This window comes from Paenibacillus sp. OSY-SE, assembly GCF_000283315.1.
Classification (GTDB): domain Bacteria; phylum Bacillota; class Bacilli; order Paenibacillales; family Paenibacillaceae; genus Paenibacillus_B; species Paenibacillus_B profundus.
The window spans coordinates 1-57,671 of record NZ_ALKF01000168.1; the positions used below are offsets into that span (position 1 = coordinate 1).

Here is a 57,671-nt window from a genome sequence, read left to right on the forward strand (position 1 = left end):
TACCGGACTGCTCCACCCCGCGACATTATTTAAAGTGTTGTTTCAGCAGCGACAAGTACTAGTATACAACATCGATATATGAACAGTCAAGGGAAATTACAAAAAAACTTACGAAATTCGGATTCCATATTCAGGGGACGAAACGAACGCCATACTTGCCTTTACGTGAACGAAATACTTCAATCTCTTGGAGTGTATCGTACCCATATATCCATGCATCGTGTTCTAATCGCTCCAGCAAACAGCGTGCTTGAAATTTCGTATCGTACAGCTTGCCCCAATATACCCAGTGCACTGGATGGTCCTCCTTTCGTGTACGTCGATTGTCATTTCTAGAGGTCGTTCAAAAAGTCACCTTTTGAACACGCATTTTCTACTATTCCCAAGAACAGCAAAAAAGAATCGGCAAGCCCGCTATTCGCGATACTCACCGATTCTTCACTTGGTATTACTTGCTTGCAGCGGCTGTCATTAATCGCCGTATACGTTGCCTTGAACGGGGTCTTTCGGGTTCTTTTTAAGCTGCTGCAATATTTGATTGCCTTTGGTCTCCCATTCTTTCAATGCATCAGCAGATGTTTTTTTGCCGCTGACTACGTCTTTGAACAAGGTCTGTCCAGGCTCCTGCACCTGCCATGCATTCGGCATCTGAATGAACAATTCGTTCGGATCCGCACTTGTCGGAGGTACTGGTTTGACCGTATAGAAGGCTGCAATGTTGAAGTTAGCGCCATCCTTCGGTGTAATAAACTTCTTGCGGGCAACCATCTCCCAGCTGCTGCGAGAGCGAATCTTTGCCCAATCTTCGCTGTTTACAAATTTGATGAAGTCCCAAGCATCATCCGGATTAGGCGCTTTTTGGTTAATGGAGAATATGTTGTTCAATGATACGCCGCCGGCAACTCCTGGCGCTTCCGGATGAGAAGGCACCGTCACGACATCCCAATCGAATTTTTTGAAGCCTTTGATTTTTTCCGCATTTTTCATCGCATCTGCCAAATCAGAATTGATATAGGAGTACTCTCCAATAACCATCCCTACGTGTCCAGACAAGAAGCTGTCGTGGCTGTACGGATTGTATTCCTCACCGCCTCCAGACATGTCCATGTCTTGATTGTCGCCGCCAGGAATAACTTTCTCGCTCACTAATTTCGCAAATGTGGACATCACCGTTTCCCACTTCGGCGAATTGACCGTCATCCTCTCGCCTTTTTCATCGACTACCCGCAGGTTCAACGGTGGATTGTAGATTTGGATAATGTCCCAGAACGGCTCGCCGCCTCTGTAGCGGTTAAATGAGAATCCATATTGTCGATCCGCGCCTTCCCCTTTGGACACGCGTCGTGCCAAGGTGAACATATCTTCCCATGTCATATTGTCAGTCGGCAGATTGACGCCTGCTTCTTGGAACATGGTCTTGTTATAGAATAATGCCTGAGAATAAAAAGTCGGTGCCAAACCGTACAGGTTGCTGTCACCCATCGCCTTGATGCCGTCAATAACGGTCGGAACATAATCGCTTGTATCGAATTTGTCTTGCTGAATAAGTGGATCCAGCTGCTTCAGCATACCGTCCTGCACAAGATTGCGGAACTGACTGGCATCCGTTACGACGATGTCGACTGGATTGGCGGATGTCATGATCTTCTTCAAAGCTTCGGCACGGTCAGGCTCTTTTCTAGGCCCATCCGCAGGATTGTCATAACGCTGTTCACTTGCATCTATAGCTGGAACAATCTCAATGCGAATGCCTTTGTTCGCATATTCGTATACGTCGGTATATTGCTGACGGAAGTAGGTGTCGTCACCGCCGTACCCACCATACAGAACCCCGATGCGCAGAACGCGCTCTTGACCAGGTTCCACGTCATTTTTGTTGCTGCACGCAGCCAGCAGCGGGAAAATCATGGTTAACGTCAACGTAACCATCAACAACTTGCGTACCCATTTCTTTCGATTCATCAGGTTACCCCTCCAACTCTTTCGGTGTGCGGATAATAATCTTGTCTCCGTCTAATTCCATAGAAGCCTTGTCTTGGATGTGGAGAGCATCCAAATATTCTTTTGGCACCTGCAAGCGGCCGACACGATCAACGACGACATATGCTTCATGCAGCTCCTGCAGCCCCTGCCCGGCAATCTGTTCATCCTCACCTCCATCCGAATTCAAATTCGGATTGCGTTTAATGAACTCTGTGCTGGTCAGGCCGTCTCGAATCGCAACGACACGGTCCACCTTCCCCGCCAACGATAGATCATGCGTTACGATTACGACGGTTACCCCAAGCTCTGAGCTCATTCGCCGGAATATGTTCATAATCATGTCTGACGTCTGCGTATCCACGGAGCCCGTCGGTTCGTCGGCCAGCAGCAACTGCGGCCGGTTCGAGAGCGAGATCGCGATGGCGACCCGCTGCTGCTCCCCTCCGGACAGCTGGTGCAGCTTGTTGTTCATGCGATGCCCGAGCCCCACCCATTCAAGCAGCTCTTTTGCATATTTGCGATCCAGCTTCCCCGACAACATCATCGGCACTTCTACATTTTCCAGCGCGGTCAAATACGGAAGCAGGTTGCGGGCATTGTTCTGCCAGATGAACCCGACCGTATCGCGCTTGTACTCGACTAACTGCTCTTCGGTAATCTTGAGCAGATCCCACTTCCCTACCCGGACTGCCCCGGCGGACGGACGATCCAATCCGCCGAGGATGTTGAGCAAGGTTGATTTCCCGCTCCCGCTGTTCCCAATGATGGCCATCAGCTCGCCTTGCTTCACCGATAAGTTCAAGCCTTGCAGGGCCACTACTTCAATATCTTCGGTCTTATAAATTTTAACGAGGCCTTCACAATGTATCACGGATTAACGCTCCTCTCCCATCTTCACGGCTTGATGGACGCGCAGGCGGCGAATATGCATCAACAAAAGTGTCGCCCCGGTCACTATCATGACACCGACCACGATATACAGCTGGAGGGTATCCTTCGCCTCAAAGACGATGCGGAACGGCGGAACTTGCTTCTTCGCGCCTTCCGCAGATTGCAGGAACGGCAGGAACAAGCGGCTAGCCAGCTTCCCTAATACGATACCGAGCACAATCGACAGTCCGGCCGTGAACAATTGCTCCAACAGCAGCATCCCTGTAAGCTGCTTGCGTGATAGTCCCATCGCGCGCAGTATGCCGAATTGAACGACACGCCTTGACAGGTTGAAGAACCAGTACAACAAGTAGCCGATTAAAGAAATGGCTACAGAGACCAAGAATCCCATACTGAGTATGCCGAACACTCCGCCGCGCGTCGGATGCTTGCTCTGTGTCGCGAGCTCGCTGCGCACGTCCTGATAGTCATAGATCTCGATGCCTTCCTTCTGCAGTCCGGTCACGACCGGCGTCAGCGGCGCTTTATCCTGCATCTTGATCCAGACTTCATACGGGAAGATCGGAACCTGATCATAAATATAGTCCATATTCGCAATAAAGAACGGCGCCTCGTCCGGGTACAGACTCGGCCAGTACGGCAGGATCGCCACGATGACGAATTCGACCATCTGCTCCCGTATCGAAGCGGAGATGACATCCCCTTGCTTCAGTTGATATTTCTTCGCGACATTGGTCGGTATGATGACGCCTGATTCGTAATACTTGCCGAGAGCATCCAAGTACCGGTAAGGATGCGCCGGAAAGAGATCGTTGCGGAACCAAGCGACCTTAGAGAAGTCGACATTATCAATCCCCATAATCGTGCCCGAGCCGATAGAACGTCCGGACACGATCATATTGCCTTTCTCCTTCAATACACGCGTGGCAGTTTCGACGCCAGGCATCCGTTTGAATGGCTCGAACGGCGGTTCGTTATAAATATCGCGGCCTGGCTTCGGCCGTTGATTGCCGCCTCCCGGACCCGGTCCCGGCTTGCCGCCACCGCCGTTATTATTGTTGTTATTATTGTTGTTAGCGCTGCGGTCCACTTCCTGCGTGCTGTCCCATACGGCTTTAATGATGACATCAGCGCCGTGTTTGTATAACGTCCGTTCGGTTGAATTCGTGTCAATCGTACGCGCTGCCGAAGCGTTATATACGCCTAGGCCGAGCGTCAGTATGAGCAAAATCATAAGCGGATAGTACGATTTGGCAGAACGTGACAACTGCGTCAAGGTCAAATACAGCGGCACTGGAAGCAGCTTCCCGCCAATCCATTGGACAAGCCGCAAAATGAGCGGGAACAGCCGCAAGAAGAACAGGCCGGCTGCAAATATCGCAAGCGCCGGAACGAAGAATAGAAACGGCTGCACTTGCAGTTGATCGGAACTCATCCCCGTCTTGAAAGACAGCAGCTGCTGTTGATTCAACATGTAATAGCCATATCCCGCGATTGCAAGCAGCAGCACGTCAAGGAACCAGCGCTGCCATACAGGACGGCGATCCGAACGGGCCATCTTCTGCTTCAAATTAACGATGGATGAGCGCGCGAATATAATGGCCGGAATGACGCTTGCCATCAACGCGATGACGACTGCTACCACTCCGAACAAGACAGCGTCGGTCGTGAAGCCGACCGGAATCGATTTCCGGTTGACGAACTCCAAGAACCCGTTCGCTGAGCCGATCGATTTGGCCATAAACCAACCGAATAACGGCCCTATGGCTAAAGCGACCGCTCCAAGAAGCAATCCTTCCAGCAAGTACAACCTTATAATCTGCCGTGTGCTGGCGCCGCGGCTGCGCAGAACGGCAATATCGCTTTGCTGCTTCTCCAACGCTTGGCTCGCATTCATCGCAATATAATAGAATACCATCGCAATCATCGGCGCGGCCAACGTCAACAGCATCATTTGCAGTTGTATGCTTTGACTGCGGAACTCATTCAACACTTTTGCAAAAGACAGCTCCAACTGGGTTCCCTTCAGCTTCTGATACAGCTCGATGCCGAGACGATCCAGCGTGCGCTCAAGCGGATTCAATTGACTCGTCTGAATCTGGCGCAAATCAAAGGCGTAATACCAGCTCGACAGCTGCAGCGGAGCACCCTTCTGTTCCAACAGCACTTGATTGAACGTATTTGGAGTGACATAGAGAGAGTTCATCATGCCTTCCAATCCTTGATGCCAATAAGCGCTTGTCAGTTCTTTCGGCTGGAACGTGCCGACGATCTTCAATGTGAGCGTCTGACGGACTTCCCCGCGTACCGAGTATTCCAGTTCATCGCCGATGTGAAGGTCGTTACGGTACATCGCTTCCTCGAGCATAACGACCTGCAGCACACCGTTCGCCTCTCCATCCTCATACGGCTTGCCGAGCGACCATTCGACTTGTTCATCCAAGCCGGTCAACGAACTGAGCGTCATCGTGCGGACGCGGCTTGCATCCACCTTCGTCGGATCGACCGGGGACACCTCTGTCGCTTTCAAGCTGCGGGTATTGACGAATACCTCTGTCGGGAACCCGATCTCGGCCGTCACATCATCTCGAATGTAACGATCCACTTCCTTGAGCGCATTCAGGTCGGTCTTCCCTCCGCCTGAAGCTTGATAACGCATGAGCAAGGAACCTGCTGGCAAGCCTCCGCCGTTCTCCTGCAGCGTTTTCGTGACAACACGCTTCAACGCTCCGTCCGAGTACATCGGAATGCTGACCGTAAAAGACACGGCAACGATAAGACCCACTAGCGTGCTGAGCGTAAGCCAGCGGGTATTCCACATTTTGCGGAACAGAAAACGCATCATAGGCATGCCCATTATCTACCCACTACTTTCTGTCCCGGCTCAAGCCCGGATTTAATCTCGACCTCTGTCGGTTTTTGCGCTCCCACCTCGACATCGACTTCCCGTTTGCCTTTCTCGTCAACGACCTGCACGTAAGTGCGCGAACCGATCGTACGCAGGGCAGCCAGCGGAATGACGGTGACGTCTTTTCTTCGTTCGACAATGACCGTAATGCTGAGCGGCGTTCCGCGCATGATGCTAGCCGGCAGCTTATCCAGCAGTTCGACGGTCAAATATTTGTCCAGCCGATCTTGATCCGGTTCATTGCCTTGCCTGCCATTATTGTTGTTGTCATTTGTCGGCATCGGGAGAGCCTTTACTTTTCCCTTCAATAAATTATCAACTGTATTGACGCTGACCTCTACTTCCATGCCTGGCGCTACTTTCTTCAGGTCGTCTTTCGACATCTGTGCCGCTACCGTTAGTAGAGACGTATTCGCAATCGTTGCTACTGGGTCATATTTCTTCGATGTCGCCCCCTTCTTCACGTTAAGGGACACAATGACTCCTGCAAACGGAGATGTAACCGTGCCTTTTGCAATATCGGTCTCCAAATCGGCAATCGCTTGGCGTTTCTCTTCATACAAAATTTGCGCCTCTTCGAATTGAACCGGATCCATTTCATCCTTTTGGCGGAGCGTGCCCTTCAGTTCGACTTCATCCTTACGCAGCGCTAACCGCTTCTGGCGCAAATCTTTCTGCATATCATCCACATCGAGCACAGCGATTGTTTGACCGGCTTTCACCGTATCGCCGTTCTTGACAAGAACGTCCTTGATCGGCTTGTTGTCCAAAGTAAAGAATACGGTCTCTTCCTGTTCGGACATAATCTTGCCTGATCCGCTAGCTGACGAAACCCAAGCTTTCTTAGTGACCTCATACTCTGGCTTCTTCGAAATCGTTGGCTCTGTAATGCTCGGGAGCACTTCCTCTTCTGCCTCGTCCGGCAGCAGCGAGCATGCTGAGGTGAGCAGCAGCGTGCCGCACATGAACGCCAGCATTGCGCGGCGCCAGTTCCGTTTCTGTAATACTCCTGTGTCAGGAGATGAATTTTCCGTCGACCATTTCATAAACATGATCAGCAACCTCCAAAATTGTAGGATCGTGGGTTGTCATGCAAATTGCAATGTTTTCAGTGTGTAAAATTTGTCGGAATACCCCCATGACCTGAGCACCCATCTGTGAGTCTAGTTCCGCCGTCGGCTCATCGGCCAACAGCAATAACGGCTTATGAGCAATAGCCTTCGCGATCGCAACACGCTGTTGTTCCCCTCCGGACATCTCGTACGGACGGTGTTTCATCCGTTTGCCGAGACCGACCAGTTCCAAGCAATGCTGAACGCGCGCTTTCCATAAATGGCGGGGAATGTTGGCCATGCGGAGCGATAGCTCTACATTTTCGTATGCAGATAAGAGCGGCATTAAGGCAAAAGCCTGAAAAATAAAGCCGATGTCGTTGCGCCGGGTAACGGTGCGCTTGTTGTCGCTCCAAGACGATAATGAATCTCCCCGGAAGAAAATTTCGCCTTTTGTAGGCAGATCAAGTCCGCCCAGCATGTTCAAGAGCGTCGTCTTCCCTGAACCTGAGCGGCCTTTTAACATAACCAATTGACCCGGACGAACTACCATGTCGATTCCCTTTAGCACATGCACCTTCTCGCTTCCGGCTTGAAAGGTTCGTTCCACGCCGCGAACGTCCAGTAGAAGCTCATCTGTCACGACAGGAACTGCGCGTGCGGGCCAAGCTGCAGATTGTCCATCTTCTTCTATGTATTCCGCCTCGTCTTGCGCATCTTTCTTCTTCTTCTGCTCGTTCGCCGCGAGAACCGGGGTCGTCTCACCAGGATCTGTTTGTTTCCGTTTGCGAAGCCACTTCATTGTCGTTTCCTTGCCCCTTTCTCTCGGACATGACGTCAAACTCTCCTAAAGTATAAACGATTGAATGGGGTGAAAAGTTACAAAGTTTGTAACGCTTTTTCCATATTTACAACAATAAATTTACCAATTTTCAGAAATCGAGCTTGTTACACAATGTAAATAAATTCGACAGATGTCCGATATCGCAGTGTCTCTAAACTCGGCCCGAGAGCAGATTTTCTATACGGGACAGCCTTTATCGGGGCCCTTCTAAAATGAGCGGCCGCGTGATGAGGTTGGTTCGATCGGAATAAGGAATGCATATTATGCTTTTTTCGACAGAAAGCTTAAATTTCCCTTAATAGCGACAAAAAGACCTGATTGCGCAGTGCGATCAGGTCTTTACATGGCGACAAGCTAGTTATTCCAGCTGGCAGGATCATGGCGCCAAGCCTTCAAGATATCCAAATCGGAGGCTTGGATGACGCCCAACTCAAGCGCCGTGTCGATCAGCGCCGAATAATTGGACAAGGTGCGCAGCGGAATGCCTGCTTCGGCAAAAGCCGACACGGCTTTGTCCAACTGATAGCTAAAGATGGCAAAGACTGCGAGCGGTTCGGCCCCGGCTTCCCTGACCGCAAGCGCAGCCTTCAGCGAGCTCCCGCCCGTTGAAATCAAGTCTTCGATGACGACAACTTTTTGTCCGGGACGGATAATGCCTTCAATTTGATTTTGCTTCCCGTGCCCCTTCGCTTTGTCCCGAATGTACGCCATTGGCAGTCCAAGCTTGTCTGCCACCCATGCAGCATGCGGTATACCGGCCGTAGCCGTCCCAGCAATGATCTCCGCATCCGGCGCGTATTCCTTAACCAAGGCTGCGAAGCCTTCCGCAATCGCAGCGCGAATGTCCGGATAGGACATCGTCAAGCGGTTGTCGCAATATATCGGCGATTTGATGCCGGAAGTCCAAGTGAACGGATCTTGCGGACGCAGCGCCACCGCTTGAATGTTCAATAAATGGCTTGCAATCGTTCGTTCCATGTTTGTCGTTGTCATAAGTTCACCAGCTCCTTTAAGATTGATTCCAATGCTGCACGCGGGTGCGGTGCCGCCGTAATGGGACGCCCGACGACAATGTAATCCGTGCCGCGGGCAAATGCTTCACGCGGTGTCATGACACGGGATTGGTCGCCCTTCTCACTGCCTGCGGGCCGGATTCCCGGCGTAACTGTCTTGAAGTCGGCGCCGCAAGCCGCTTTAATGCGCGTCACTTCCTGTGGTGAAGCGACTACTCCGTCAAGCCCCGCTTCCCGCGTCAGCTTGGCATAGCGCACGACAGCTTCCTCTACTGACCCAGGGATGCCGATGTCATCGTTCATCACCTGCTGATTCGTACTCGTCAGCTGGGTAACGGCGATGACGACGGGACGCTGAAGCGATGCATCTTCCGCCAATGCAGCTTGTACGCCATCCATTGCTGCTCTCATCATGCTCGCACCACCGGCAGCATGGACGTTGAACATGTCGACGCCAAGCTTCGTCACGCTGTTCGCTCCGCCTGTGACTGTGTTCGGAATATCGTGCATTTTGACGTCGAGGAACACTTTATATCCGTATTCCTTCAATTCACGGACGAATGCCGGACCAGCCGCGTAAAAAAGCTGCATTCCCACTTTCATGTAGCATGGAATGCCTTCGAGCTGCTTAATTAGCTGTCGAGCCGCATCCGCATGCGGATAGTCGAGTGCTACCATTATACGGTCGGCTGCGTCAGCAGCATTTATAGGTTGATTCATCGTAGATATCACTCTGCCTTCCCATTGTTACCTATATAAGAGGTTGTTCAAAAAGTTCGCTTTTGATCACGAAGTCACTCAGGAAGTAACTCGGCATCGAATCTTGCATTCACTCTCGAATTCCTGCAGCCTTCTCAGTGCTGAAAACCGACCTTTTTGAACACGCACTATAAAGGGTTTTTCAAGAAATCCCTCTTTTGAACACGCACTTAAGAGAAGCTGTTCGATGTGACGGATGAGATGCATATTCACAATCCGAGGAGGCCTTCCGGCCTCCCCGTTCAACCTCTATGCAATTGTGCACTCTTCTCTAGCTCCGCTTAACTATGGTTATGGAAAGCTGGCATCGGGCGGGAGGAGAAATTAATCTGCTCCAGCATGCCGAGGAGCGCGCGCACGGTATCGAGTGAGGTCATGCAGACGACGCCGTTCTCTACCGCTTCGCGGCGGATGCGGAAGCCGTCGCGTTCCGGTGTCTTGCCCTTCGTGAGCGTATTGACGACAAAGTGAGCTTCGCCGTTGCGAATCAGGTCTAATATATTCGGCGAACCTTCGGTCAGCTTTTTCACCCGCATGACGATAAGGCCTGCGTCTTCAAGCGCCGTTGCCGTACCGCCCGTCGCAATGATTTTGTATCCCAAGCTGACGAAGCCGCGCATAAGCTCAACCGCTTCTTCCTTGTCCTTATCCGCTACTGTACAAATAATGGCGCCCGTTGCCGGAATCTTCATGCCAGACCCGATCAGGCCTTTGTACAAAGCCTTCGCATATTGAACGTCACGGCCCATGACTTCGCCGGTCGACTTCATTTCCGGTCCGAGCGTCGGCTCGACACGGCGCAGCTTCGCGAAGGAGAATACCGGCACTTTTACCGACACATGGTCATCTTCCGGCCACAGGCCTTCTTGATAACCCAGCTCAGACAGCTTAGCTCCCATAATAAGCTTCGTTGCCACGTTCGCCATCGGAATGTTCGTTACTTTGCTCAAGAATGGCACTGTACGGGACGAACGCGGGTTCACTTCAATAACGTACACTTGCTCTTTATAGATGACGAATTGGATGTTAATCAGCCCGACCGTTTTCAATTCTTTCGCAATCCGAATTGTAATATCGACGACCTGCTGCTTCAATTCAGCTGATAGGTGCTGTGGCGGATAGACCGCAATCGAGTCGCCGGAGTGAACACCAGCGCGTTCCACGTGCTCCATAATGCCTGGGATAAGCACGGTTTCGCCGTCGCAAATTGCATCGACTTCCACTTCTTTTCCTAGCATGTAGCGGTCGATTAGAACCGGATGATCCGGATTTATTTTCACTGCTTGCTCCATATAATTCAAGAGTTCGTTATCCGAGTAGACGATTTCCATAGCGCGTCCGCCGAGAACGTAGGATGGGCGAACGAGCACTGGATAACCAAGGCCCTGCGCCGTTCCTACCGCTTGGTCAACTGAAGTCACCGTGCTGCCCTTCGGTTGCGCGATGTGCAGGCGAGACAGCAGCGCTTCGAACTTCTTGCGGTCTTCCGCCTCATCGATGCTTTCCAGACTGGAGCCCAGAATGCGCACACCCTCTTTGGCAAGCGGCGCCGCCAAGTTAATTGCCGTCTGTCCACCGAATTGAACGATGACGCCAATCGGCTTCTCCTGCTCGATGACATTCATGACGTCTTCGAAGAAGAGCGGTTCGAAGTACAAGCGGTCGGATGTGTTGAAGTCGGTCGATACCGTTTCCGGGTTGTTGTTAATGATGACCGCTTCGTAACCAGCGTCTTGAATCGCCCATACCGCATGTACGGTCGAGTAGTCGAATTCGATACCTTGACCGATTCGGATTGGGCCGGAACCAAGCACGATAACTTTTTCTTTAGTGGATTCAATCACTTCATTTTCGGTCTCGTAGGTCGAATAGTAGTATGGCGTCGTCGCTTCGAATTCCGCCGCACATGTATCAACCATTTTATATACCGGCTCAAAGCCTTGCTGCTTGCGGAATTGGCGTACTTCTTCTTCCTTCGTGTACGCCCCGCCCGGATGCGCTTCACTGCGCAGCTCTGCAATGGCGCGGTCGGTGAAGCCCATGCGCTTCGCTTCATAGAGCGTCTCTGTCGACAGCGTCTCGTCAGCGCGGATAGCGTCTTCGAATTTGACCATAACCTCAATCTTGTCGAGGAACCACCAATCGATCTTCGTCAAGTCCTGCAGCTGCTGCAGTGAATAGCCGCGGCGGTACGCTTCGGCGAGCAAGAACAAGCGCTCGTCATCCGGCGCCTTCAAGCGCGCTTGCAGGGTTGCTTCGTCAAGCTGTTCCGTATCTTTCAAGTACAGGCGGTGCGTACCGATTTCGAGCGAACGAATCGCTTTGTGCATCGACTCTTCGAACGTGCGGCCGATAGCCATCACTTCGCCCGTCGCTTTCATTTGCGTGCCGAGCTTACGGTTCGCTTGCATAAATTTATCGAACGGCCAACGTGGAATCTTCGATACGATGTAGTCGAGCGTCGGCTCAAAGCAGGCATACGTTTGTCCCGTTACCGGGTTCACAAGTTCGTCCAGTGTATAACCAATCGCAATTTTGGCCGCCATCTTCGCAATTGGATAGCCTGTCGCTTTCGATGCGAGGGCCGATGACCGGCTCACACGCGGATTCACTTCGATGACATAGTATTGATAGCTGAACGGGTCGAGCGCGAACTGTACGTTACATCCGCCTTCAATATTCAAGGCGCGAATAATTTTGAGCGACGCGGAGCGCAGCATTTGGTACTCGCGGTCAGACAGCGTTTGGCTTGGAGCGACGACAATACTGTCACCCGTATGAACGCCGACCGGGTCAAAATTCTCCATGTTGCATACGACAATACAGTTGTCATTTGCATCGCGCATCACTTCGTATTCCACTTCTTTCATACCAGCAATGCTCTTCTCAATCAAGCATTGTCCAATCGGGCTGTAGCGAATACCGGATGCTACCGTCTCGAGCAGTTCCTCTTCATTGTCGCAAATACCGCCGCCAGTACCGCCAAGCGTATAAGCCGGACGGACAATAATCGGATAGCCAATCTCATTCGCGAAATCAACGGCCTCCTGCACCGAGTTCACAATCGTGCTCTGCGGTACCGGCTGCTCCAGCTCACGCATAAGCTCACGGAACAAGTCGCGGTCTTCCGCACGTTCAATCGCATCAAGCTGCGTTCCGAGCAAGCGCACATTTTCCTGCTCCAGCACACCAGCGCGTGCTAATTCGACCGCCATGTTCAAGCCTGTCTGACCGCCTAGTGTCGGCAACAAGCCATCTGGACGCTCTTGACGTATAATTTGCGTGACGAATTCGAGCGTAATCGGTTCGATGTACACCTTATCCGCCATGTTCGTATCTGTCATAATCGTAGCCGGGTTGCTGTTAATGAGAACAACTTCCATGCCTTCTTCTTTCAATGCTTGGCAGGCTTGCGTTCCCGCATAGTCGAATTCCGCTGCCTGACCGATGACAATCGGACCCGAACCGATAACAAGAATTTTCTTGAGGTCTTTATTTTTAGGCATATTATAGTTCCCCTTTCAGCTGTGCTACGAGCTCCGCTTGGCGCGAAACTTGTGGTTGGTTATGTTTGTGCTCACGAATCATTTCTATAAAATCATCGAACAAATAGCTGCTGTCATACGGCCCCGGAGCAGCCTCCGGATGGTATTGCACCGAAAACGCAGGCATGTTCGCATGCTTCAAGCCTTCGATTGTCTTGTCGTTGTTATTGATGTGCGTCACGACCAAGTCGGTACCTTGAACCGACTCTTCTACTACCGTGTAGCCATGGTTCTGAGATGTAATATAGCAACGGTTCGTCGCCAATTCTTTAACCGGGTGGTTGCCGCCGCGATGACCGAACTTCAGCTTGCCCGTATCCGCGCCGCAAGCGAGCGCGAAGAGCTGATGGCCCAAACAGATGCCGAAGATAGGAATCTCTCCGAGCAGCTCCTGAATCATGTTCACAGCGTGAGGCACATCCTTCGGGTCCCCAGGCCCGTTCGACAATTGGATGCCGTCTGGACGGAGGCGGCGAATTTCTTCTGCCGTCGTATCGTGTGGCACGACGACGACATCGCAGCCGCGCTTCGTTAATTCGCGCAAAATACCGCTCTTCGCTCCGAAGTCAACCAGCACAATCCGTTCTTTATCGCCAGGACTGGAGAACAATTGCTTCGTCGAGGTGCGAGCCACTTGGTCACGCATTAATTCAGTGACGCCAAGCATTTCCTTCAGCTCATCTACCGGCTGGCAGCCTGTGGTCAGAATCCCCTTCATCGTTCCGAAGTGGCGCAGCTTGCGCGTCAGCATGCGTGTGTCAATACCGCTAATGCCGACGATGCCGTACTCTTTCAGCAGGCGGTCCACCGTATATTCCGCACGCCAATTGCTAGGCGTAACTTCGTGACGGCGCACGACAAAGCCATGCACGTAAGGGCGAATCGCCTCGAAGTCATCACGCGTAATGCCGTAATTCCCGATAAGCGGGTATGTCATAGTCACGATTTGTCCGCAGTAAGACGGGTCGGACAGCACCTCTTGATAACCTGTAATCCCAGTATTGAATACGACCTCTCCGGCAGATTCACCATCCGCCCCGAACGCAGCGCCTGTAAATAGGGTACCGTCTTCCAACAACAATCTTGCTTGCATGTTCGTCACTCCTCGCTCTCTCTGTCTCTTGTCCTTACAGGACGATTCTATCAGCTATCCGAAATCATCTATGTTTGTTTCCGTTCTATCGGTTATTTGCTCCAGACAACCCGTCCATCTACCAGCGTCATCACCGGCCAGCCTTTCAGCTTCCAGCCGGTAAACGGCGTGTTGCGGCCCTTCGTTAAAAAGGTGCTCGGGTCCACTTCATATTCGGTCTCCAAGTCTATGACTGTTAAGTCTGCCGGCGCGCCTTCCTCCAAGCGGCCTGTCGGTAAACCGAAGACTTTGGCTGGATCGGCCGTCATCCGTTTCACCAGCAAGTCTAGCGGCCACTTGCCCGTGGCGACGAATTTCGTGTACAGCAGCGGGAACGCCGTTTCCAATCCGACGATGCCGAATGGAGCCAAGTCCATTCCTTTTGCCTTCTCTTCTTCACTATGCGGCGCATGGTCGGTTACGAGTATATCGATTGTTCCGTCTTCGAGCGCTTCGATGCATGCTGCAACGTCTCGCGGGGTACGAAGCGGCGGATTCATCTTCCAATTTGCATCCATCCCCGGAATATCTTCATCAGACAGCAGCAGGTGATGCGGGCATACCTCGGCAGTTACCCGAATGCCGAACTGCTTCGCTTGACGGATAAGGCGAATCGACTGCTCCGTACTGACGTGACACACATGGTAGTGCACGCCTGTCGCTTCTGAGAGCAAAATATCGCGACCGACATGAATCGCTTCCGATTCGTTCGGAATTCCCTTCAGTCCGTGCTTGCGGGCGAACTCACCGTCTGTCACCGCAGCTCCTGTGACTAGCGAATCATCTTCGCAGTGTGCAATGACCGGCATGTCGAGCTCTTTGGCCCATTTCATCGCGTCCTTCATCATCTGAGCGTTTTGCACGCCGACACCATCATCCGTGAACCCAATTACGCCAGCTTGCTTCAGAGCTACGAAATCCGTCAGCTCACGTCCGAGCTCGTTCTTCGTAATGGAACCGTAAGGCAGTACCTTTACTGTGCCTTCCTGTTCCGCCTTTTCCAATATAAGCTGCACCGTTTCCGGAGTATCGATGACCGGACGCGTATTCGGCATACAGGCGATTGTGGTGAATCCACCCTTCGCTGCCGAGCGTGTTCCTGTCGCTATCGTTTCTTTATGTTCAAACCCAGGCTCACGCAGATGAACGTGCATGTCGATAAAACCAGGCGATACGAACTTTCCAGCAGCATCTTGAACTTCGGCATGTGCAGGAATTGGCTCCTCTGTATCCGTCAACCTGCGGATGACCCCGTCCTCAATCCAAATGTGTGCGGATTTCAACTTTCCTTCATTAGTAAGCACCGTTGCGTTTGTAATAACTAGCATCGATTATTGTCCCCTCTCATCATGCATGCTGTTCCGTTCTCTATCGGATATTGACTTCCCTCTACATGAAGAAGTTTGGTTGTTCAGAACTCTCACTATAATTAAGTCATGGCCCGTTCTAGAACCGCCATTCGTATAGGCACACCATTTGCCATTTGGTCGAAAATGCGCGACTGTTCACATTCGACGACACTGTCGTCAATTTCGACGTTGCGGTTAACCGGGGCAGGATGCATGATAATGGCATGGGATTTCATCTGTGCAACGCGTTCAAGTGTTAGCCCGTAACCGGACCGGTATTGCTCCGCCGAGCTCAACATATTCGATTCGTGACGTTCCAATTGAACTCGCAGCATCATGACGACATCGGCTTGCAGCGCCTCATTCATGGTGACATATGGCACATCCAAATCATGTGTGCGCATATTGTCTGGAGCGCAGAAGCTGACCTGTGCCCCGAACTTGCGCAACGCCCATAGATTGGAGCGTGCAACACGACTGTGCTCGACGTCTCCGACTATCGCTACGTTAAGGCCGCTCAACTGTCCGAAATGCTTTCTTATTGTATATATATCGAGCAGAGCCTGAGTCGGATGCTCGTTGATACCGTCCCCTGCATTAACTAGCGGCATTTTGACGCGCTCCGCAATTTGTTCCAAGAGACCTACCGGCTTTAGGCGAATCACTCCTGCATCCATCCCCATTGATTCCAACGTGCGAACCGTGTCATAGATGGATTCGCCTTTCTCTACGCTGGAAGCCGCAGCCGTGAAGTTAATCACTTCTGCACCAAGCCGCTTCTCGGCCACTTCGAACGAACAGCGGGTGCGGGTGCTGTTCTCGAAGAACATATTTGCAACAAATTTATGTCGGAGAACATCGTTCACCTTAATGGGCTGCTGCTCCCAGTAAGCGGCGCGATCCAGAATCGATTCAATCTCTTGCTTGCTAAGATCCTTGAGTCCGAGCAAGCTGCGTTCCTTCACCGTACGGTCCATTTGTACCATTGTCATTGCTGCTACCCCCTGTGGTGTACGATTTTCACTTCATCGATACCATCGATTTCTGCAAGTGCCACTTCAATTTCTTCTATTCGCGAGGTCGGTACGTTCTTGCCGACGTAGTCCGGCCGTATCGGCAGTTCACGATGTCCTCGGTCTGCCAGTACCGCCAGCTGTATCATTTGCGGCCGGCCTTGGTCCATCAGGGCATCCATCGCCGCTCGAATCGTGCGGCCGGTATACAGCACGTCATCGCATAAAATCACTTTTGTATCTTGTATCGGGAAAGGTTCGCTTATGGCTGCCATTTCCCGCTCTTCTTTTTTCTTGTCATCCCGATACTGCGTAATGTCCAGTTCGACGACCTGGATGCTCGTATTCTCGATGAGCTGTATTCGTTCCGCGATTCGCCGTGCAATGTATATGCCCCTTGTTCGAATTCCGACCAGCACACAATTCTCAATCCCTTTGTTGCGTTCCAGAATTTCGTGGGCAATTCGGGTAAGCGCTCGCCGAATCCCCGCTTCATCCATAATAATGTTGAAGTCTGCCGTACTACTCATTTGGGTGATTACTCCTTCCGTTATAAGTCCCATATTGCAAAGGCCGTTTTCTTATGTGCAACCTCAAGATTCGATGGCGAATGACTTTTTGAAATGCTTCGTGATCAAAAGTGGACTTTTTGAACAACCTCTTTAAGTGTTTGCGGTTAATCGCACAAAAAAACTCCTTGCCCGCAGGCAAGGAGTTGTATGCTTCATAAGTGAGCATGAAAGGACACGGCGTGACTAGGGCGTGAGAAGACCTTCCGCAGCTTCAATCACTTCCCACTCTCTGGTAGTTAGTGATTGCACTTGAAGACCTTCACCCTTCACGAGTCCTTTCTCGCAATGAGCGTTACCTTGCCAGCCTCTCGGGACTGATTTAAAGGTTCAATATTCATTTAACAGGATTATCCCACTTCCCCTGCATCCTGTCAAGCAGAGTGAATTAGAAAATATATTCCTCATCTGTCAGCCTACGCTTCAACTCCGCAATGACACGGCGTTCATCCGTTTCACCATCGGCTTGGAACGTAACCGAGAACCGAATAAAGCAGCCCGCATCATCCCAAGGAACCGTGGAAATCAACTTCTCCCGGATCAGATATTGGGAAAAATCTTCTGCCGTTGCAAACTGGGGTCCGTTCTGTATCGCTTTTGGCGCCTCCACATATAGGAAGAAAGATCCTTTCGGCTTCTCAGCACGGAATCCCGCCTCATTCAAAGCCGATACGAGCAGGTCGTGACGGCGTGAATATTTGTTCGTAATCTTTTCTGTAATTTCCGGATGCGAAAGCCCATATGCCGCTGCCTTCTGAATGGCGATAAACTGTCCCGAATCGTTGTTGTCCTTCACATCGCCAAATGCTTTGACGATAAGCGGGTTACCCGCAATAAAGCCAATGCGCCAGCCCGTCATATTATAGGACTTCGACAGGGAGTGAAGCTCAACGCCCACATCTTTTGCACCAGGTACGCTCAGGAAACTGAATGGCTTGGCCCCATCGAACGTCAATGCGGCATAGGGTGCATCGTGAACGATAATGACTTCATGACGCTTCGCCCACGCGATCGCTTTCTCGAAAAATTCGATCGTGGCCGCCGCACCTGTCGGATTGTTCGGATAGTTCAAATAAAGCAGCTTGGCTCGGCGGCAGATGTCCTGCGGAATCCGATCCAAATCGGGCAGAAATTGCTGTTCCTTCGTCAACGGAATGTTATATACTTCTCCACCCAAATACTTCGTATGCGTGCCCATCACTGGATATCCCGGAACCGTCATAATGGTTACGTCTCCCGGATTGATGAAGCAGGACGGAAGCATAGCCAGCGCTGGCTTCGTGCCGATGGAATGAAGTACTTCCGTCTCGGGATCAATGTCCTGCACCCCGAACACAGTGCGCAAATATTCAACCGCCGCCATTTTAAATTCAGGAATTCCATTATCGGCATAGCCGCGGTTCTCCGGCTTTCCTGCTTCTTCAGCCAGCATCGCCACAATGCCAGCATCGGCCATCTCGTCCGGTTCGCCTACTCCCATATCAATCAATTCAATTTCGGGATACGCTTGTTTAGCGGCTGCTTTCGCACGTTTTATTTTTTCGAATTTGTAAATGTTCGTGTCTTTGCCGTAATTTGCTCCACCAATGCGCTCTGCAAAGGTGTGTTGAATGTATGTGTTCTGATAACGCTGTATTGTCATCGTCATTGCAGCTCCTTCTCTCAATGATTCGATCATCCTTGTTGCTATAACTATGCTGGAATTCGTCATTGAAAGGAATGGAGCATTCATTTAACAATTTGCATTAATTACACGACTACTAAACACACAATTCCGATATATAACGAATGGAGATGAGGGTTGTTTGCATGATTTTACCTATCTATTTCGAATCGATTGCAGCAGCATTTCCATATCCTCAGGCAGAGGAGCTGTAAATTCAAGCGTCTCACCGGAAGTCGGATGAACGAATCCGAGCGTGGCCGCATGCAATGCCTGGCCATCCATCGACAATCCCCGCGTACCGCGGCTGTACATCGGATCACCTACGAGCGGATGACCGATAAACTTCATATGGACGCGTATTTGATGCGTTCGTCCCGTCTCGAGCTGCAGCTCAACAAACGTCGCATCCCCGAATCTCTCCAGCACTTTAAAGTGCGTCACCGCATGCTTGCTGTTGCGTTCCGTGACCGTGTACATTTTGCGATCATAGGAATCACGTCCGATTGGCGCGTCGACTGTGCCTTGATCATGCGGAACGTTGCCATGCACCAATGCCATATATTTGCGCGTGACCGAATGCTCTTTCAATTGAGCCGCAAGATGAACATGCGCACGGTCATTCTTCGCCGCCATCAATAATCCTGAAGTGTCTTTATCGATCCGATGCACGATGCCCGGCCGCAGTTCTCCGTTAATGCCCGACAAGTCTTTGCAGTGGAACATGAGCGCATTGACTACCGTGCCGGAAGTATGTCCCGGCGCCGGATGCACAACCATGCCGCGCGGTTTGTTAATGACGATGACATCGGCATCCTCATAATAAATATCAAGTGGAATCGGTTCCGAGATAATATCGACGGGAGCCGGGTCCGGCATCTTCAGCTCGATCGTATCGCCTTCAACTACTTTATAATTTGGCTTTACCGCCTGTCCATTCACTTGAATCGCATGATCACGAATCCACAACTGCACTTGGGAACGCGATACTTCTTCCTCTATGGAGTCGGTAATATATTTATCGATCCGTTCTTTAGCATGCTCAGCTTCCACTGTCCATATGAAAACCTCCCGATCCTCATTGTCGGCGTGACCAGCATCATGTTGTATATTACTCATTGCATTTATCCTTCCATATGTTGTTGCTGAAAAAGGCATTTCGAACACGCATCTTATGTGTCTGCTCTATCGATTGTTGGTCGTGGGATCATCTTGTCCGTGTGCCTTTTCTAGCTCCTTCTCATGCTTTACCGTTAGTAAAGCATCAAGCAGAACGAAGCCAACTCCGACACAAATCCCCGTATCCGCAATATTAAAGATGGGGAAGGTGTAGGAACCGAAGTTGAACTGCAGAAAATCGACAACCTCTCCCGTCAGAAGGCGGTCAAGGAAATTTCCAACGGCTCCCCCTAAGATGAGACTTAGTCCCAGCGGTAAAATGACGCCCTTTTGATGTTTAATCTTCTGCATGTACCAAATAATCCCTGCCACAACGATTATCGTCACGATAACAAAAAACCAGCGCTTATTTTCCAGAATGCTGAACGCGGCGCCTGTGTTGCGATGCGACGTAATGAGAAAGAAATTTCCGATAACCGAAATTTGTTCATATAATTCTAGCTTTGTAGCAATTATCCACTTTGTGCCCTGATCAATCAAAAAAACGATTAGAGCAATGATATAGTACCACACGGCCCTACTGTCACCTCATTTTCGTATGTATTTCTTTCCTAAGACCAGCCTCGCTCATTGTATCATAGGTTGAAAAATGCCGTCCAATCCAACCCAACCTCTGTGTCATTTACCATGAAGTTTTTTGCCTAAAACGCACATTCTATACGTAAGCGTTACGTCAACCCGAAAGGAGTCTTGCGAACGATGCCTCAACTGACCGCAGACCAATTAGCAAGCTTACGGCAAAGCTTAATCGATACGAAGGCCAACCTTGAGCGGCGCTTGAAGCAGGGAGATCATTATGGCTTGTCCCATTCATTGCGTGAAAATACAGGCGAGCTGTCGACCATCGACAACCATCCCGCCGATGTGGCGACGGAAATGTATGAACGCGGCAAAGATATCGCGCTGAATGAACATCATGAAATATTGCTTGAACGGATTGAGACCGCATTGGGTATGATGACAAAAGGCACGTACGGCATTTGCGTCGTATGCGACGAACATATTCCTTACGAGCGACTTGAAGCAGTACCTTCGACAATGTATTGCGTAGAACATTGCCCAGAGACATTCGTATCGGATCGGCGTCCAGTGGAAGAGCAATTTTTGACTCCTCCCTTTGGCCGTACCAGCCTTGATGAGCTTGATACACAGAACGGCTTCGACGGTGAAGATGCTTGGCAAATCGTTGAAGCATGGGGCACTTCGGATTCACCAGCGATGCATGAAGAACGCAATGCAGACGATTATGACCACCTGATGATCGAAGCATCCGAAGAATTGGACGGCAGCGTCGAAGCGTTCGAAAGCTTCGTTGCCACTGATATTACTGGTCGTCATGTATCAATCGTCCGCAATCGCCAGTACCGTCAGTATATGGAAAGTGGTGAAGGCATCCCTTTACTTGAAGAGGATGAGCACATCGATTTATCCGACCATGCGGAACCGGATTTGCACTAATAGAACTTCGTGTCTAGCTGTCGTTGAACGATACGTACAATATCTGCAATGAAGTCGCCGATGATTGGCAGGTTAAGCGCCCCGAGATATTGCAATATATATACAATGATTGCGGTAAATATCGTGAAGCCGATAGCGATCCCGACACCCCGTGCAGCGCCTCCCATAAGATTGACCCATATTAAGCGGCGAGGATTCAACTGAAGTTCCGTATATTCATAAATACGGGACTTCTCCATTTGCTGCGCCATAAGAACGGTATAGTCATGTATCGTCTTCATCATCTTGCGCTCTTCTTCATCATTGTCCGGAATTGAAGCTGGGAACTCGGTCGTGATGGTCTCTCGTTTTTCTTGCTCCTGTTCCTTCTTATCTTTATTTTTCCTTTGTCTTTGCCTTGACATTGACATGCCTCCTCACTAAGGCCAAACGGTGAGAAAAGAAAACCCTCTATCGAGGCCATTCCAAGATAAGCGACCACGTATAGGTTTTATCACCATAAGGGATGTTTGATTTTGTTTCATAGAACTTAAACTTTCCTTAATGGTAAAAAGAGCGCGACCTGATGCTGGATAAATTCCCTGCAAGGTCAACGCTCTCCTCTCATATTTCTACGCTACAAGCGGTATCCATCTTAGTGTTCCCTTGGAAGTGATGCTCATTCCCGTGCCCACCAATCGATTTAAGAGATTGTTTAAAAAGTCCTCTTTTTAAACGTGTTCTTTAAGCAATATGCACGCGGATTGTCTTCTGTCCCAAATCGATCGTCTCCATCATATCGTCCGTACCAAAGGATAAGGAAGCAACAAGAACATTGTCACGCAGCGTCGATTCGAACGCTTGAATGGCCGCTTTCAATTCGTCATCCACATCCAATACGATATCAACGCGTTTCTCAATTGGCAAATCAAGCTTTTTACGCGTATCTTGAATACCGCGGACGACTTCACGCACCCAGCCTTCTTGTTCGAGCTCTGGCGTGATGTCTGTGTTGAGCGCGACCGTCATTTGATAGCCAGATGCGGATGCGAAGCCCGACTTCGCCTGCTTCTCAATGAGCAGCTCATCACGAGTAATGATTAATGTCTCGCCATCGGCACTAGTGAAGCTCCATTCACCTTGTTCGACGATTTGACGCGTGTCTTCCGCTGTCATTGCTTTCAAGCTGGCTTGCAGCGGCCCGACGTTCTTCCCGTACTTTTTCCCCGCTACTTTCAAGTTCAGCTTCAAGGCGAAATCAACAAAGCCATTGTCGCTTGTCTCAACGCGAATATCTTTCACATTGATTTCGTCCTTAATAACCTCGTCATAGCCAGCCAGATCGAACTGTCGATCCATGGAAATAATGAGCTCAGACAGCGGTTGGCGTGTCTTAATGCTCGTTTCGTTACGGACGTTGCGGGCAAGCTCAACGATTTGACGCGCTGTCTCCATGTCACGCTCAAGCTCCGCATCTACCATAGCTTCATTTGCTTGCGGATATTCGGCTAAATGAACGCTTTGGCATTCGCCGCCCAGATTCGTGTACATATCTTCAGCCACCATCGGAGCGTATGGCGCAATCAGCTTCGCAAGAGTTACCAGCACCGTGCGAAGCGTCTGGTATGCCGACAGTTTGTCTTCCGTCATCTCGCTGCCCCAGAAGCGGTCGCGGGAGCGACGGATGTACCAGTTGCTCAGCTCATCTACGTATCCTTCGATCGCCTTCGCCGGATTTAAGAAATCGTTCGCTTGCAGCCCCTTGATTACCGTTGCCATTAACGTGTGCAAGCGGGACAGAATCCACCGATCCAGCTTGTTAGCGGACGGACGATCCTCATACGCCTTCGGATCATACTGATCGATGGTCGCATACAACGCATAAAAAGCATGTGTATTTACGAGCGTATCGATTACTTTAGACTTCGCCTCGGCTACAATCTGCTTGGAGAATCGCTTCGAGTTCCATGGCGCGCTATCAGATAACAACGCCCAGCGGAAGGCATCGGTGCCATACTCGTTGATGATTTCCCAAGGATCGATAACGTTGCCTTTGGATTTAGACATTTTTTGCCCGTTCTCATCCAAAATATGCCCGGTTGCAATGACCGCTTTATACGGCGCTTTGCCATTGTACAATGTCGAGACAGCCAGCAAGCTGAAGAACCAGCCGCGAGTTTGGTCGATTCCTTCACAAATCATATCTGCTGGATATAGCTCATTGAAGCTCTTCTCGTCGCCGAATGGATAATGATGCTGCGCAAACGGCATCGAGCCGCTGTCGAACCAGACATCAATGACTTCCGAAGTGCGTTCCATCTCGCCGTGATCGCAATGCGGACAGTTGAGCTTCACTTCGTCTACATAAGGCTTATGGAGCTCCAAGTCTGGCGCAATCGGCACAGTCGCACGTTCACGCAAATCTTGGTGGCTGTGCGGCGCATACTCGCCTTTGCAGGAGTTGCACACCCACACGTTAAGCGGCGTTCCCCAATAGCGATTGCGGCTGATGTTCCAATCGACGAGGTCTTCCAAGAAGTTGCCGAAGCGTCCTTCGCGAATATGGGACGGATACCAGTCCACTTTATTGTTATTTTCGATTAATTGATCTTTAACCGCTGTCGTCTTGATGAACCATGATTCGGTCGCATAATAGAGAAGCGGTGTCTTGCAGCGCCAGCAGAATGGATAGCTGTGCTCGTATTTTTCTTTGCTGTACAACGTTCCTCGCTCGGACAACGTCTTCACGATGTCGATATCGCAATCTTTCACGAACCGGCCCGCGAAGTCGCTCACTTCGTCCGTGTAGCGGCCTTGCGTGTCGACAACACTGACGAAGCTAATCCCGTTCTCGCGGCAGCTCTTATAGTCATCTTCCCCGTGAGCAGGAGCCATATGAACGATCCCCGTACCGCTTGAATCTGTTACGAAGCCTGCGGATACGATGAGATGGCCTTTTTCCGGTTTGATGAACGTAAACGGCGCGTCATATGTTTTGCCGATGAATTCGGAACCTTTATGCTCCGACAGAACGGTGTATGATCCATTCATCACGTCCTCGGCCAAGTTCTTCGCAACAATATAGACAGCATCGTCTTGTTGAACGCGCACATAGTCCATATCCGAGTTCATCGCCAGCGCTGCGTGCGCAGGCAGTGTCCAAGGCGTAGTCGTCCATGCCAACACATATTCACCGGTATCATGCAATTTGAACTTTACGGTCGCGGACAGATCCTTGACCGTTTCATACCCTTGCGCCACTTCGTGCGAGCTCAGAGTCGTCTGGCAGCATGGGCAGTACGGGCTGACACGATGGCCGCGGTACAAAAGCCCTTTGTTATGAATCGTGGACAAAATGTGCCATACGCTCTCAATGTACTTGTTATCAAGCGTAATATATGGATCGTCAAGATTCGTCCAGTAGCCGATCGCTTCAGTCAGCTCGCGCCACTGCTTCTCATATTCGAAGACGCTGTTCTTACATTTCTTGACGAACGCTTCCACGCCATAGTTCTCGATTTCCTGCTTTCCAGAGATACCCAATTGCTTCTCCACGCCAAGCTCGACAGGCAGACCGTGCGTATCCCAGCCAGCCTTGCGCACGACGCGGTAGCCCGCCATCGTCTTATAGCGGCAAATGAAGTCTTTCATTACGCGTCCAAGCACATGACCGATATGAGGTGCACCATTCGCCGTTGGCGGTCCTTCATAGAATACGAAGTTCGGTTTACCTTCCCGCTGTTCAATTGATTTTTCAAACGTATGCTCTTGGTTCCATTTTGCTAATACGCGAAGTTCCCGCTCCCGGGCGCGTTCTTTGACATCTACTTTTCTCATGATATCTCTTCCTTTCTCCATACCGTAATCAGTTTGCAATAAAAAAAACCCCATCCCAATAAAGGGACGAGGTTATCTCGCGTTACCACCCTTGTTCCGCCCATCGAAGTGAGTTGTCCCTCACTCATTGCACGGCACTCTGATCGTGTATTGTATATATACACGCCCTCGATAACGGTAGGGTTCCGGTTAAGCTTCAGGTTAGAACGTGTGCATACGCAACGGCTTCTAAGGTTCAGCCTAACTTCTCCGGGATGATGTCCACTCACGGCTTGTTCATCGGTTCACAGCATCTCCGACTCTCTGGAGAACAAGGTGCGTGACGGCGCGTTCCCGTCATTGAATTGTTGTTATGTTGCGGTCAGACTGAATCATCGACATCGTGGCGCTGATTCAGAACTTGCCCGAAAGGTTACTTATCGAATAATACATAGTTATAGCGCGTTTTGGCACAAATGTCAAACACGACTTGAGGAGGATTAATACAATTCTTTTACTTCGGCACGTTCAAGCGCTTCCCAACCATCTTGACTGAGAAGCTCCAGCTGCGCCTCCACCAGCGTACGGAAGCGGGCGCGGTAAATGGAAGCTTGCTTCTTCAGCTCTTCCACTTCCATTGCAATTTTACGGGATCTCGTCAGCGCATCGTTAACGATGCGGTCCGCATTTTTCTCCGCTTCTTTAATGATGAGCTGCGCTTCTTTCTTTGCATTGCTCTTCACTTCGTCAGCTGCTTCTTGGGCCACAATGATCGTCTTGCTTAACGTTTCTTCCAAGTTCGCAAAGTGATTGAGCTTATCCTGCAAGCCTGCGGCATGGCTCTGCATTTCCTTGTTCTCGCGGATAGCCGCCTCATAATCTTTAATGATTTGGTCTAGAAATTCGTTAACCTCGTCCTCATCGTAACCGCGCAGCTTGCGGCCAAATTCTTTGTTATGTATGTCCAGTGGTGTCAATGGCATGATGTGCACCTCCTCAAAATTACGAACCCTAGAGCGTATCCTTTTTTTCGACAAATTCATGCAGAAATCCTGCATACTCCCGTTCCCAAATGTTCCTAACGGGCATACGTCCCCACCGTAATCCGCATGCGGCCTTTCTTCGTCATCCCTTCCATGTCGATGACCTTGAAGCGTCCAAAGCCCTGCAGCGACACAACATCGCCTACTCCAAGTTGAGCGGACGGATTCTCTTCTACTTTCCAATTAACCTTGCAGCGCCCCGCTTTAATGGGAGCAACAATCTTCGTGCGGCTCAGTCTGAATACATCGCTTGCGATGCCATCCAGACGAAGCGACGCGACACTGAGCTGCATCACATTCAGTTCCACATTAGTGGTGCGCAAGTCGGAAAGCGGCAGCACTTCCGTAAACACATTGACCCGATGCACTTGACGAAGGTGCGTATCGAGAAAAGACGCTATCTCCTCGGTTATTAGCACATGGCAACGGTCCTCACTGATGTGAATGTCACCTATTTTGTCCCGCTTTATTCCTAAACCAAGCACTGCACCCAAAAAATCGCCATGTTCGAGCTCGTCCCATTTCCGATCAGAGGATATGATCTCCATGACGGATATCCCCATCTCTTCTCCTTCGACATAGACATAATCGGGGGCGATTAGCGCCCGCTTGCGCTCGGCCTGTTCATACCCGCCGTCAAGCCGAAGCTGTACGTCTGGTTGACGATTGACAAGCGTAGCTACGATGAAGGCTTGCCGCGGATCCATAAAATCAGTGCGCCGTACTTCATGTTCTTGCGCAGCGCGCGTCACCCACTCCCATGCACGATCGACAAACGCGCGTTCATCGGGATGGAAGTGAGCGTATACACTTTCGTTGCCTGTCATTGCTATTCGCCGCCCTTTACAAGCTCTGCTCCAGCTTAGCTGACATGCCCTCCCTGTCCAAGGACATGCCGTAGCTGTGAGAGAAATAAGGCAAGAATACATCTGCAATATATTCTTCCTTATTCATTAAAAAATATATTGAACGACCGCAAATAAGCCCATGTAAACGAAGTGGAGCGTAAACAAAGCTACGATCGGGGAGATGTCAAGCATACCGCCAATCGGCGGAATAATGCGCCGGAACGGGGCTAAATAAGGTTCGACGATCTTACCTATTATTTCACCCACGAAGCTTTCGCGTACGTTAGGCACCCAAGACATCAAAATATAAATAATAATGAGCCATCTGTATATCTGATATAAATAGCCCAAGTACGTTAACACCTGGATTTCCAAATTCAGGTCACCTCATTTGATTGTAGTCAAACTCTTCTGCGAACATCTCAGTGATCGAACCTTGAATTTCAATATGCTCCGGCGTACAAATAAATATATTTCCGCCAATCTTCGATATATTTCCGCTCAAGGCGTATACGGTTCCGCTTAAGAAGTCGATAATGCGCAAGGCTTGGTCGTTGCGCACACGCTGCAAATTAACAACGACCGAGCGCCGTGAACGCAGATGATCAGCGATCTCTTGCGCTTCATCGTAAGACCGGGGCTCATAGAGCACCACTTTAGCCGCTTTTTGTGAATGGATGCTCACAATGTTGGCTCCCTTCGATGAAGACTTGCGTTGGTCGAATACCGGTGCTTCCAGCTCGTGCTCTTCGGCGTCCGCCACCTTTTCACGTTCGATGATCTCTTCTTCTTCTTGCAGTCCGAGAAAATTCATAAAACGGTTCATTACACCCATTATGCTTCCCCTTCCTTCCCTACCAGGATGGAACCAAGCCGAACCCATGTTGCTCCTTCTTCGATGGCAATCTCGAAATCATTGGACATTCCCATAGATAAATGCGGTAACGATTCGGGCATTGTCGCCTCCAGTTCATCACGCAGCAGCCTTAAGCCACGAAAGACGGGTCTCGTCTCTTCCGGTTGCAGTTCGTAAGGGGCCATTGTCATTAATCCGACCGGCTCGAGATGAGGAAACGCACGCAATTGTTCCAGGAACGATGACACCTGCTCTGGAGGCAATCCTTGCTTCGTATCTTCACCAGAGATATTTACCTGTATTAAGCAGCGCACGCGTTCTTCCAGTGAAGCAGCGCGCTTCTCGATGGCCTGTGCCAGAGAAAAGCGGTCCAAGGAATGGACGTAGGTGAACTTTCCCACAACGTCCTTCGCTTTGTTGCTTTGCAATGATCCGATAAAATGCCACGTTGCTTCCGCGCCGAAAGCTTTCCATTTCGCTTCCGCATCCTGCCAACGATTCTCGCCGATATGTGGCAAGCCAGCGTGAATCGCCTCTCCTGTAGCTTCAAGCGAGACATACTTCGTTACAGCTATCACTTGAACTTCGTCTCGCTCGCGGCCACTGCGATCGCATGCGGCTTGTATGCGTTGTTCTACAGCTTGTATTCGCTGCTGCAGCGTCATCATGTCATCCTCCAACCAATCCAACTCATCATACGTCCGGTTGCTCCCCCTTCCATGCGATGGGAGAAGAACATATCAGTATGGCAACCGGTACACAAACTAGTACATTCGATATTTGTTGTCAAAATTCCTGCTTGGTTCAACAATTGTCGATTCAGTTCTCGCAAATCCAGCATGGCATGTCCCGGCGTCGTGGGACGAATGATCGTGTCCGCATGCGCCATCGCCTCCGGATAAGCCGTTAACACGCTATTTACCTCTGACAGCACGCGCTCGTCCACCTCATAACAGCAAGGTCCGATGGATGGACCTATCGCTACACGAATGTGTTCAAGTTGACATTGGTAATTCGCCATCATCGTATGTATCGTCGCCGGTCCGATTTTGCTTACCGTCCCTTTCCACCCTGCGTGAGCAAGTCCGACAACATGCTGCACTGGATCAAGGAACAAGAGCGGGACACAATCGGCATAGAACGATGTCAGCATAACCCCTGTTACATCAGTAACCAGGGCATCCGCATTTTGAATCGCATCATCCCGATTCAATCTCCCTCTGCCGCGTTCGTCCGACGTTACGGTATGCACGCGGTTGCCATGCACCTGTTCCGCGCATGTCCACGCATCGAACGGCATACCGCTGGCCTCAGCGACACGCAGACGATTCATTATTACATGCTTTTCATCGTCTTGAACATGGAGCGCGCAGTTTAATGTACCGCAGTCACCTTCGCTGACCCCTCCACTTCGTGTCGTGAAGCCGGCAGTCAATGCCGGATATGCATCCGTCCAGCCTTTTAGTTCAAGCAGCTCAGGCCCGTCATCATGTTTCTTTCGCTGAAGCACAAAAGGTTCCATCAATGTTCACCTCAACGTACAGTGTACCATAAACAGCCCTTGTAAGCCTATGCTTTGTGCTGAAACGACGTGTCCTCATACTCCTCGGTTCGTATCGTCTTTGTCTCTTCCATTTTGACAAGCACAACGTCGGCCCCAATTTTGACGATATTGCGCCATGGGATAACCAGCTCCGTGCCTCCACCGAACATGCCAAGAAACTTGCTGTAATTGGGCACGACAATGGAATCGATGCGGCCCTGCTTCAAATCGAGTTCTACATCGCTAACTTGCCCTAGCTTTTTCCCGTCTACAATATTAATGACATCCTTCGTTTGGAAATCGGATATTTTCATAAGTATTCACCACGACACATTGGATTTGACCTTACTTTACAGAGGTTGTTCATAAAGTCCTCTTTTGAATGCGCACTTATATACCTTAAGTATATGTATCCTTCGGGCAAAATGTCCTTTTCCCGGGATTAACATTTCCGAGGAGTGAATTGGATGCGACACATTTTTCTCGCCCCCTACGCCCAAGGAGTCCTTAAACGTTAAAAAAGCCGACGCTTCTAAGCGGTCGGCTGTAAGCATAACTTAACATGAAGGGTTAAGTTCGAACATGCTTCTGCATTTGATTAATAGCGGATTTCTCAAGTCGTGATACTTGAGCTTGCGATATTCCAATCTCATCCGCAACCTCCATCTGAGTCTTTCCTTCAAAAAAACGCATTGATAAAATCATCTTCTCGCGCTCATTCAATTTACGCATCGCCTCTCGAAGCACAATCTCTTCGATCCAAGACACGTCTTTGTTCTTATCGTCGCTTATTTGATCCATCACATAGATTGGATCGCCGCCATCGTGATAAATCGGTTCAAACAGCGAGACGGGGTCTTGAATGGCGTCAAGCGCAAATACGACGTCTTCCTTGGGAACGTTTAAAGCCTCTGAGATTTCATTGATCGTCGGCTCCCGAGAATTCTGATTCGTCAAGGAATCACGAACTTGCAACGCCTTGTACGCGATATCCCGTAAGCTGCGAGACACCCGGATCGGGTTGTTGTCCCGCAAATACCGGCGGATTTCACCTATAATCATCGGGACCGCGTAGGTTGAGAATTTGACGTTCTGCCCTAGGTCAAAGTTGTCGATGGCTTTCATCAATCCGATGCAGCCGACTTGAAATAAATCATCAACAAACTCTCCGCGATTATTAAAGCGTTGGATGACGCTAAGGACAAGGCGCAAGTTACCGTTGACTAACTTTTCTCGAGCCGAACGGTCGTTTCGTTCCTGCAGAGACACGAACAATTCTCTCATTTCGGCGTTAGTGAGCACGGGTAACTTCGATGTATCGACACCGCAAATTTCGACTTTGTTTCGGGTCATTCGTGACTACCTCCCAGGGAGAAACATTAATGTACATTATCTCCCCGGGGATCATTTTTATTCCTGCATCCCATTCGCATTCCGACACAAGATGGCAAAAAACAGCGGTGCTCATGGAGATTTTCAGGCTACACCATTTTATTAAATTCTTTGCGTAAACGCTTAATAATCCGCTTCTCCAGACGGGAGATGTAAGACTGGGAAATACCCAACAAATCAGCAACGTCCTTCTGCGTCTTCTCTTCCCCATCCGCCAGACCGAATCGAAGCTCCATGATCATGCGTTCTCTTTCACTCAGCTTATCGAGCGCTTTGTGGAGCAGCTTGCGATCCACCTGCTCTTCAATATTTTTGTAAATCGTATCATTTTCTGTGCCCAGCACGTCGGACAACAACAGCTCGTTCCCGTCCCAGTCGATATTGAGCGGTTCATCAAAGGATACTTCCGTTCTCGTCTTGCTGTTGCGGCGCAAATACATTAAAATCTCATTCTCGATACAGCGTGATGCATACGTGGCCAGCTTAATCTTTTTCTCCGGATCGAACGTATTGACCGCCTTAATCAACCCGATAGCGCCGATAGATACCAAGTCTTCGATATGAATGCCCGTGTTCTCGAACTTTCTTGCAATGTACACGACGAGCCGCAAGTTGCGCTCGATAAGCATCGCCCGTATCGCCGCTTCTCCCGAAGATAGCTTGGAAAGTAAATATTCTTCCTCTTCTCGCGTCAGAGGCGGCGGAAGCGCCTCGCTTCCGCCGATATAATAGATTTCGTCGCGCTTTAGTCCGACCCAGAACAACAGCCTATAATAATAGAGTTGCATCATTAGTTTCCATTTCAACCGCATCGCCAATCCTCCTATAAACGTTGTGATGAAAGGGCAATATAGACTGCAGCACGTCCTATGTAACGATGATGATAAAACATTCGAAGCAATGTCAGGCTCGATTCGATATGTTAGGAAGCGCGCGTAGCCGCTTCTGGAGTCTCCGAATGTAGCGAAAAGGATGCTGCTGCTGCGGATTCCATCACACCGGGATGGATAATCGCCTGAAATGCACCTTCGTGGGATAACGTTCCTCCGTCCAGCCCAATAATAACTTTTGTACAGACGTACTTTTCGGTATCGGAAGTTACTTGAATGAAGTCCGGCTTTAATCCAATCATCCACTGCATCCCTTGGTTTACTCCACGATAAGGGATGATGCGCAGCCTGGACTCATCAAACGGACATTTCCCATCCGAATCGCCTATTGATTGCAGCATATCGAGCGGCTGCTCCTGCTTCAGCCGTGCGAGCCATTCTCCGGGCAAGGCTCCCTCCCATAGGCATGACTCCGTAATAATGACTGGCGCACCGCTCAATGGATCATTCAAATGATTTCCCGTATCCACCAGACCTGTGCAGCTGCGCTTAATTTCACCAATTTGAATATCCACCTGAACCAATTGTCTTGCCACTTGCTGCTGACGTTTGCCTTGCTTCCACACCGTACGAAATAAAGCGTAGGAAGCCAGCAACGCCACGACTAAGAAGCCTGCACCCATTTGCAGATCTGCACCGCCGCTCTTCCACATTTCGCGGGCCTCGCGAAAGAGCGACCATCCTCTAGCATCTTGAAATAAATATTGCAAGCCGATGGCACCGCCGGCCAATACAAATGCTGAGAAATAAAAAGTCGCGAACGTTTTAACAAAAAAACCGATGTTGCGAAATCCAAATGCGATGAGCAGCATAACTATAGAAAAAAGTATTTTTCCCACATACGTATAAAGAATCGGATACGACGGTATGAATAACACAGCAGCATAAGCCGTCCCCACACCCGTCGCCGCAGCAACCTTCCATTTTGAGAAGGAGAACCCTCGCATCCAAGCTGTCGTGCGGAGCAAGGTCCAATCCAAAATGATGTTCAGACCAAATATAAGATCAGCATAGATGACGGTCAATGTGCTTCCCCCCTTCATAAGCCGCCAACTATTGGGAAGTTATTAATTAGTATAAAGAGACCCTTATCCGAAGTCTGTCTAAAGGTGGGCGAGGAAAGACACTTTTTTTGTCGAGGGTTACCAGATGATAGCTTTCATGGATGAGGAACGACAAAAGCGTTTGCCTGTAGTAGGCAAACGCTTTATCAATCGCTTGATCGTTACATTAATCGTTGTTGGTATTACGAGGCCGATTGCGCAAAAATGTTGGAATATCCAACTGATCTCCTGCCGGCTGATTTCCGAATGGACGAAGAGCAGAGTCAGAACGTGAATCATTGCCTTCGTTGCCGCTCGCAGCAGACGGCGGACGACGCCCTGGAATGGCAGGCGCAGGCTTATGCTCAAATCCAGTTGCGATGACCGTAACCTTAATATCATCCTTCATATTCTCATCAATGATTGCACCGAAAATCATATTCACTTCTGGATCAGAAGCTGCTGTTACAATCTCGGCTGCTTCATTGACTTCATACAAAGAAAGATTCGAACCGCCCGTAATGTTCATAATAACACCGCGCGCTCCATCGATAGACGTCTCGAGAAGCGGGCTCATAATTGCCTTGCGTGCCGCTTCCGCTGCGCGACTCTCGCCATTGGCAACACCGATACCCATCAGCGCAGATCCGCGTTCAGTCATAATCGTCTTCACGTCGGCAAAGTCCAAGTTAATAAGACCTGGTACCGCAATTAAATCGGAAATGCCCTGCACAGCCTGATGAAGCACGTTATCCGCCGCACGGAAAGCTTCCAGCATCGGTGTCTTCTTGTCTACAATCTCTAGCAAACGGTCATTTGGAATGACGATAAGCGTATCGACTTTCTCTTTCAGAGATTCAATCCCCATCTCTGATTGTGTAAAGCGTTTACGACCTTCGAATGTAAACGGACGAGTGACAACGCCGACAGTTAAAGCGCCGCATTCTTTGGCGATTTCGGCAATAACCGGTGCTGCGCCGGTACCTGTTCCGCCGCCCATTCCGGCTGTAACGAATACCATATCGGCGCCTTTCAACGTATTGCTTATTAACTCGCGTGATTCCTCAGCAGCTTTCTTCCCTACATCCGGATTCGCTCCAGCGCCCAAGCCTCGAGTCAGCTTATCCCCAATCTGCAGCTTATGCTCGGACTTTGCAAAATGCAGCGCCTGCGCATCTGTATTTACCGTAATAAATTCAACGCCCTGGACACCGTTATCTATCATGCGGTTAACCGCGTTACTGCCGCCGCCGCCGACGCCGATAACTTTAATTTGGGCTAATTGTTCCATCTCAAATTCAAATTCCAACATCAGTTCTCCATCTCCCCTTCATTGTGCATGGATGGCATGAAGTCAACTTTTTATTAAAGATCCGTGTTCAAAAAGAACGCTTTTTGAACAACCTCTAGATGAATTCACTAAACATATTTTTCAACCGTTCAATTAAGCCCGGCTTGTTCGATGATTCAACTGGAGTTGGCTTCCGTGCTGTCGCTTTCTTAGTGCCACCCGCACTGCGTGGACGAACGGAGCGCAACACATGATGCAATACCCCAACACCACTGACAAATCCCGGATCGCGCACTCCGATAAAGTCAGGCACGGCAATGCGTACGGACGTTTGCAACTCGGCTTGCGCCGCATGCAATACCCCTGGCATCGATACAGTGCCGCCGGATAGAATGTACCCACCAGGCAATTCCGTGAAACCTAGACGCTTCACTTCATTTTTGACAAGATGGAATATTTCCTGTACGCGCGGTTCAATGATGTTGGCCAAAAATACTTGATTAAACTCTTTTTCTACGTTACTGCCGATACGGGTTACTTTGAAGACTTGGTCTTCCACTGCATCGTCAATCCAAGCGCAGCCGTATTTCAGCTTCACTTTCTCCGCATGGTCTGACATCGTGCGCAAACCGTAAGCAATATCGTTCGTGACGAAGTCACCGCCGATAGGCAAAGTTGTTGTGGCTGTAAGCGTCCCGTCGCGGAAGATCGCAATCGTCGTCGCTCCGGCGCCTACATCTACAAGCACCGATCCCATCGTTTTTTCGTCTTTGGATAAAGCCAGCTGTCCGCCGGCCAGTGACATCAGCACTAAATCTTTGACATGCAAGCCCGCTTTCTCCACACATCTTAGTAAATTATGTATTGCGGTCTTCGCACCCGTGATAATCGTTGCATCGACTTCCAGACGTACTCCAATCATGCCGCGCGGATCGTGAATATCTTCCAATCCGTCAACAACGTATTGCTTTGCGACCACGTCGATAATCTCGCGTTCTGGAGGCAAAGCGATAACTTCTGCCGCTTTGAGCACACGCTCAATATCCTCTTCGCCGATTTCACGGTCTTCGTTCGAGACCGCGACAACTCCATGGCTCGATTGCAAGCCGATATGATTGCCCGATATGCCTACGTATACTTCCGTAATTTCAATGCCGACCATTCGCTCCGCATGCTCAATAGCATTGCGAATTGATTGGACGGTCTGATCAATATCTACAATCGCACCTTTGCGAATACCTTCTGAGTCAGCAGATCCAACGCCGATGATTTGCAGCGTTCCGTTGTTAATTTCTCCGATGATAGCACGCACTTTGGATGTACCGATGTCCAAACTCACAATGATGTCATTGCTGCTCAACCCGTGGCACCTCCCACTTCCAAGTCAATTGGTATGTTTGTATCCCCGGACACTTTGTATGTATTCAACAAAGTTTAGTCATTCCCTCTTTTTTCTACAAATTTTTTAGTGATAAGTCCTTCCATATGTAAAAGACGCTATAAATGAAGTGGGCTTTTCTTTACATAAAAACTTAAAGAAAAAAGAAGGAGATCGCGGGAAATACCATAAGCTTTATTCTAGCATTTTTTCCGTTTATTGAGTAGAGTTTTTTTCTTTCTCCAGATTTTACTCATCTTGACTGTCTTTATCGGCATCAGACTCTGTTAGCCTCTCAGTATCGATATCATTTGCTTCTTGACTATCTCTATCTTTGCCTATACCAGTTGCATCTTCGCCCTCTGAATCTAACTCGACATCTTCTTCGGAAGCAGGCAGGCTGGAATATGGGATGTACGAATCGGCCTTCAACATCGTGATGCGGCCTGGTTCCTGCGTCTCCACGACTCCGCTCAAGTAGGCAATCTTATCATGCAAAAAAGTGACGCTCGTTACAACCTCGAATCCTGAACGGGTATACAGCTTAATGCGATCCGGGTAAGAGGACGACGGAAAGAAGCGAATCTCGGAAATATCGGCCAGAAGCCCTTTCGGTATGTTAGCCAACTCTTTGCTCAGCTTGGACTTCATCTCTTGTTGTCCATCCCACTGTGTAAGCATTGGCTTCTCGAGTACCGTCTTCAGCTGTTCGTCAAGCTTGACGACCGAACCGTTCTCAAGACATGCTTGCATCATTCCGTCAGCAGTCAATTCATAGGCAACTGCAGCATATTCATGAACATGCACTTCAACTAAACCAGGAAATTGCTTGTCGACCTGCACTGATTTCACAAACGGATACTTGGCTTGAATGCGTTCGGCAACGGTTGAACTGCTTGTCCCAAAGAAGGGCTCTCCCGGCCTCAGGCCGCTCGTCTCGGTTAGATTCGCTTGCGTTACGAAATGCTCTCCAATCCAGCGCACTTGTGATATTTTGCTGATGGGCGAACGGAAGAACAACACTCCGAGCAGGACGATAAATAAGACAAATAAAAGCCAAATCAGTTTTGTTGCTTTCCGCTTCTTCTTCTGCGGCTTGTCTGGCAGCGGGGGAATCGTTCTTACTTGCAATGGGTTCATCCCCTTCTTCATCAACAGTAAACATATAATAATGCGTGTTCAGCAAGACCACTTTCGGTACCGAGAAGAGAAGTACAAGTTTTCGCAGGAAAACTTCATCGTAAGCATAAGCTCTTCGAGAGTGAATGCAAGATTCGATGCCGAATCGCATCTTCGGATACTTCGTGATCAAATGAGGCCTTTTGAATAACCTCTCTTATACTAATATATACAGTAGTGCAAATACTCGCAATCCCCTCCGTATTAGGAGGGGACCCGATGATTGCATGATTGCCGTTTATCCATTTGCAAAATCCAACTTCGGAACTGGGGTATAGCGATCAATCTTTGCACCCAGCCGGCTGAATATATGCTCGATGCGATCGTAGCCCCGGTCGATGTGATGCACCTGCTCCAAGATTGTGCGCCCTTGTGCCGCCAATCCCGCGATGACGAGCGCGGCTCCGGCACGCAAATCCGTTGCTTCCACCGTAGCGCCATACAGCGACTGAACACCTCTGACAAAAGCAGAGCTCAAGTCTACGCGAATATCCGCCCCCATGCGGGACAGTTCATCCACATGCCTGAAGCGACCTTCGAATACGGTCTCTTTCATGACGCTGACGCCATCAGCAAGCGATAGAAGGACCATCAGCTGAGACTGTAAATCCGTAGGGAACGCCGGATACGGCGATGTAACGGTTCGCTCCACCGCTTTCGGCCTCCCGATGCTGGTCACATTAATTATACCATCACTCGTAGCAATCTGAACACCAGCCCTGCGCAGGATATGAATTAATGCCGTTAAATGTTCTGCATGGGCGTTGGTGAGCGTCACCGCACCGCGTGTCGCCGCGGCCGCAATCATTAGCGTGCCCGCGACGATGCGATCAGGTATGATCTCGTATTGACACCCGCGGAGCTGCTTCACCCCGGTCACGATTATCGTATCCGAGCCCGCACCGGTAATATTAGCGCCCATTCGGTTAAGGAACCGCTGCAAATCAACAATTTCTGGCTCCCGCGCAGTATTCGTAATTACCGTCGTTCCTTTAGCTAGAACCGCCGCCATCATAATATTTTCGGTAGCGCCCACGCTAGGAAAATCCAAATGAATTTCGGCGCCTTCCAATTGCTCCGCGCGGCATGTAATGCGATTGCCGCATTGCTCTAATTCGGCACCAAGCGCTTGCAGCCCGCGCAAATGCAAATCAATCTTGCGTTCGCCAATGGCACAACCGCCAGGCTGATAAATATGAACCTCTTTAAAACGCGCAAGCAGCGGCCCCATTAAGAAGATAGAGGAGCGCATCTGGCGCATCAAATCTTCCGGCACGTGGGCCGAGTGAGCACCTGCAGAATCCATAGTGACCGTATAGCCGTCCTGAACGGCTCGGCAACCTAGTCGGCGCAAAATGTTCAGCATTACTTCAATATCGAGTAATTGCGGGACATTATCGAGCTTCACGGTACCGTCGGCCAGGATCGCGGCTGCTAAAATCGGTAAAGCGGCATTTTTCGCTCCATGGATACGAATGGTTCCTGATAGAGGCTTTCCACCCTCAATCACCAATTTGTCCAATGTATCACCTCCGAGATTACCGCTCACCCACCACCAACACTTCCGGCACCAACTCGACACCATAACGGTCCTTTATCGTTAGTTGGATACGCTCCATCAGGGTGAGCACGTCTGACGCTGTTGCTTGCCCGGTGTTTACAATGAAATTGGCGTGTTGCGTGGAAACTTCGGCCCCGCCGATGCGCAATCCCTTCAACCCCGCTTCTTCAATGAGCCGGGCAGAATAATCTCCCGGGGGATTGCGGAATACGCTGCCTGCGCATGCCGATGTCAGCGGTTGCGTACGCCGCCGGCGATCCTTATACGATGCATTCAAGGCTTTGAGTTCTTGTCGATCTCCGGGCGTGAGCCGGAACGTCGCCTCCAATACGATGCCCCGTTTCTCATGCAGCACAGAATGGCGGTAAGCAAACTGCATCTCTTCCGCACCGTAACGCACCAATTCCCCTGTGTCCAGTACAATCTCAGCAGAATCTAATATTCGTGACACGTCAGACCCATGTGCCCCCGCATTCATGTATACGGCCCCGCCGACCGTTCCAGGAATGCCTCCTGCATATTCGAGCCCTGCCAGGCCCAAATTGCTCGAGGTTACCGACAATTTAATAAACGAATAACCTGCTCCAGCATGAATCAAGTGTTCTTCCTGACGGACATAATCAAGTGCCGATCCTGTATGAATGACAACTCCGCGCACTCCTTTATCGGATATAAGCATATTCGAGCCGCGGCCAACCGTCATCCATGGCACTTGCAAGTCATGCAGAAGCTTGACAGTTTGAATCAATTGCTCCTTACCGGCCGGTTCGACGAGCACATCCGCCGGACCTCCGATTTTCCACGTTGTATACGGCGCAAGCGGCTCATTACATTTGTATTTTCCTAAGTTCTGTTCGGTGTATCGGGAAATAAATTGCTGCAGCATATGATGAACCTCCTTTACCTCTCCAACTGTCACATACATTGAAATCATGCTGTCGTTCGTTCAAAGCAGCGGTGTAGGGAGACTGTCACGATGTATAGAGTATCTTATGTCAGTGTGACACGTTGTGTGACAGTAGCCCACGCTGAAGGAACAATGCATCATTCCACAATGTGTCTCGCGATGACATCGTCATCAAGCAAAAAAAGCGGGCAAGCTCTACTTGCCCGTCAATCGTTCGAGTTCAGTTACGACTCGTGCCGCCGCATCCGGCTGTCCAGCCGACTTGGCACACGAAGACATATGACTGCGTTTCTTCTCGTCTGTCATCAAAGTCTTTATTTGAGCAAACAACGCTTCGGTTGTAAGCTGTTTCTCCGTTATCATGACGGCGGCACCGACCTCTTGCAAGGAGCGCGCATTCGCTTCTTGATGGTTGTTCGTCACGTTCGGTGACGGAATCAATATGGACGGGATGCCGAGTGCCGTCAATTCCGCCAGCGACGACGCACCTGCCCGGCTTACAGCAAGCGTGGTAGCGGCCAACACTTCTGGCATATTGCCAATGTAAGGAAGAACATGCAAATGATTGCGTACGGCTTCGCTTGCTTGCAGTACCGATTTGCGGGTTGATTCATAGTAATTTTGTCCGGTCACATATACGAAATGAACACCAGGCAGTTGTTTGAGCATCGGCACCATGCCGATCATCGCATTATTAATGGCTTGCGCCCCCCGGCTTCCTCCTACGACCAGCACGATTCGGCTGTCTATAGGCAAGCCAAGCGACGCGAAGCCGCGCTCCCGATTCGCTTCGACGACAGCCGTCGCGCGCGGATTGCCGCAGTACACCACGTTCTTCGCCTTGTTGAAGTGGGAAGTGGATTGCTCGTAGCTGACGGCAACCGAATTAACATAACGGCTTAGAAATGAATTGGTCAACCCCGGGATGACGTTCTGTTCATGGACGACGGTTGGAATGCCGAGCTTAGACGCGGCATAGACAACCGGGCCGCATACATAGCCTCCGGTGCCAATGACGACGTCAGGCTTAAATTCCTTCAGCATCGCTTTCGCTTTCGTAACGCCGCGGATAAACCGCATTACGGTCTTTACATTATCAATGGAAAGCTTGCGCCGAAAGCCGGTAATATCGATAGTAGCAAAAGGAAGGCCTTCCTCCGGTACGAGTCGGCTTTCCAAGCCTCTCTCTGTTCCAATATATAAAAAAGTGCAGTCGGGAAATCTCTTTTCACATTCCCGCGCGATGGCGACAGCCGGATAAATATGTCCGCCCGTTCCGCCGCCGCTAAGCACGACGCGCATATCGTTCACCTCGCATAACGTGATATGTTGAGCAGGATGCCAAGCGCGGTTAGCATCAAGGTCAGAGAAGAACCGCCGTAACTGATTAACGGCAGGGTAATGCCCGTGACCGGCATTAAACCGATGACGACGCCGATATTGATAATGACCTGAACCGCGACAATGCCGACGATGCCTGCGGCAAGCAGACTGCCGAACGTATCGGGAGCGGTCATAGCAGCTCTCATGCCGCGCCATACCAGAATTAAGAAGAGCAGCAATACGGCTACGCCGCCAATAAAGCCAAGCTCTTCAGCCAAAATGGAAAAAATAAAGTCTGTCTGCGGCTCGGGAACGTAATTGTACTTCTGCCTGCTCGCTCCGAGACCAAGTCCGATGAGCCCTCCCGGTCCAATCGCATATAGCGATTGAATTGCCTGATAACCGGCGCCTAACGGATCCTGCCACGGATCGAGAAAAGCGGTAATGCGCTGCAAGCGGTACGGGGCCGCAAGCACAAGTCCTACGAACCCGGCGACGCCTACGAGCGCGAGCGACATCAGATGCTTGATTCTTGCTCCTGCAGTAAAAATGACGAGCAGGGAGGCGCCTACCATGACGGTGCCCGTTCCGAGATCCGGCTGCAGCATAATCATGGCGAACGCCGCTCCCATAATACCGAGCGGAGGCAGCAGTCCTTGCGTGAACAGCGTAATTCGCGACTGTTCCTCTGACAGCATCTTGGCGAGAAAAATAACCATGGCCAGCTTCATGAACTCGGACGGCTGAATACCGAAGGAGCCGATGCCTAGCCAGCTTCGCGCTCCGCCCCGCACATTGCCGATACCGGGAATGAGTACGATGACGAGCAGAGCAAAGCAGATGATAAGTCCTATTTTAGCGTATCGTTTCCACACATGATAGTCTGTGTTCATCGTAAAGAACATGGCAACCAAACCGAGAACGGCAAACAGCAATTGTCGTTTGACAAAATAAAAAGAATCCCCGTAATCGTGATACGCCACCACGGCGCCTGCGCTATATACCATGACAATACCAATCGCTAGAAGCGATAGAACTGAAACGATGAGCCACAAATCGGGCGCAGTTCGTGCTTTGACCATGCGGTACACCTCATTGGACAATGTAGGGGCTTGAACACCCCCCTACTACAGACTATGCACCGCCGCTTTAAACATTCTTCCCCGTTCCTCATACGATGGGAACATATCCCAACTTGCACATGCCGGAGACAGCAGCACGATATCGCCCGCCTCCGCATAACGCTGCGCGAGTTGGACCGCCTCGTTGATTGCAGCGGCTGCATTATCCATATTGTCGACGACTGCGATGTCGGATAAACCCGCTTCTGCCGCAACATGCTCCATAACTTGTCTCGTCTGTCCCATCGTGACGACAGCTTTGACACGCTCGCGCATGACGGGAATCAATTCGTGAAAGTCTAATCCGCGATCAAGCCCGCCCGCAATGAGCACGATATTGCCTTCAAACGCTTCGAGCGCCATCAGTGTCGCTTTCGTGTTCGTCGCTTTGGAATTGTTATAGTAGACGACTCCATTGTCATTGCGAACGAATTCGAGACGATGCTCAACCCCGTTGAACGCTCGCAAAGGCTCGGCCAATGAGTCAGGGGAAGCGCCCGCTGCAATCGCAATGGCACATGCAGCCAGAGCGTTGTCGACGTTGTATCTTCCTGGCAGGCCGATCTCCTGCACCCGCACGATTGGATGTGACATTCCCTGCTCGTCGACATACACCAGATGACGGGATTCGTCATTCTCCGTCACGTCAGTGAACGGCGGATCGACAAATACGCCGCAATCGACGCGCTTATTTGAAGATACCCACCATTTGCGGGCTTGAATCCGCGAGGCGAGCGAGCGGCATGTTTCATCGTCTGCATTCAGCACGGCGACATCTTGCTCTGTCATATTTTCAAATAAGCGCGCTTTGGAGTTCACATAATCCTCCATCGTTCCATGATAGTCCAGATGCGTTTCCGCCACATTTAACAAGCTGGCGACTCGCGGACGGAACTGATCGGTTCCTTTCAGTTGAAAGCTGCTTAATTCCACGACGAGGATATCGTCTTCTTCGACCTCCTCTGCAGCTTGGCAGAGCGGCGTTCCGATGTTGCCGGCCACCACCGGCTTCAGTCCTGCCGCAACCAGCATGTTGCCGACCCAAGTCGTCGTTGTCGTCTTACCATTGCTCCCTGTAATTCCGACAATTGGCGCCGGACTTAGACGATAGGCGACCTCGACCTCGGTGACGATCTCGATGCCTAGCGCTGTCGCCTTCGCTACAGGCGGAGCAGAATACGGGATTCCCGGATTCTTAACGACCAAAGCAACCTGTTCATCAATCAGTTCATCGGGATGATGCCCGCATACAACACAAATGCCCAAAGCTTCTAATTCTGAAGCTTCGGGGCACATGTGGCGTTCCTTCTTATCATTTACGGTGACTAGCGCACCGCGGTCATGAAATACCTTTGCCACGCGTACGCCGCTCTTGGCCAAGCCAAGCACGACGACACGTTGTCCCTGATATGATTCTGGATGGTTCATCCGTTACAACCCCTTGTTGATCCATAATCCAAGTCCAGCCAGCACGATTCCGACAAGCCAGAATGTGATGACAACGCGCCATTCGGACCAGCCGCACAACTCGAAATGATGATGAATCGGACTCATTTTAAATACACGTTTGCCGCGCGTCTTGAACGACACGACCTGAATGATGACGGACAGCATCTCGATGACGAATATCCCGCCGATGATGATAATGAGCAATTCCGTCTTCGTCAAGATGGCGATAGCCGCGATAGCTCCTCCGATTCCTAGTGAACCAGTGTCCCCCATGAACACTTTGGCCGGATGCGCATTGAAGACGAGGAATCCGAGCACAGCCCCTACCATCGCCGCCGCACTGACCGCAGCAGATATTTCCGATGATTGCATCGCAATCAACGCGAACGCGGAGAAAGCGATGGCGCTTGTTCCGGACAACAGGCCGTCTAGCCCATCCGTGAAATTCACCGCGTTGCTAACGGCAAGCATCATTAAAATAATGAACAGATAATAAAACCAGCCGAAATCAAGTCCAAGCGCAGTGCCCGGAATGGAAATAACCGTGCTGTGACCTGATTGCCATAATAAAAAACAAATAAGTCCAGCGCAAAACAACTGACCGATTAGCTTCTGTCTTGCCGTTAAGCCAAGAGAACGGCGAAAGACAATTTTTATATAGTCGTCAAGAAATCCGACCAGCCCAAAGCCTAACGTAGCGATAAGCAATACGTAGAAGTCGGTATCCATAACCGAAAATTTCAAAAATGCAAGCGTAAACGCTAGTAAAATTATCATTCCGCCCATCGTCGGTGTTCCCGTTTTTTTCAAATGGGCTTTCGGACCGTCGTCACGCACCTGTTGACCAAACTTCAGCCTGCGCAGAAGCGGAATCGTTAACGGGCCCAATATGACGGCTAGGATAAAAGATACACCGATTGTCATTAACATCAATTTGAAGTCCAATCCCTACACCTCCCGTTACCACACCAACTAATGCTCGACATTTATCCATTCATTAACAACTTCTTCTAGTTTCATTCCTCGCGAGGCTTTGACGAGAACGATATCGCCCGCGGCTGCATGCTTCACGAGACATGCCTTCAACGCTTCCTTATCGTCAAATGAATAAACGGCCTCGGCAGGGAAATGTTGCAGGGCGCCGTTCGCGATTTCCTGCCCAAGTGCCCCATATGTGAGCAAAAGATCGATACTGCCTGGTGCGATCGAAGCGCCTACCTCGTAGTGAAGCTGTGCTTCCTGCGGCCCAAGTTCCAGCATATCGCCCAGAATGGCAATCCGCTTGCCTCCCTTTAGCTCAGCCAGCACGGACAGTGCGGCTAGCGTAGCTGTGGGACTTGCGTTATAAGCGTCGTTCAATATGGTCCAGCCGTCCGCCGTGACGGTCCGCTCAAAGCGCATGCCGCTAACTTGCGCCACTGCTAAACCGTGCGCGATCTGCTCTTCATGAAGTCCGAAATGACGGCCGATCGCAATTGCGGCTAACGCATTAATGACATTATGCCGTCCTAGCAACGGAAGCTTATAAGACGTCATGCCACTTCCATCTGGCAAAGCGACGGTGAATAGCGTACTGTCATGAAGCATCGTTACCTGTTCTGGTCGTATATTGCAGCGGCTGCTCGTGCCAAAGCGCAAAAGATGCATCCGTTCGGGATGCCTCGTCTCCGGTTCGGACAGGACGAGGTCGATTAGCGGCTCGTCGCCATGGCATATGAGCACGCCGTCCTCCTGCAGTCCGCTTAAGATTTCTAGTTTCGCGCGCGCAATTTCTTCACGTGAACCGAGCTGCAGCAAATGCGCTTCACCGATATTCGTAATGACAGCTGCATCCGGCTGGGCGATATTCGAGAGAAGCTCGATCTCACGGCGGCCGCTCATGCCCATTTCAAGCACGGCAATGTCCGTATCTTGCGGCATGGACAGTACGGTTAGCGGAAGTCCAATATGGTTGTTAAAGTTGCCATCCGTCTTATGTACCTTGAAGCGCTCAGATAAGACAGATGCGATTAAATCTTTCGTTGTCGTCTTGCCATTGCTGCCTGTCACAGCAACTACCTTCGCGTTCAGCTTGGATAGATAAGCGGAAGCGAGCCGCTGCAGCGCTGCATACGTATCATCTACGATAACAGCGGCCGCAGGCGGGTTCGGTTGATCGGCTTGCCACAAAGTAGCCGCAGCCCCGCCCTTGAGCGCTTGCTCCCCATAGATGTGGCCGTCGAACCGTTCGCCCCGGAGCGGTACGAACAAGGCACCGGGCCTGATGCTGCGTGAATTGGTGCTAACCCCTTTGATGATGTGCTCCCCGCAGGCAGGAACCGGCAAGGTTCCACCGCATAGGGATGCTACTTCTTGCAATGTCGTTTCTATCACTGAAATTTTCCCCTTATCGCTTCTTTTGCCACCAAGCGATCATCGAAGTCAAACGTTTCTTTTCCGATGATTTGATAAGTCTCGTGGCCTTTCCCCGCAATCAATACTACATCGTGCGGGCTTGCCATTTCAATAGCTTTAGCGATGGCTGTACGCCGATCTACGATACATTCATAGCGGCTTGAGTCCACGCTCATTTCTTTCAGGCCTGCCTCTATGTCAACCAAAATGAGGGCAGGATCCTCTGTGCGCGGATTATCCGAGGTAACAAAGCAGTAATCGGCATAACGGGCCGCAATTTTCCCCATCAGCGGACGCTTCGTCCGGTCCCGATCCCCGCCGCAGCCGAACACGCATAAGACGCGGCCTTCCGCGAATTCCTTCACCGTCTGCAGCACATTTTCCAGTCCGTCTGGCGAATGCGCATAATCTACGATAACAGTGAAAGGCTGACCCGCTTCGACAGACTCAACGCGTCCGTCCACGCCCGCCACTTCCTGCAGGCTGTCACGGATTGCTTCCAGCTCGATACCCTCGATAAGCCCGACCGCAATCGCTGCAAGCGCGTTGCATACGTTGAATGTTCCAACCATGCGCAGCTGTACGTCGGCCGATCCCCGGAACGTATGCACCTTGAAGCTCGTTCCCTTCGCTGTAATGCGAATCGCTTCCGCGCGGACATCTGCCTGCTCTGACAGCCCATACGTAATCGTCTCCGCCACAGTCAGCTCGGCAAAATGCGCTGAAGCCGCATCGTCTGCATTCAAGACCGCATAGGAGCGCTCTTCTTCCTTATCCGCGAACGAGTTGCCTAGACGTGAGAACAAGAGACCCTTCGCATCGCGATAGGCTTCCATCGTCTCGTGATAGTCCAAATGGTCCTGTGTCAGGTTCGTGAATACGGCCGTGCGGAAACGGCAGCCTTGGACGCGTCCTTGCACGAGTGCATGCGAGGACACCTCCATGGCAACCGCCTCCACGCCCTCATCGACCATGTTTCTGAGCGCATGCTGCAGCTCGAGTGCGTTAGGTGTCGTGCCCGACATCGGCAGCACGTGGTTCGCGTAGCGCATTTGAATCGTGCCAATGACGCCTGTCTTGCGCTTCGCATCCGTCAATATTTTTTCAATCAAATAAGTGATGGTCGTCTTTCCGTTCGTTCCCGTTACACCTATCAAGTTCAACTTTTTGCTGGGCGATTGATAGAAGGCATCAGACAGGACTGCGAGTGCATGACGCGCATTTTTCACGATGAGCTGAGGTACCGGCAGAGCCAGCTCCCGCTCGACCACGAGGGCGGCCGCACCCGCTGCCACCGCACGCTCCGCATAGCGGTGTCCATCATCGACGGTTCCTGATATGCAGAAGAACAGGTCGCCCTGCTGCACACGGCGAGAATCCACTGCCAATCCTGTACATACCGTTTCTTCGTCCCCTTTGCATTTCGCTGTCAGCATCCGTGCAGATGCTTCAGACAATCGCAACTGTTGCATGTTTATTCCTCCGTCTCTTGTCCCATGTAAATGCGAATCGTCGATCCGCGCTCCACCCGGGTTCCCGGCTTAGGCGCTTGATGAATGACCGTCGGACCAGTGCCGGATTTCGCTAATTGAAAATTCATATTCATATCTTCGTAAATATCGGATAACGTCTTGCCCATCAGATTCGGCACCGCAACAATTGGCGTTTCATCGTATCTATATTTGCGCGTCACCTGTTTTTCACGCGCCTCTACTCCCATATAATGGAGCGCATCCTCCATAATACGTTTGACGATTGGCGCTGCCACAAGTCCTCCAAATTGGATGCCTTGCGGATCATCGACCGCCGTATAAATGACGATCTTCGGATCATCTGCAGGCGCAAATCCGATGAATGATACGATGTGCTCGTCTGGTGAATATCTGCCGTTCACGACCTTCTGTGCAGTACCGGTCTTCCCGCCTACACGGTAGCCATCGATGAAGGCATTCCTCCCTGTGCCTTGCGCCACGACATGCTCCAACGCGTCACGCACCTTAGCAGACGTTTCCGGCGAAATGACTTGACGCACGATCTCCGGCTTCACTTCATCGACAACCATCCCCGTTTCCGGATGATGAAAGGACTTGGCGATGTGAGGACGGTACAATTTTCCGCCGTTTATCGCAGCCGATACCGCGGCAATTTGCTGAATCGGCGTAACGGATACCCCTTGTCCGAAGGCTGTCGTAGCCAGCTCCACCGGTCCGACGCGATTCAATTTGAACAGAATCCCGCTTGCTTCCCCGCTCAAATCAATCCCCGTCTTCTGCCCGAATCCGAAATTGCGTATGTAGTCGAATAACGACTCTTTTCCCAAACGTTGACCCAGCGCGACGAACCCGGGGTTGCAGGAGTTTTCCACCACTTCGAGGAAGGTCTGGCTGCCGTGCCCGCCCTTCTTCCAGCAGCGGAGTCTGGCGCCTCCCACTTCAATGCGGCCGGGATCGAAGAAATGCTCGTTGTACAAATTCACCTTGCCCTCTTCGAGCGCCGCTGCGAGCGTAATTATTTTAAAGGTCGATCCAGGTTCATACATCATCCAAATCGGCAAATTGCGGTTATACACCTCAACAGGATACTCTTGGTATTTTCCCGGGTCGTAATTCGGACGGCTCGCCATCGCCAATATTTCACCCGATTTCGGGTCCATGGCGATCGAGACGATCTGCTTCGGCTTCAAATCAAGCATCGCCTGATCAAGTTCCCGCTCCATTATTGTCTGTATCTGCTTGTCAATCGTCAATTGCAAATTTAATCCATCTTGCGGTTGGACGTATTTTTCTGATGAGTTCGGCATCTGTCTTCCTGCCGCATCTGCCAGAAAAGAGACGTTCCCCGCAATGCCGTTCAGAGCGGTGTTGTATCTCTGTTCAATGCCTGTCAAGCCTTGATTATATCCGCCTGTAAAGCCTAGTATGTGGGAAGCGAAATCACCAAACGGATAATACCTCTTATTATCCTCTGCAACGACGATGCCCGGCAAGTTGAGATCACGCACTTTTTGTGCCGTTTCGAGCGATATTTTGCGGCCTCCCGGCTTAATATATACCGAAGATTGCCGTTTCGTAATGATTCGCTCCACATCTTCCGATTTGATGCCTAACACGGATGCCAACTGAGCTGCCGTGCTCTTCGCATCTTTAATCTGCGCCGGAACCGCCATAATCGTAGGGGAGCTAATATTATAGGCTAATCGCTCACCGTTGCGGTCCCATATTTCGCCGCGCTTCGATGTGACGGGAATGTTTCTCCTCCACAGCTCCTCCGCCTGCGCAGACAGCTCTCCGCCTTCCCAGAGCTGAACATAGGCCAGACGCACAATGAGAGCGATAAAGCCAAGTGAAACTAATCCTATCCCGATAATAAGCCGCTTGCGGACCGTTACGCCTGATACTTTCACGGTATCCCCTCCTTTGTCCGACATTGGTTCATAACCAACCTATTCGGGACAACCAGGGGATAGAACAAGCTACGTTCTTTTAGGTGCCAATTTAATTTCAACCATACGCTGCCCGTTCTCCGTCGACGTCTTCTGTTCCGTTACGTATCCTTCTCCATCGATCCGAACCTTCCAATTCAACAGCGATGTAATTTCCATAACGTCACGCAGCGACTTGCCTTTTAGATTCGGCAGTGGAAGCTTCTCCGGCTCATCGGTGAGCAAATAAATACGCTGCCCGGTAGCAAGCGGCTCGCCTGGGGCAGGATATTGCCTTTTTACGACACTGCCGGCACCTACCGTCTCGAAGACAATTCCATCTTCCCCCAATTTTCGCTTTGCATCATACGGCTTTAAGCCTTGAATATTTGGTGCCTTAATAATAGGCACAGGGCCTTTCTTGCTGCCATTGTCTTTCATTTCATGCGATGTCGGCACGCCCATATAGCGGAGCGATTGACTCGCAATCTTCTTGAACATGAACGGAGCTACGAAGCCGCCGCCTTCCCAGTAATCTTGCGGATCATCGACAACGATAAGCACGGCAATGCGCGGATCTTCCACCGGAGCATAGCCGACGAACGATACGACCGCACGCTGCGAATCGTATTCGCCATTGATGACCTTCAAGGCGGTACCGGTCTTTCCGGCTACGCGGTAGCCCTCAATATAGGCGTTTTTACCTGTACCTATTTTCTGATCGGCTACAACCTGCTCCAAATATTCACTAACTTGCTTCGCCACGTCCGGTTTAATGACTTGCCTTACGATCTCGGGCTCCCGTTCCGTCACCTTGCCAGTCACCAGATCTTCCGTCCTGCGCACGAGATGCGGCTTCATCAGCTTGCCTCCGTTCGCGACGGCGGATACGGCCATAATCTGTTGAATCGGCGTCACCAGAACTTTACCATGACCGTATGATGCCGCTGCCACGTCGGCAGGATATTGGAATTGAATCTGCCCGCTATTTTCCCACGGAAGCTCAATCCCCGTCGGCTTGCCGAATCCAAACTTTTCAATATATGACTTCATTCTTTCTTCCTGCAACTGTTCAAAGCCCAACTTGACGAAAGCGACGTTACTGGAACGCTTCAACCCTTCCAAATAACTAATCGTCCCCCATCCGACACGATTAACGTCGTGAATCTTTCGTCCGCCGGCGCGAATGCTCCCGGACTCAAAGTACGCATTCGGGTCAAATATACCTTCCTCCACAGCGGCCGCCAACGTAACGATTTTAAAGGTCGAGCCCGGCTCGTACCGTGCTTGAATGGCAGGATTATAGAAGTTACGGATGTTACTCGCTTCCCAATATTTGTTCGGATTGAAATCCGGCATATTTGCCAGGCCTAATATATCACCTGTCTTCGGATCAGCCGCAATGACGGTCATGCTGTGCGGACTATATCTGTTATATACCTCTCGCATTTCATCCTCGATATATTGCTGGATCGTGCGATCGATCGTCAGATAGATGTTCTGCCCATCCTTCTCTGGCTTATATACTTCTGAAGCGGTCGGCAGCTTGTTGCCAATTCGGTCTTTTTCATACTGAATGACGCCTGGCGTCCCTTTTAATTGTTCGTCAAACATTTCCTCTATGCCGCCGATAGGCTCGCCTTGTTTATCCGTATAGCCAAGCACGTGCGATGCGAGTTTGTTCTTGGCATAGAAACGCTTTACCTCTGGCATCAAATAGAGACCGACGTCCTTTAATCCGGTCTCCTCTTTTAGCTCGCTAACAAATTGGCGAAGCTGCTCCGCCGTTTCTTCTTCAACCTTCCAGCCTTCACTGCGGACCTCGCGATTAATATAATATTCACCGGTATCTTGCTTGCTGCGCACCAAATTGTACAGCTCGTTTTCCGGTTTTTTCAGCACTTTATGCAGTTCATCCACGATTAGCCGCTCTACGTCGATGTTTTTCTCTACAAGCTTGTTTGAAGTCCTCAGCTCTTGAATGACTCTGGGACCGACCGCCACCGTATAGGCCGGGGCATCCATGACCAGCACTTCACCCTTCTGATCATAGACGGTGCCGCGGGTCGGCGCCAATTCGCGTTTGACCGACCACGATGCCTTCGCCTCGTTCATCCAGAACTCCTGATTCCACACTTGATACCAGAACAATCGCCCTACGATGACAACAAAAAAGAGGGTGAATAAACCCCCGATCGCCAACGTGCGCAACTTGATTCGTTTGACCATCTTCATCCCTCGTTTATTCGTTCCCTGCTTGTTTGTATACTTCTATTTCCAGAGGCTGATCTGGTGTGATGAGTCCGTTTTCCTTGGCAAATTGCTCAATTCGTTTCCAGTCTGACAACTTCTCTATTTCTACACGCAATACCGATGCTTCATTCTGAAGAGCCACGGTCGTCCGCTTCATCTCTTGCACTTGCAGATTCGTGTTGTAAATATGTGCGTAGCGCGAGATGATAAAAAAAGCGATCGTCGCACAGAGCAAGACGGTTAATAAATATAGCAGCTTCTCGCGTGTAGGAAGCGCAGCTTTGCGAGTTACCGTCTTTTTCGTCTGACGATACTTTGGTGTCCGTTGTTGCTGTCGTTCCGGGCGTACTGCCAAATTGCCACGCACATATGCCATCTTCTGCTTTCCCCCTTATATCATTTTTTCAGCAACGCGCAATTTTGCTGAACGCGAACGCGGATTGAGTGTCAACTCCTCTTCACCAGGAACAATCGGCTTACGCTTTATAAATGTCAAGATTTCGGTTTTGCCACATGCGCACATCGGCAAATCAGGCGGGCATTGGCATTTCCCGACATAGCTGTTCATAATCCGTTTGCATATTCGATCTTCGAGCGAATGGAAAGTAATTACGGCAACTCTGCCCTCCCGCTTCAAGCAGCGAACCGCTTGATGCAGCGCATCCTCGAAAGCGCCAAGCTCGTCATTCACCGCGATTCTAAGCGCTTGAAAGCTTCGCTTGGCAGGGTGTCCCCCCGTACGCCTTGCTGCTGCCGGAATTCCAGCCTTCACAAGCTCTGCTAATTCTCCGGTTGTCTCGATCGGATGCTTCGCCCTTGCCGTGACCATTTCCCGGGCAATGCGCCGTGCGAATTTCTCTTCGCCGTACTCAAACAGAATGCGGGCAATGTCCGCTTCCGACCACTCGTTAACGATTTCGTGCGCAGTCAATTCCGCATTTTGATCCATCCGCATATCAAGCGGCGCATCATGATTGTAGCTGAATCCGCGTTCCCCTTCGTCAAGCTGCGGAGAAGACACACCCAAGTCGAACAAGATGCCGTCCACAAGCGGAACGCCGTCACACTGCGGGACATCCGCTTCCAGCAGAGCTTCTTCTAAATGCCGGAAGTTCTTCTTGATTAACGTCACCCGATCCATGTACGGAGCAAGACGGGATTTGGCGTTCTCAAGCGCCCAATCATCTTGATCCAGCGCGATAAGACGCCCCGACTCGGAAAGCATAGAAGCGATTCGTTCGCTATGTCCCGCACCACCCAAGGTACAGTCGACATATATTCCGTCAGGACGAATACGCAAACCTTCGACCGACTCCTCTTTTAGCACGGTAATATGATGAAACAACGCAAATTCCTCCTAGTATATCGGTTTCCATCTAAGCTGTTATCGGTGGCGCATCATAAAATGTACACCTAGAAATTAAAGTCCACCAACGTTTCGGCAATTTCATTAAACGTAGATTCCGACTGTAATACATATTGTTCCCAAGCGTCTTTACTCCAAATCTCCACTCGGTTCTGTACACCAATGACCATACATTCTTTATCGAGATGCGCGTATTGGCGCAAATGGTTGGGGATGTTGATGCGGCCTTGCTTGTCCCATTCACATTCGGTAGCTCCGGAGAAGAAAAAACGGGTGAACGCACGTGCATCGGCCTTCATCAGAGGCAATGCCTTCAGCTTCTGCTCAAGCAAGCCCCATTCATCCATAGGATAGACAAACAAACATTGATCCAAGCCTCGTGTCAACACAAAGTTGGAGCCTAAGGAATCGCGCAGTTTGGCAGGAATGATCATGCGGCCTTTGTCATCGATGCTATGTTGATATTCGCCCATAAACATCTGCCACCACTCCTCCCCCTAAATTCACCACTGCGCTCCACTTTCCTCCACAACGTTTGTATACTTCGCCATGAACATAAAAAATCCTGCTAATTAGCAGGATTTTTATATTAGTTGATTATGGGTTATTTGGATCTTCCCTAGCCTTTCGATGATTTGTTTCATCGTTTGCTTCGTCTATTTCCTTCTTGACAAGCGCTGCATCCGTAAGCGATGACATTGGTTGATGTGCGAGGAACGTTCTATCTTTCTTCTTGCCCTTGTTCTGTCTTCGCACAATTAGCCAGATAGGCACCCCGACAAGTAAGCCGGCACAGGCGAACGGCAGAATGGCTACAAGCGCCAGCACAAACGTTTTCACAATTTGCACGAGCGCATCCCAGCTTTGACTTAACGCCGACGCGATCTGCGTGCCGAACGCTTCCTCCAGCGCTTTGTTAGCCACCGGCTTCAATGTCTGATATAACCTCATTTCAATCGTGGACATCGCCACATTCGTATCAAAATAACGCATGCGGCCGACAATCTGCTCGATATTCGACTGTACGTCCGCAAGCTCCTTGGAAAAGCTAAGCAAATCCGCCGACTTCGTCGCTTTCTCCATAAAGGACAGCAGTCTCGCCTCAACCGCCCGCTGCGCTTTCAGCCGCGCTTCCAAATCCACATATTCCTCGGTGACGTCGTTGGCCGAATACTGGCGGTTGTAATCAATGTAATCCCATTTTCCAAGCTCGTCAACGAAGGATTGGAAGCCCGCAGCCGGCACCTTAATGACATATGTCCCTCCGCGTTCATAGTCGGACTCCTCATCGGAAAACTGCATAATATACGCTCCCGATGATTCGATCAGCCGATTCATGCGCTGCTTCGCCGTCTCATAATCCTTCACTTCCATACGCAGATTGGCCTGATAAATCAGCTTGCGCTGCGGCTTCGCGGCTGGTGCCTGCGAGCCGTTGAATCCAGCCTGCACCCCGTTCGGGTGTTCACTCTGAACAGCCTGGCTGCTCTCCTGTGACGACGTATTCATGTCGGCCGCCGCTTCGTTCTTGCCGATCGATGCAGCATCCTCGGAGGAGGATGCGGAACACCCGCCTAATAGCAAGGCAAATGCAAGCCAACCTGCTATCAATGCTTTGCCTAACATCCATGTCCTGCTTAAAAACACCGGCCTGACACCGCTTTCCTTTTCAATACGCCCAAGCTTTTCCATGCCATACTCCCCCTTTTTCATGTTCGTATGGATGCATCGTATAGATGCTCTAGGTGCTGTTCATACGCTATACAATCGTCTTCAAAACCTCTACAGCTACTGACGGGGGTTGGAAAAGATTTGTTGCATAGGAAATAAGAAGACTGGCTTGCTCCAGCAATCGCGCGAAACAGCTTTCTCATTGAAGGTGGGTTCATCCCTGTAGCCCACTATTCCAACAATTCAGAAAATGAGCACGATACCGCTTCAATACCAAGCTATTCATTACGCAATCTGAAGCATTGGGAGAGTGGATAAAAGATGCCGCCACCAGCTTCATGGCTGATGACGGCATTGTTCTACATACGTATTCCTGATCTCTTAGGATGCTTCGTGATAAAAAGGGTCTTCGAGAACGACCTCTTGTCCGATTAATGCTCTTGCCAGCTGTCGAGGTAGGAAGCTTGCTCAGCGGTCAGCTTGTCAATGGAAATGCCAAGCGACTCCAGCTTGAAGCGAGCTACCTGCTCATCCAGTTCATAAGGCACATTGACCACTGCCTTGCCGATGCGCTCGTATTGCTCGTTCACATACTTCAACGACATCGCTTGCAGCGCAAATGTCATGTCCATAATCTCAGCCGGATGCCCGTCGCCTGCGGCCAAGTTGACCAAGCGGCCTTCCGCGAGCACATAAATGCTGCGTCCATCCTTCAGCTTGTATTCTTGAATGTTCTTGCGAACCGTGCGCACGCCTTGCGAACGTGCTTCCAATTCCGGCTTGTTCACCTCGATATCAAAGTGACCGGCATTGGACAGAATAGCGCCATTCTTCATCACATCGTAATGTTCGCCGCGGATGACGTCACGATTCCCCGTCACGGTGACGAAGATATCTCCGATGCGGGCCGCTTCGCTCATCGGCAGTACTGTGAAGCCATCCATATAGGCTTCCACACCTTTAATCGCGTCGATTTCCGTCACGACGACGTTCGCACCAAGGCCCTTCGCGCGCATCGCCACGCCTTTACCGCACCAGCCGTATCCGACTACTACGACGGTCTTGCCGGCAACAACCAAGTTCGTCGTGCGGTTAATGCCGTCCCAGACGGATTGACCCGTTCCGTAACGATTGTCGAACAAATATTTGCAGAACGCATCGTTTACCGCAACCATCGGGAATTGAAGCGTACCGTCTTTCTCCATCGCTTTCAAACGCAGAATGCCTGTCGTCGTCTCCTCCGCACCGCCGCGCACTTGGTCTCTCAAGTCAGGTCGCTCCGAGTGAAGGATCGAAATCAAATCGCCGCCGTCATCGATGATCAGATCCGGCTTCGTCTCCAGCGTCTGAATCAGCAACTGCTTATACTCTTCTGGTTCCGGATCATACTTTGCAAATACCGTAATTCCGTCTTCCACAAGCGCCGCACATACGTCATCTTGCGTAGACAACGGATTGCTGCCAGTTATCGTCACCTGTGCGCCCCCGGCTTGAACCACTTTGGCAAGATAAGCCGTCTTCGCTTCCAAGTGCAGCGAAATGGCCACCTTCAAGCCTTTGAATGGCTGCTCAGCTTCAAATTGTTCGCGAATGCGATTCAATACAGGCATATGAGCCTGCACCCAATCAATCTTTAAATGACCTTCCGGAGCTAAAGCGATATCACGGATAACACTGTTGTTTACAGCATTTGCGTTATTCATCGGTACGTTCATCCTCCCACATCATAATTAGTTGGCATTCCTCACCTTACTGACGTGTTCTAAAGCGTAATCAGGCGATGCTCGCCTTTCCATACGACCGGTGCATCCATCACCGGCTTGAACCAACCTTCCCCGTAACGACAGGCATACATGATCATATTCAAGACTCTCTCTTGCGGTTTGTTATTCGGGTGCAGCGTCACCTTCAGCCGTTCCCATTGCCGCAGGCCAGATTCATGCTGCTTCTGCAATGCGTCCTTTGCCCGATGATGGAGGAAATCAATCTGCTCCAACACCTTGGCATGATTCGTCTCGCCGAGACGGCCTAGAGCAGGCAGCGCATCATTCAGGACACTCAGCATGTCGCGATAACGCGCATCTACATCATGGCGCAGCTCGCCGAAGCGATCATCCAGATGAAGTTCATCCTGCGACTTCAACCACAATTCCTTCTTCTCTTCATAATGATGGATGACATCCTCTGCCGTCAAATCATATTTGACAAGCAGCTTCTGGAGCGTGCCTTCCATACATGTGAAGCTCATTCTCGGCCAAATAAGCGGCATCCGCATGCCAAGCGTCCGAAACGCTTGCTTCGTCTGCGCCCAGTAAGCAATCTCACCAGGGCCAAGCACCGTTGCCAGTACCGGAAATAAAAATTCTTGCATTAAAGGGCGTGTCAAGACATTGTTGCTAAGTTCCTGCGGGCAAGCCCCCGCTTTATTCAGCAACTCCGCTTTGCTCCATGAGAGCGTACGATGCCGATCGACAAAGCTGCCGTTCTCTTTGTGGAGCAGTTGACGCTCTCCTTCATGAATGACAAATAAGTTTGCACTGTGTTCAGAACGCTCCGCTTGTGGTGTATAGCCCATTGTGCGCAGATCTTGCTCGCTCTTGGCATAGGCTTCCTCCAAGCTATCGTTCTCCTCGATGATGGCTTGGAACATCGGAGCTTCCAGCTTCCGGATGGCTGGATCGGCTGAATCGATCAGCACAAGCCCGTACTCCCCAAACAGCCGCCCTATCATGTGAGCAAAAGCGTCTGAGAGCGTAGAATACTTCGCCATTTGCCGAAGCTCATCCATCAGTGCTGGTTTGAATTCGGTAGACGGCATCAACTCCTCTACTTCCGCCAGCACGGACTCCCATGCGGACACTTCAAGCTTCACGTGGCTGACCGGGGCTCGCAAGTCGTGAGGTTTCCCGATACGAATCCGCTGCACTGCCGGCTCCTGATTCAATACATAAGTATGATTGACTTCATCGAAGTCATGGTCCTCTCCGGCAATCCAAAATACCGGAACGACCGGACGTCCTAGTCTGGCTTCTGCTTCCTGCGCCATACGAATAATGGATACCGCTTTATATATAACTAGCAGCGGTCCTGTCAGCAAGCCTCCCTGCTGGCCTCCCACGACGACGAGTGCCTCGCTCTGCACCAATCGATCAATGGCTTCCATCACGGCCGGGCAGTTGTTCATCTGTTGATTATATCGGCGCAGCACCTGTGCCAGTTCGGAGCGATCCGCTCTCAGATGCTCAGCTCCGTCCAGCCATTCGGCCCGTTTCTCCACATCTTCATCCGGATGAAACTCGTATAGTGATTGTATAACGGACGATTGATGTTCGATATAATGAGCTGCCAACGGTTGTTGAACCGGAATGTGCAACAATGGCCATGTCATGTAAGCCGCCTCCCTCTCTCTATCGTCTCGATTGTACACAATGCGGCTTCCATCCGTCAAAGCAGGTTATGCAATGAAATTCGTCAATATATGTATCATGCCGTGCTACACGCTTGCCCAATATACAATAATGCCAATAAAGAGCAGTATTATGTACAAAAAACTTAAAATAAAAAATGAAATTCTCCAAATCATGCGTGC

49 protein-coding genes and 1 other annotated feature (1 of these 50 running past the window's edge) are annotated in these 57,671 nt (G+C 50.5%); of the genes, 1 reads left to right on the top strand and 48 read right to left on the bottom strand.

Annotation, left to right across the window (positions count from 1 at the left end; genetic code table 11):
• Window positions 1–130 precede the first annotated feature (130 nt).
• The 16 genes from A372_RS37920 to lspA all read right to left on the bottom strand — a co-directional run bounded on the left by A372_RS37920 (window position 131) and on the right by lspA (window position 20,413).
• Window positions 131–295 (bottom strand): hypothetical protein, encoded by a 165-nt coding sequence (locus tag A372_RS37920; protein ID WP_019420607.1) that lies wholly within the window; start codon window positions 293–295, stop codon window positions 131–133.
• Window positions 296–471: 176 nt separating this feature from the next.
• Window positions 472–1,962: an ABC transporter substrate-binding protein gene (locus tag A372_RS0109510; RefSeq protein ID WP_019420608.1), complete on the bottom strand. Its 1,491-nt coding sequence runs from the start codon at window positions 1,960–1,962 to the stop codon at window positions 472–474.
• Window positions 1,963–1,966: 4 nt separating this feature from the next.
• Window positions 1,967–2,854: an ABC transporter ATP-binding protein gene (locus tag A372_RS0109515; protein ID WP_019420609.1), complete on the bottom strand. Its 888-nt coding sequence runs from the start codon at window positions 2,852–2,854 to the stop codon at window positions 1,967–1,969.
• Window positions 2,855–2,857: 3 nt separating this feature from the next.
• Window positions 2,858–5,731 carry an ABC transporter permease gene (locus A372_RS0109520; protein WP_019420610.1) on the bottom strand — a complete coding sequence of 958 codons (2,874 nt, stop codon included), beginning with the start codon at window positions 5,729–5,731 and terminating at the stop codon, window positions 2,858–2,860.
• Window positions 5,731–6,834 (bottom strand): efflux RND transporter periplasmic adaptor subunit, encoded by a 1,104-nt coding sequence (locus tag A372_RS0109525; RefSeq protein WP_019420611.1) that lies wholly within the window; start codon window positions 6,832–6,834, stop codon window positions 5,731–5,733. The genes A372_RS0109520 and A372_RS0109525 overlap by 1 nt, the downstream gene beginning before the upstream one ends.
• Window positions 6,797–7,636, bottom strand: coding sequence for an ABC transporter ATP-binding protein (locus tag A372_RS0109530; RefSeq protein WP_019420612.1), 840 nt, complete (start codon window positions 7,634–7,636; stop codon window positions 6,797–6,799). The genes A372_RS0109525 and A372_RS0109530 overlap by 38 nt, the downstream gene beginning before the upstream one ends.
• 396 nt (window positions 7,637–8,032) lie before the next feature.
• Complete coding sequence (pyrE, locus tag A372_RS0109535) at window positions 8,033–8,671, bottom strand: orotate phosphoribosyltransferase (RefSeq protein ID WP_019420613.1); 639 nt, start codon at window positions 8,669–8,671, stop codon at window positions 8,033–8,035.
• A complete protein-coding gene (gene pyrF, locus A372_RS0109540; RefSeq protein ID WP_019420614.1) occupies window positions 8,668–9,411 on the bottom strand; it encodes an orotidine-5'-phosphate decarboxylase in 744 nt (247 codons plus the stop codon). Before pyrF ends, pyrE begins: the two co-directional genes overlap by 4 nt.
• A 320-nt stretch (window positions 9,412–9,731) precedes the next feature.
• Window positions 9,732–12,956, bottom strand: a complete 3,225-nt coding sequence (carB, locus tag A372_RS0109545; protein WP_019420615.1) for a carbamoyl-phosphate synthase large subunit — start codon at window positions 12,954–12,956, stop codon at window positions 9,732–9,734.
• Window position 12,957: 1 nt separating this feature from the next.
• On the bottom strand, window positions 12,958–14,088 hold the full coding sequence (gene carA, locus A372_RS0109550; RefSeq protein WP_019420616.1) for a glutamine-hydrolyzing carbamoyl-phosphate synthase small subunit: 1,131 nt from the start codon (window positions 14,086–14,088) through the stop codon (window positions 12,958–12,960).
• Window positions 14,089–14,180: 92 nt separating this feature from the next.
• Window positions 14,181–15,455, bottom strand: a complete 1,275-nt coding sequence (locus A372_RS0109555; protein WP_019420617.1) for a dihydroorotase — start codon at window positions 15,453–15,455, stop codon at window positions 14,181–14,183.
• Between the two features lie 101 nt (window positions 15,456–15,556).
• Window positions 15,557–16,468, bottom strand: coding sequence for an aspartate carbamoyltransferase catalytic subunit (locus tag A372_RS0109560; protein WP_019420618.1), 912 nt, complete (start codon window positions 16,466–16,468; stop codon window positions 15,557–15,559).
• A gap of 5 nt (window positions 16,469–16,473) precedes the next feature.
• Window positions 16,474–17,019, bottom strand: a complete 546-nt coding sequence (gene pyrR, locus A372_RS0109565) for a bifunctional pyr operon transcriptional regulator/uracil phosphoribosyltransferase PyrR (protein WP_019420619.1) — start codon at window positions 17,017–17,019, stop codon at window positions 16,474–16,476.
• A 427-nt stretch (window positions 17,020–17,446) separates the two neighbouring features.
• Window positions 17,447–18,700 (bottom strand): LL-diaminopimelate aminotransferase, encoded by a 1,254-nt coding sequence (locus A372_RS0109570; RefSeq protein WP_026010977.1) that lies wholly within the window; start codon window positions 18,698–18,700, stop codon window positions 17,447–17,449.
• A 177-nt stretch (window positions 18,701–18,877) separates the two neighbouring features.
• Window positions 18,878–19,840, bottom strand: a complete 963-nt coding sequence (locus A372_RS0109575; protein ID WP_019420621.1) for an RluA family pseudouridine synthase — start codon at window positions 19,838–19,840, stop codon at window positions 18,878–18,880.
• 66 nt (window positions 19,841–19,906) lie between these two features.
• Window positions 19,907–20,413, bottom strand: coding sequence for a signal peptidase II (gene lspA, locus A372_RS0109580; RefSeq protein ID WP_019420622.1), 507 nt, complete (start codon window positions 20,411–20,413; stop codon window positions 19,907–19,909).
• Between the two features lie 186 nt (window positions 20,414–20,599).
• Here lspA and A372_RS0109585 point away from each other — a divergent pair, with 186 nt between their 5' ends.
• Window positions 20,600–21,358, top strand: a complete 759-nt coding sequence (locus tag A372_RS0109585) for a TraR/DksA C4-type zinc finger protein (RefSeq protein WP_019420623.1) — start codon at window positions 20,600–20,602, stop codon at window positions 21,356–21,358.
• Here the strand turns inward: A372_RS0109585 and A372_RS0109590 are convergent.
• The 32 genes from A372_RS0109590 to A372_RS0109745 form a co-directional block, all read right to left on the bottom strand.
• The gene (locus A372_RS0109590) at window positions 21,355–21,762 is read right to left on the bottom strand and encodes a DUF5665 domain-containing protein (RefSeq protein ID WP_019420624.1); all 408 of its coding nucleotides are present in this window, start codon (window positions 21,760–21,762) and stop codon (window positions 21,355–21,357) included. The genes A372_RS0109585 and A372_RS0109590 overlap by 4 nt on opposite strands.
• Window positions 21,763–22,081: 319 nt before the next feature.
• Window positions 22,082–25,174, bottom strand: coding sequence for an isoleucine--tRNA ligase (gene ileS, locus A372_RS0109595; protein WP_019420625.1), 3,093 nt, complete (start codon window positions 25,172–25,174; stop codon window positions 22,082–22,084).
• Window positions 25,175–25,233: 59 nt separating this feature from the next.
• Window positions 25,234–25,523, bottom strand: a binding site (T-box leader).
• A 130-nt stretch (window positions 25,524–25,653) separates the two neighbouring features.
• A complete protein-coding gene (locus A372_RS0109600) occupies window positions 25,654–26,136 on the bottom strand; it encodes a DivIVA domain-containing protein (protein ID WP_019420626.1) in 483 nt (160 codons plus the stop codon).
• 95 nt (window positions 26,137–26,231) lie between these two features.
• The gene (locus A372_RS0109605) at window positions 26,232–27,023 is read right to left on the bottom strand and encodes a YlmH family RNA-binding protein (RefSeq protein ID WP_019420627.1); all 792 of its coding nucleotides are present in this window, start codon (window positions 27,021–27,023) and stop codon (window positions 26,232–26,234) included.
• A gap of 126 nt (window positions 27,024–27,149) precedes the next feature.
• Complete coding sequence (locus A372_RS0109610; protein ID WP_019420628.1) at window positions 27,150–27,419, bottom strand: YggT family protein; 270 nt, start codon at window positions 27,417–27,419, stop codon at window positions 27,150–27,152.
• 7 nt (window positions 27,420–27,426) lie between these two features.
• Window positions 27,427–27,879, bottom strand: coding sequence for a cell division protein SepF (locus A372_RS0109615; RefSeq protein ID WP_019420629.1), 453 nt, complete (start codon window positions 27,877–27,879; stop codon window positions 27,427–27,429).
• A complete protein-coding gene (locus A372_RS0109620) occupies window positions 27,879–28,565 on the bottom strand; it encodes a YggS family pyridoxal phosphate-dependent enzyme (protein WP_019420630.1) in 687 nt (228 codons plus the stop codon). Before A372_RS0109620 ends, A372_RS0109615 begins: the two co-directional genes overlap by 1 nt.
• Window positions 28,565–29,422, bottom strand: a complete 858-nt coding sequence (pgeF, locus tag A372_RS0109625) for a peptidoglycan editing factor PgeF (RefSeq protein ID WP_019420631.1) — start codon at window positions 29,420–29,422, stop codon at window positions 28,565–28,567. The genes A372_RS0109620 and pgeF overlap by 1 nt, the downstream gene beginning before the upstream one ends.
• A gap of 47 nt (window positions 29,423–29,469) precedes the next feature.
• Window positions 29,470–29,757, bottom strand: a complete 288-nt coding sequence (locus A372_RS0109630) for a YlmC/YmxH family sporulation protein (protein WP_019420632.1) — start codon at window positions 29,755–29,757, stop codon at window positions 29,470–29,472.
• Window positions 29,758–30,013: 256 nt separating this feature from the next.
• Window positions 30,014–30,796 carry an RNA polymerase sporulation sigma factor SigG gene (sigG, locus tag A372_RS0109635; protein ID WP_019420633.1) on the bottom strand — a complete coding sequence of 261 codons (783 nt, stop codon included), beginning with the start codon at window positions 30,794–30,796 and terminating at the stop codon, window positions 30,014–30,016.
• Between the two features lie 128 nt (window positions 30,797–30,924).
• Window positions 30,925–31,647, bottom strand: a complete 723-nt coding sequence (gene sigE, locus A372_RS0109640; RefSeq protein ID WP_019420634.1) for an RNA polymerase sporulation sigma factor SigE — start codon at window positions 31,645–31,647, stop codon at window positions 30,925–30,927.
• Between the two features lie 110 nt (window positions 31,648–31,757).
• Window positions 31,758–32,750 (bottom strand): sigma-E processing peptidase SpoIIGA, encoded by a 993-nt coding sequence (gene spoIIGA, locus A372_RS0109645; RefSeq protein WP_019420635.1) that lies wholly within the window; start codon window positions 32,748–32,750, stop codon window positions 31,758–31,760.
• Between the two features lie 205 nt (window positions 32,751–32,955).
• Complete coding sequence (gene ftsZ, locus A372_RS0109650) at window positions 32,956–34,080, bottom strand: cell division protein FtsZ (protein ID WP_019420636.1); 1,125 nt, start codon at window positions 34,078–34,080, stop codon at window positions 32,956–32,958.
• 94 nt (window positions 34,081–34,174) lie between these two features.
• Window positions 34,175–35,419, bottom strand: a complete 1,245-nt coding sequence (gene ftsA / locus A372_RS0109655; protein ID WP_019420637.1) for a cell division protein FtsA — start codon at window positions 35,417–35,419, stop codon at window positions 34,175–34,177.
• A gap of 267 nt (window positions 35,420–35,686) precedes the next feature.
• Complete coding sequence (locus A372_RS0109660) at window positions 35,687–36,568, bottom strand: cell division protein FtsQ/DivIB (RefSeq protein WP_019420638.1); 882 nt, start codon at window positions 36,566–36,568, stop codon at window positions 35,687–35,689.
• Window positions 36,569–36,854: 286 nt separating this feature from the next.
• Complete coding sequence (gene murA / locus A372_RS0109665) at window positions 36,855–38,138, bottom strand: UDP-N-acetylglucosamine 1-carboxyvinyltransferase (protein WP_019420639.1); 1,284 nt, start codon at window positions 38,136–38,138, stop codon at window positions 36,855–36,857.
• A gap of 16 nt (window positions 38,139–38,154) precedes the next feature.
• Entirely contained in the window at window positions 38,155–39,063 is a 909-nt protein-coding gene (murB, locus tag A372_RS0109670; RefSeq protein WP_019420640.1) for a UDP-N-acetylmuramate dehydrogenase, read from the bottom strand.
• Between the two features lie 216 nt (window positions 39,064–39,279).
• Window positions 39,280–40,386: an undecaprenyldiphospho-muramoylpentapeptide beta-N-acetylglucosaminyltransferase gene (gene murG / locus A372_RS0109675; protein WP_019420641.1), complete on the bottom strand. Its 1,107-nt coding sequence runs from the start codon at window positions 40,384–40,386 to the stop codon at window positions 39,280–39,282.
• Between the two features lie 5 nt (window positions 40,387–40,391).
• Window positions 40,392–41,489: a stage V sporulation protein E gene (gene spoVE, locus A372_RS0109680; protein WP_019420642.1), complete on the bottom strand. Its 1,098-nt coding sequence runs from the start codon at window positions 41,487–41,489 to the stop codon at window positions 40,392–40,394.
• Window positions 41,490–41,534: 45 nt separating this feature from the next.
• On the bottom strand, window positions 41,535–42,956 hold the full coding sequence (murD, locus tag A372_RS0109685) for a UDP-N-acetylmuramoyl-L-alanine--D-glutamate ligase (protein WP_019420643.1): 1,422 nt from the start codon (window positions 42,954–42,956) through the stop codon (window positions 41,535–41,537).
• Between the two features lie 3 nt (window positions 42,957–42,959).
• A complete protein-coding gene (gene mraY, locus A372_RS0109690; protein WP_019420644.1) occupies window positions 42,960–43,922 on the bottom strand; it encodes a phospho-N-acetylmuramoyl-pentapeptide-transferase in 963 nt (320 codons plus the stop codon).
• Between the two features lie 27 nt (window positions 43,923–43,949).
• Window positions 43,950–45,350 (bottom strand): UDP-N-acetylmuramoyl-tripeptide--D-alanyl-D-alanine ligase, encoded by a 1,401-nt coding sequence (locus tag A372_RS0109695; protein ID WP_019420645.1) that lies wholly within the window; start codon window positions 45,348–45,350, stop codon window positions 43,950–43,952.
• Window positions 45,347–46,843, bottom strand: coding sequence for a UDP-N-acetylmuramoyl-L-alanyl-D-glutamate--2,6-diaminopimelate ligase (locus A372_RS0109700; RefSeq protein WP_019420646.1), 1,497 nt, complete (start codon window positions 46,841–46,843; stop codon window positions 45,347–45,349). The genes A372_RS0109695 and A372_RS0109700 overlap by 4 nt, the downstream gene beginning before the upstream one ends.
• A 2-nt stretch (window positions 46,844–46,845) precedes the next feature.
• Window positions 46,846–48,774, bottom strand: coding sequence for a stage V sporulation protein D (locus tag A372_RS0109705; RefSeq protein ID WP_019420647.1), 1,929 nt, complete (start codon window positions 48,772–48,774; stop codon window positions 46,846–46,848).
• Window positions 48,775–48,843: 69 nt separating this feature from the next.
• Window positions 48,844–51,021: a penicillin-binding transpeptidase domain-containing protein gene (locus A372_RS0109710; protein ID WP_019420648.1), complete on the bottom strand. Its 2,178-nt coding sequence runs from the start codon at window positions 51,019–51,021 to the stop codon at window positions 48,844–48,846.
• A 13-nt stretch (window positions 51,022–51,034) separates the two neighbouring features.
• On the bottom strand, window positions 51,035–51,421 hold the full coding sequence (gene ftsL, locus A372_RS0109715; protein ID WP_019420649.1) for a cell division protein FtsL: 387 nt from the start codon (window positions 51,419–51,421) through the stop codon (window positions 51,035–51,037).
• Window positions 51,422–51,436: 15 nt separating this feature from the next.
• Window positions 51,437–52,390, bottom strand: a complete 954-nt coding sequence (gene rsmH / locus A372_RS0109720; RefSeq protein ID WP_019420650.1) for a 16S rRNA (cytosine(1402)-N(4))-methyltransferase RsmH — start codon at window positions 52,388–52,390, stop codon at window positions 51,437–51,439.
• A gap of 68 nt (window positions 52,391–52,458) precedes the next feature.
• Window positions 52,459–52,890, bottom strand: coding sequence for a division/cell wall cluster transcriptional repressor MraZ (gene mraZ, locus A372_RS0109725; RefSeq protein WP_019420651.1), 432 nt, complete (start codon window positions 52,888–52,890; stop codon window positions 52,459–52,461).
• Window positions 52,891–53,008: 118 nt separating this feature from the next.
• Entirely contained in the window at window positions 53,009–54,103 is a 1,095-nt protein-coding gene (locus A372_RS35410; RefSeq protein WP_019420652.1) for a DUF4349 domain-containing protein, read from the bottom strand.
• Between the two features lie 410 nt (window positions 54,104–54,513).
• Complete coding sequence (locus A372_RS0109735; protein ID WP_019420653.1) at window positions 54,514–55,785, bottom strand: adenosylhomocysteinase; 1,272 nt, start codon at window positions 55,783–55,785, stop codon at window positions 54,514–54,516.
• Window positions 55,786–55,844: 59 nt separating this feature from the next.
• Entirely contained in the window at window positions 55,845–57,470 is a 1,626-nt protein-coding gene (gene bshC, locus A372_RS0109740; RefSeq protein WP_019420654.1) for a bacillithiol biosynthesis cysteine-adding enzyme BshC, read from the bottom strand.
• A 105-nt stretch (window positions 57,471–57,575) separates the two neighbouring features.
• Window positions 57,576–57,671, bottom strand: partial view of a DUF3397 domain-containing protein gene (locus A372_RS0109745; RefSeq protein WP_019420655.1) — the 3' portion only. 291 nt of this gene lie beyond the right edge of the window; the window shows 96 of its 387 coding nt (coding positions 292–387); its start codon lies off the right edge, out of view — the gene reads right to left on this strand; its stop codon occupies window positions 57,576–57,578.

Bases quoted from the DNA above. Each gene is read 5' to 3' on its own strand.
- pyrE (WP_019420613.1), bottom strand. From the start codon at position 8,671: ATGACAACGACAAACATGGAACGAACGATTGCAAGCCATTTATTGAAC.
- ftsZ (WP_019420636.1), bottom strand. From the start codon at position 34,080: ATGTTGGAATTTGAATTTGAGATGGAACAATTAGCCCAAATTAAAGTT.
- sigG (WP_019420633.1), bottom strand. From the start codon at position 30,796: ATGACCCGAAACAAAGTCGAAATTTGCGGTGTCGATACATCGAAGTTA.
- A372_RS0109525 (WP_019420611.1), bottom strand. From the start codon at position 6,834: ATGTTTATGAAATGGTCGACGGAAAATTCATCTCCTGACACAGGAGTA.
- murD (WP_019420643.1), bottom strand. From the start codon at position 42,956: ATGAACCATCCAGAATCATATCAGGGACAACGTGTCGTCGTGCTTGGC.
- pyrF (WP_019420614.1), bottom strand. From the start codon at position 9,411: ATGAATCAACCTATAAATGCTGCTGACGCAGCCGACCGTATAATGGTA.
- pgeF (WP_019420631.1), bottom strand. From the start codon at position 29,422: ATGGAACCTTTTGTGCTTCAGCGAAAGAAACATGATGACGGGCCTGAG.
- ftsL (WP_019420649.1), bottom strand. From the start codon at position 51,421: ATGGCATATGTGCGTGGCAATTTGGCAGTACGCCCGGAACGACAGCAA.
- A372_RS0109530 (WP_019420612.1), bottom strand. From the start codon at position 7,636: ATGAAGTGGCTTCGCAAACGGAAACAAACAGATCCTGGTGAGACGACC.
- A372_RS0109585 (WP_019420623.1), top strand. From the start codon at position 20,600: ATGCCTCAACTGACCGCAGACCAATTAGCAAGCTTACGGCAAAGCTTA.
- A372_RS0109520 (WP_019420610.1), bottom strand. From the start codon at position 5,731: ATGGGCATGCCTATGATGCGTTTTCTGTTCCGCAAAATGTGGAATACC.
- carB (WP_019420615.1), bottom strand. From the start codon at position 12,956: ATGCCTAAAAATAAAGACCTCAAGAAAATTCTTGTTATCGGTTCGGGT.
- spoVE (WP_019420642.1), bottom strand. From the start codon at position 41,489: ATGGTCAAAGCACGAACTGCGCCCGATTTGTGGCTCATCGTTTCAGTT.
- murB (WP_019420640.1), bottom strand. From the start codon at position 39,063: ATGCTGCAGCAATTTATTTCCCGATACACCGAACAGAACTTAGGAAAA.
- A372_RS0109600 (WP_019420626.1), bottom strand. From the start codon at position 26,136: ATGCCATTGACACCACTGGACATACATAACAAAGAATTTGGCCGCAAG.
- murG (WP_019420641.1), bottom strand. From the start codon at position 40,386: ATGCGCGTCGTGCTTAGCGGCGGCGGAACGGGCGGACATATTTATCCG.
- A372_RS0109560 (WP_019420618.1), bottom strand. From the start codon at position 16,468: ATGACAATGGTACAAATGGACCGTACGGTGAAGGAACGCAGCTTGCTC.
- A372_RS0109555 (WP_019420617.1), bottom strand. From the start codon at position 15,455: ATGCTAGTTATTACAAACGCAACGGTGCTTACTAATGAAGGAAAGTTG.
- A372_RS0109570 (WP_026010977.1), bottom strand. From the start codon at position 18,700: ATGACAATACAGCGTTATCAGAACACATACATTCAACACACCTTTGCA.
- A372_RS0109605 (WP_019420627.1), bottom strand. From the start codon at position 27,023: ATGACAGGCAACGAAAGTGTATACGCTCACTTCCATCCCGATGAACGC.
- A372_RS0109590 (WP_019420624.1), bottom strand. From the start codon at position 21,762: ATGTCAAGGCAAAGACAAAGGAAAAATAAAGATAAGAAGGAACAGGAG.
- A372_RS0109575 (WP_019420621.1), bottom strand. From the start codon at position 19,840: ATGAGTAATATACAACATGATGCTGGTCACGCCGACAATGAGGATCGG.
- A372_RS0109710 (WP_019420648.1), bottom strand. From the start codon at position 51,021: ATGGTCAAACGAATCAAGTTGCGCACGTTGGCGATCGGGGGTTTATTC.
- mraZ (WP_019420651.1), bottom strand. From the start codon at position 52,890: ATGTTTATGGGCGAATATCAACATAGCATCGATGACAAAGGCCGCATG.
- pyrR (WP_019420619.1), bottom strand. From the start codon at position 17,019: ATGAGTAGTACGGCAGACTTCAACATTATTATGGATGAAGCGGGGATT.
- A372_RS35410 (WP_019420652.1), bottom strand. From the start codon at position 54,103: ATGGAAAAGCTTGGGCGTATTGAAAAGGAAAGCGGTGTCAGGCCGGTG.
- A372_RS0109735 (WP_019420653.1), bottom strand. From the start codon at position 55,785: ATGAATAACGCAAATGCTGTAAACAACAGTGTTATCCGTGATATCGCT.
- sigE (WP_019420634.1), bottom strand. From the start codon at position 31,647: ATGCGGTTGAAATGGAAACTAATGATGCAACTCTATTATTATAGGCTG.
- A372_RS0109700 (WP_019420646.1), bottom strand. From the start codon at position 46,843: ATGCAACAGTTGCGATTGTCTGAAGCATCTGCACGGATGCTGACAGCG.
- ileS (WP_019420625.1), bottom strand. From the start codon at position 25,174: ATGAGAAAAGTAGATGTCAAAGAACGCGCCCGGGAGCGGGAACTTCGC.
- A372_RS0109510 (WP_019420608.1), bottom strand. From the start codon at position 1,962: ATGAATCGAAAGAAATGGGTACGCAAGTTGTTGATGGTTACGTTGACG.
- bshC (WP_019420654.1), bottom strand. From the start codon at position 57,470: ATGACATGGCCATTGTTGCACATTCCGGTTCAACAACCGTTGGCAGCT.
- carA (WP_019420616.1), bottom strand. From the start codon at position 14,088: ATGCAAGCAAGATTGTTGTTGGAAGACGGTACCCTATTTACAGGCGCT.
- A372_RS0109615 (WP_019420629.1), bottom strand. From the start codon at position 27,879: ATGGGTGTAATGAACCGTTTTATGAATTTTCTCGGACTGCAAGAAGAA.
- A372_RS0109620 (WP_019420630.1), bottom strand. From the start codon at position 28,565: ATGACGCTGCAGCAGCGAATACAAGCTGTAGAACAACGCATACAAGCC.
- A372_RS0109630 (WP_019420632.1), bottom strand. From the start codon at position 29,757: ATGAAAATATCCGATTTCCAAACGAAGGATGTCATTAATATTGTAGAC.